Raw genomic sequence first — 55,138 nt, forward strand, 5'->3', positions numbered from 1 at the left:
TCCACCCCAAGGTTGGCCGCTTCGCTACCGTCTGCTTTGATCCATTTCACCGACGAGGAGTGACGATGCGCGGTCCTGCCCCCCCGTGGGCGCCCGCTACGGCGCCGTAGTCGAGGCGGGATCCGGCGTCTCCGCCTCTCCGCCCATCTCCGCGTCGGACAGCGCCCGGGCCTGGATGTCCTGCCCGTCCGCCGTGCCGGTCACGGCGAAGCCGAACCGGTTCGTGCGCCACTCCCGCGCCTCCGGCGGTCCGTAGTTGTCGCGCCGCCTCACCGTCTCCTGCGCGGAATAGCGGCAGTCGAGCGCCGGCCCCTCGCTACAGGTCATGCCCAGATCGATGGCGCAGGCCCGTGCCCCGCCGCTGACGCCCGCCGGACAGTTCTCGATGAACCACCGGCTCACCAGCCTCGGCGTGGCGTCTCCGAACGACGAGATGGCCCCGGCGTATTTCCCCGCTGGCGACTGGTCATAGGTGCTGCCCCTGACCTCCAGCACCGGCCCGACGAAACAGCCGCCCAACAGCGCCGCCGTCAGGCCCGCGACCGCGATCCTTCCCGGCCGCACTCCGGGCGCCGCGCTCAGCCTCAGGGCTGGCCTCCGCCGCCCCCCGACACATCCCCGTTGCCGCCCCGGCCGGTGGCGCAGTGGTGGCTGCCGCAGTCGCGCTCAATGCGGTCCACGACGTTGTCGCGCCAGCGCTGCGACTGCTCCCGCTGATGGTCGGCGACTTCCACGCGCTCGCACACGCGGCGCATGCGGTTCGACCCCGTCGTGGCCTCGCGGCGACAGACGATCCGCCCTTCCTCGGCCGGCGCCTCGGCCGCCGCGTTCGCGGTCGCGGTCCCCGCCGTCGGGGTCGGCGCCGTCGCCGGCGCGGCGTCCTGCATGGACAGAATCAGGCTCAGGCTCAGCACCAGCGTCGCGATCATGGATCTCTCCCACATGCCGTCGAAGAACGGCGTCTTCCATGCGACAGGTATACGTCCACTTTCGCAATCACGCTACTCCCACGCGAAACCTTCGGCTCGCCGTCTTGCGCCCCGTAAAGCAAGGGTTGTAGCGTCGACGTCTTCTTTGGCGAGGCACGGCCATGGTTATCCTGCTGATCCTGATCCTGATCACCCTGGCCTTCATCTTCCACGAGCTGGTCAAGGCGAACCGCCACCTCCGCGCGATCGCTGAACGCCGCCCGCCCCTCGACTGACCGCGCGACGCAAACCTGCATGATGATGTCCGACAGACCGTCCCCGAGCCTCGAGCCACGGGTGCTGACGCCGCTGAAGTGGGGCCTGAACCTCGTCTGGTGGGCCTTGTTTCTGGCCACCGCCCTAACGTTTCTGCCGAGCGCCGAGGCGGCGTTGGGGCGGTGGCTCGCGGACTATGGCGTGGCGCTTCGCCTGCCGCCCCGCCCTCTGCTGATCGGAACGCTCGTCGGGCTGACGCTTCTGCACTGGGCGCTCCCCCATGCGACTTCGGCGCCATCCCCACCTCAGGGAAGCCCAACCAGAAACCCGTACATGGGCCAGCCTCTCCGGGACCCGTCTTTCCGAAAGATCTGGCCCATCTATTTGATGCTGCTGTTGGGCGTCATTCTCGTCGTCTCCACCCACCTGAGAAGCGAGACGGACGAGACCTGCGTCGTCCTCACAGACGGTTGGGATTGCTCTGAACCTGATGAAGCCGCCAAAGCCGACTGACGGGGGTCTGCACTGATCCGCGAGCGGTGAACGTCGCCGGCCCTGCCCCGGGCTCCCCGACCTCGGGCGGATAGCCGAAGCCCCCGGCGCGACCCTGGGCCGACGACGTCTGTTCTGAAGACGTCACGGTCGGGCCCGCGCCTCAATCATCCGGTCGGCTTGCGGCCAACTCCCTGGCCAGCATGACGATCACGTCGCGCTGTCTCTTCGTCAGCCGGCCGAACAGCGCGTTCAACTCGCGCCCCGGCTCGGTCGCCCGGATCGACGCTTCCGGGCCCGGTTCGCCGCCGACGGTTTCCGGGAAGAAGATGGAAGGTTCGACGCGCAATGTCCGGGCGATGCCGACCAGCATGGACGCCGACACCCGATTGACCCCGGCCTCGTATTTCTGAACCTGCTGGAAGGTGACGCCGATCGCCTTCCCCAACACGGCTTGCGTCATGTCCTTGCGGATGCGCTCCTGCTTGATGCGCGCTCCGACGTAAAGGTCCATGGGATCGGGCGCGTACGCCCCGTCCGCTTGCGGAGATCCGTGGGACGTGCCGGCTCTGGTCATCCGAGATTACCTGACTTCAACCCAGTGAAAAACAGACCCGCCGGGTTCGCTCCGAACCCAGGAAAAACGTCGGCATCTGAATCCATGACGTCGGCATGCGACCGGTACCTCATCGCGGCGAAAATCCAGGGCCCGGCAGCAGACATCCTGCCGTTTCCGGACGAGGGTTGCAGACCTCATGCGACTGCGGTCAGGCTGCAGGGATGAAGACCACCACCCGCCTGCCCCTCGTCGCCGTTCTGATCCTGGGCGCCCTGACCTCCTGCTCGCCCAGCACCCGGATCGCGCTGAAGAACGACACCGGGGCGGAGATCGAAACCGCGATCGGCCAGGCCCCGACTCGGCTCGCCGCGGGCGAGACCAGCCGGCCCTTCATTCTGGCCTGGGGCGCGCAGGGGCACTGGTCGAAGACGGTCACGGCGGGCGGCTGCACCTGGACCTGGGCGGACGACGACTACGGACGCGACCTGCGCCTGCCGCCCCCGACCCTGACGCAGCCGCCGACGCTTCTGGTGATCGACAGCGCGTTCAACCTGACCGCCCTGAACGAAAACGGAGACGCTCTGGGGCAGCTCCGGCCCCGGCGCTCCTGCCCCTGACGACACTCGCCTCTCTTGGCCACGGAAAGGGAGATGACAGGTCGGCCCGCAAGTTCCGCTCATCCCCGCGAAGGCGGGGATCCAGTGCGGCTGGTCGGGCCAGACACGGGCCATCCGGAGCGCGCTGCGAAACGCCCCTGCTGAACGACTGCATGCGCTGGATCCCCGCCTCCGCGGGCATGAGCGGAGTGAAAGACTATCTCCAAGTCCGATCTCGACTGAACGACGGACGTCCGCTTTCGACTCTTGGCGGCAGCCTGGGATGTCCGCTTCCGGGGTGCGCGTCCGCCGGTCATTGACCTTCAGGTCTGTTGAAATCCCAAGACCCAACTCTGGCTACGCAGATTGCAACCTGGACCACCCTCAGAAAGGTGACGATGGTCGTCCGGTGCGCGACAGTCCTTCAATGCTCATTCGTCCCCAAACCCCCGCAGACGCCGCCGCCATCCGCGCCGTGACCGAGGCCGCCTTCGCCAGCGCCGAGCACGCCAGCGGCACGGAGGGCGCGATCGTCGATGCTCTGCGGGAGGCCGGCGCCCTGACCCTTTCGCTGGTGGCGGAGCAGGACGGCGCCATTGTCGGCCACGCCGCCTTTTCGCCCGTCCGGATCGACGGCGAGGACTGCTGCTGGTTCGGCCTCGGCCCGGTCTCGGTCGCGCCGGATCGTCAGGGCAAGGGCATCGGGACTGCGCTGGTCCGCGAGGGCTTGAGCACGCTTCAGGACCGCGACGCCGCCGGTTGCGTGGTGCTGGGCGATCCCGCCTACTATGGACGCTTCGGCTTCACGAGTGACCACGCCCTCCGCTACCCCGGCGTCCCGCCGCAGTATTTCCAGTCGCTGCGATGGAGCGGCGATCCGGTCGCAGGCGAGGTCGCCTATCATTCGGGTTTCGACGCGAAATGATGACCTCGGATCAACAGACGGTCGTCCCCTTGTAAAGGGCGCGCCGCCTCCCCATCTCTCTCCCGTCGATCTCTTGCGTAACGCTGCTGCCCTTTGCATCGCGCACCGAGGTCCAAAAGCCGATCCCATTCAGACCCGACAGGCCGACCAGGGACTTCTCCCTGCGGTCAACGCCTAACGGAGGTCTTCAAATGGCTACCGGCACTGTGAAATGGTACAACACCACCAAGGGCTACGGCTTCATCGCTCCCGATGACGGCGGCAAGGACGTCTTCGTCCACGCCTCGGCCGTCGAGGTCTCGGATCTGGGCGTTCTGTCCGAGGGCCAGACCATCAACTACGAAATCGAGCGCGACGCCCGTAGCGGCAAGGAATCCGCCGGCCGCCTCAAGGCGGCGGAGTAGGACAAGGCCCTCAGGTCCAGCGTCATCGCGTTCGACGGCGAGGTCATGAAGACTTCGCCGCTCGGGCGATACCGGGTGCGTCTGGACAATGGCCACGTCGTCACGGCCCTGCCGTCTCTCGGCATGCCTGTGAGTTCGCCCGAACCGGGCGACCGCGTCGTGGTGGAAATCGCCTTCAATCAGCTGAAGGGCTGGCGTCTCGAGCGCCGGCCCTGAGGCCCTTCCAGAGACAGGACGATCGCATGACCCCGCTCGCCGACATGATCCCCGGCATGACCGACGCCGACCTGACCACTCTTCGCGCCAACGCGACCCGCCTGGTCGAACACGGCGCTGTCGGACAGGTTCTGGCCGCCTCCGAAATCATTCCCGTCATCGACACGGAGATCGCGCGCCGCGCCGCGCTGCCCAAGCCGGACGCGCCGGCCAAGAAGCGCGCCGTCCGCAAGAAGGTCGTGCCCGTCACCGGCCACCAGACCGCGCTGACCTGATTTTAGCGAGCCGGCGTCGGAGCTCGTCGCTCCATCGTCCGCTGCTCGAACGCATAGCCCAGCGACAGCACCTGCGCGTCCTGCCACTGGCCCGCGATGAAGCTGATGCCCACGGGCATGCTCCGGTCGAAGCCCATCGGCACCGTCAGGTGCGGATAGCCGGCGATGGCCGCCAGACGGCTGGCCGAGCCCTGCATGGTGTCGTCATCGGCCGGATCGTTCGTCCAGGCGCGCGAGGTCGTCGGCGCGACCAGGGCGACCAGTTCGTGGTCGGCCATCATCCGGTCAATGCCCTCCGGCCCTGCCCCGCGCAGCGAGCTGGTCCGCGCCTCGACATAGGTCGGATCCTGCAGTCCTCCGGTCGCCTCGGCCCGCTCGAACAAATCCTGTCCGAACAGTTCGGTCTCGCGCGGTTCGGCGGCGTTGAAGGCGATGACGTCGGCCAGGGTGCGGGTGCGGACCTGCGCCGGATCGGTCGAGGCCAGATAGGCGTTCAGGTCATGCTTCAACTCCGTCAGCAGCACCGTCAGCTCCCACCCGCCCAGCTGGCGGAAGTTCGCCGGCGGCTCGTCGATGTCGACGATCACCGCCCCCGCGTCGCGCATGGCCTGCAGCGCGCGCTCGAACTCGGCGCGGGTCTCTCCGGAATAGCCGGCCAGCAGGAACCGCATCACGCCGATCCGGGCCCCGCTCAGCGAGCCGGCGTCCAGCCCGGCGGCGTAATCGACCTTGCGGGCATCGGCCTCGATCGTCGCCGGGTCGGCAGGATCCGAGCCGGCGATGACCGACAGCACCAGCGCCGCATCCCGCACCGTCGTGGCGATCGGTCCGGCCGTGTCCTGCGAATGGCTGATCGGCACGATGTGGGTGCGGCTGACCAGACCCACGGTCGGCTTGAAGCCGACGACGCCGTTCACCGAGGCTGGACAGGTGATCGAGCCGTCGGTCTCGGTGCCGATCGCCGCCGGAGCCAGACCGATGGCGACAGCCACGGCGCTGCCTGAGGACGATCCGCAGGGCGTGCGGTCCAGATCATACGGATTGCGCGCCTGCCCGCCGACGGCGCTCCAGCCGCTGATGGACTGTGACGAACGGATGTTGGCCCATTCGGACAGATTGGCCTTGCCCAGCATGACCGCGCCGGCGTTGCGCAGACGGCCCACGATCGGCGCGTCACGCCCCGGCGCATTGTTCTCCAGCGCCAGCGATCCCGCCGTCGTCGGCATGTCGGCGGTCTCGATATTGTCCTTAAGCAGGATGGGGACGCCGCTCAGCGCCCCTGGGCGGATCGCGACCGGCTCGTCGGCCAGCAGGGCCGGGTTCACGGCGATGACCGACGCCAGCGGCTGGTCGTAGGCCGTCCCCTCGCTGAGAGCGATCGCGACGGAGCCGGCGATGGCGCTGCGCGCCGGATAGTGGCCGAGCACGATTTCGGAGACGGTCGGCGGCTGGAAGATCGAACCGCCATCCTCCCCCGGCAGCGTCCAGCTTCCGTCGGCATTGGCCGCCGCACAGGCCGAAAGCCCCAGCAGGAGCGCGCCCGAAGCCGCGTCCCTCATCCACCCGTTCATCCGCTTCAGCATCGACACCCCCTCACGATGCGATATCCGTCAGTCCTGTCCGGCCAGCTCCGACGCCGGAGCCCGCGACCCGATGGTGCGGTCCAGGAAGTCCAGATAGGTCCGCCACTGGTGCAGCTGGCGCGGGTTGCCCCGGATGCCGTGGCGCTGGCCCGGATACAGCATGGTCTCGAACGGGATGCTGGCCTCCTGCAGGGCGTTCAGCACGCGCGTGGTGTTCTCGAAGATCACATTGTCGTCCGCCATGCCGTGCATCAGCAGCAGACGGCCGGTCATGTTCGGCAGGCGCGGAATGACGTCCGAGGCGGCATAGCCTTCGCGGTTCGCTTCCGGCGTCGACATGTACCGTTCGGTATAGCCGGTGTCGTACAGACCCCACTCGGTCGGCGGAGCGCCCGAGATGGCCGACGCCAGACCCATCTCCGGCTCGGTGATGGCCATCAGGCTCATGAAGCCGCCATAGGACCAGCCCATCATGGCGATGCGGTCGTCATCCACGAACGGGAGGGTTCTCAGATAGTTGGCGGCCAGAACCTGGTCCTCGACCTCAGGCTGGCCCATCTTCAGATACAGGGCCTGCTTGAAGGCAGCCGAGCGGTCACCCTCGCCACGGTTGTCGAGGCGGAAGACGACATAGCCGGCCTCGGTCAGCAGCTGGTTGGTCGACGACTGCCACGACTTGCGCACGCCGCCGCCCGACGGGCCGCCGTACACCTGCATGACCACCGGCCAGGTCTGCGACGGGTCGAAGCCCGGCGGCGTGGTCATCTGCCAGACCAGCGTCTCGCCGTGGCTCTCCAGCGTGCCGTATGTCACCTCGCCCCGACGCGAAGCGTAGGGGAAGTAGGGGTGGCTCTCGTTCAGGCGGTTTTCCTCGATCCAGCGGATCAGGGTTCCGTCGGCGCGGTACAGGCCCGACTGTGGCGGGGTGTTCAGGTCCGAATAGTTGCCGACGAAGGCCGTGCCCGGCCCGTTCATCGACGCCGACCACCAGCCGTCGCCCGATGTCACCGGGGTGAAGCGCGAGGCCGTCTCGTTCAGCGAACCGCGCCACAGGCGCTGGGTCGTCGGCTCTTCGGCCTGCGGATCGCACATGGCCTGACGATCGCCGGGGAAGACGCACAGGCTGTGCCCGCCGCTGACGCCTTCCGGACGCGCGGCGTACTCGAACGAGGCCGTAAAGAAGACCTCGCCCGTGTCCTGGTTGACCCCGTTCAGGCTCTTCACCGCCCACGGGCCGTAGGTGATCGGACGGATCATCTCGCCGTCGCGGTCGTAGAGGTACAGGTGACGCCAGCCCGTCTCCTCGGTCGACCAGATGAAGTTGCCGTCCTTCAGCGCCTTGAAGTCGTGGGTCAACGGTACCCAGGCGTCCGAGCGCTGGGTCAGGATCACACGGCTGTTCCCGGTCGCCGGATCGACGCTCAGCAGGTCCAGCGTCTTCTGGTCGCGTGACAGGCGTTGGACATAGAGGGTCGCCCCGTCCGTCGACCAGTTCACCCGGCCCAGATAAATGTCGGCGTCAGCGCCCAGATCGACCTTCACCCGACGGCCGCGCTCGCGGTCGTGGACATACAGCTCGACCACCGCATTGGGACGGCCGGCGCGCGGGTAGCGCTGCTCCACCGTGGCGGCGCCGCCGCCGGTGATATCCAGACGCGGGATAATGTCGACAGTGCTCTCGTCGGTCCGCTGCAGGGCGATGTAGCGCTCGTTCGGGCTCCACCAGTAGCCGGTATCGCGGTCCAGCTCTTCCTGTGCGATGAACTCGGCGGTCGCCCAGGTGATCAGGCCTTCGCCCTCGTCGGTGATGGCCGTCTCGCGGTTGGTCGACAGGTCGTAGACGACCAGATCCTGATCGCGGACCCAGGAGACGAAATTGCCTTCGGGCGAGACCTTGGCGTCGATCTCGTCAGCCTCGGTCTCGGTCAGGCGGCGGACGTTTCCGCCCTCCCGTTCGGCCAGGAAGATGTCGCCTTCCAGCGGAGCGAGGATGTAACGTCCCTGCTCGTCCCACGAATATTCGACCACGCCGCGCTGGCTGATGCGCATGCGCTCGCGCCGGGCCTTCTCGGCCTCCGACAGCTCACCGGCGTCCGGAACCAGAGCTCGGGCGTCGATCAGCTTGAAGGGCTCGCCCTCCCCCGTCGGTGCGGCCCACAGGTCCAGCACATCCACGTCGTCCTCGCGCGAGCGCAGGAAGGCGACCAGCTCGCCGTCCGGCGACAGGGTCACGCCCCGCGCCACCGGTCCGGCCAGCGACGGGTTCGCGAACACCCGCTCGGGCGTCAGCAGGGCGCTGGGCGCCGGGGCGGCCGCCTCGGCCGGCGCGGGCGTGCCGACGTCCTGGGCGAGAGCGGCGGAGAACGGCGACATCGCCGCGACGAACAGGGTGGAGGCGAGAAGGATATTGCGCATGGCGGCGACGCTAACGACGGATTCCCCCCTCGTCACCCCGAATCCGGCCGGCGACGTTGCCGCGCCTTTCCCTTCGCCCCCCAACATCCTAGTTAGGGCGCAAATGACCGACGCCGCCGTATCTCCCCCTCCGGTGAAAGCCAGCCCCTTCCACGAACTGGAGGTGCTGTCCGTCCATCACTGGACCGACCAGCTGTTCAGCTTCCGCATCCGCCGCCCCGAGGACTTCCGGTTCCGCTCGGGCGAGTTCGTGATGATCGGCCTGCCAGGCGAGGATGGCGGCAAGCCGGTGCTGCGCGCCTATTCGATCGCCAGCCCGAGCTGGGACGAGGAGCTTGAGTTCTTCTCGATCAAGGTGCCGGACGGTCCCCTGACCTCGCGCCTGCAGAAGATCCAGGTCGGCGACACGGTCCTGATGGGCAGGAAGCCGACCGGGACCCTGGTGCTGGACGCCCTGACCGGCGGCGAGCGCCTGTGGCTGATCGGCACGGGAACGGGTCTGGCCCCGTGGCTGTCGGTCGCCCGCGATCCGGACACCTACAGCCGCTTCGGCCAGGTCATCGTCTGCCACACGGTGCGCAATGTGGCCGACCTCGCCTACCGCGACTTCTTCACCTCGGGCATCCACGAGGACCCGCTGGTCGGCGACGAGGCGAAGGCCCAGCTGACCTACTATCCGACCGTGACGCGCGAGAAGTTCGAGACGCCGGGCCGGATCACAGACCGGATCAGGTCGGGCGACATCTTCGCCGACCTGCAACTGCCCATCGGTTTCTCGCCGAACAGCGACCGCATCATGCTGTGCGGCTCGATGGCCATGATCAAGGAAACGGGCGAACTGCTCGAGACCTATGGCCTCAAGGAGGGCTCGAACGCCGAGCCCGGCGACTATGTGCTGGAGCGCGCCTTTGTCGGTTGAGTCCCCCACCATCGTGGCCATCGACGCCCGCGTCGCCCCCGAGGAATGCCTGAGCATGGCCGAAGTCCGCCACGGCGTGGACGCGCTGGACCGCGCCTTGGTTACCCTGCTGGCCGAACGTCAGCGCTACATGCACGCCGCCGCCCGCATCAAGCCGAGCCGCGACGTGGTGCACGACGACGCCCGCATCGAGGATGTGGTGGCCAAGGTGCTCGCGGCGGCCGCGCCCGCCGGCCTGTCGCCCGACATCGCCGAGCCCGTCTGGCGCACCCTGATCGACCGCTGCATCGCGCATGAGTTCAGCGTCTGGGACAAGACCCGCGTCTGAAGTTCCTCCCCCTTGGGGGGAGGGGACCATGCGAAGCATGGTGGAGGGGCGCCAGCCGCCCTACCCCTTCAGACTTCTCAACATCAGCTCGTGCCGGTACGCCGCCACGTCGCTGAGCGCGATCTCCAGCGCGTCGCGCACCCGCTCCAGCAGCGGCGGCGCATCGGCCTTCTCCGCCACTTCAGCCGCCTGACAGGCTTCCGCCAGCCCGCCCGCGCCGATCCCCGCCGCCGCGCCGCGGATCGTATGGGCGGCGTCGCGCCAGCCCTCCTCGCGCACGTCGAGCATCGGCTCCCACATCGCCGCCTGCTGGGCGAAAAGGCCCAGGACCTCGTCCGAGATGGCGTCGCCGCCGCCGGTCATGCTCTCCAGCACGCCGAAGTCGACGGCGCCGGACAGGTCCCTGCGCGCCATCAGCCCTCCGGCTCCTCGCCCTTGGCCAGACGCGAGTTCCGCGACGACCAGACCAGATAGACCAGCAGGCCGACGCCGTTCCACGCCAGGAACCACAGCTGGGTCGAGGTGCGCAGACTCAGGAAGAAGACCACGCAGCCGACCATGGTGATCGCCCCGACCAGCCACCACAGCGGGGCCCGGAAGACGCGCGGCCGGTTCGGATCGCGCACGCGCAGGACCACGAGGCTCAGGCCCACGGCGAAGAAGGCCGCCAGCGTCCCGGCGTTGGCCAGCGAGGCCAGTTCGTCCAGACGCATGATCCCCGCCAGCACCGCCACCACGATGGCGGTGAAGATGGTCACCACCGCCGGCACGCCGCGGCTGGAGATCTTCGCCAGCGAACGCGGCAGCAGGCCGTCGCGGGCCATGCCCAGGAAGATGCGGCTCTGGCCGAACAGGAAGGCCAGCAGCACGGTCGGCAGGGCGATGACCGCCGAGGCGCCCAGCCACTGGGCCGCCGTCCCCTGCCCCAGATCGCGCAGGATCAGGGCCAGCGGCTCGGGGCTTTCGGCGAAGCTGGCGACCGGACGGGCGCCGATCGCGGCGGCCGCCACGATCAGATACAGGGCCGTACAGATGACCATGGAGCCAACGATGCCGATCGACAGGTCGCGGCCCGGATTCTTGGTTTCCTCGGCCGCGGTCGAGATGGCGTCGAAGCCGTAGAAGGCGAAGAAGATGATCGCCGCCGCCGCCATCACCCCCGTCTGGACGAAGGGCGCGCCGAAGCCGTTGGGCATGAAGGGCGTGAAGTTGGCCTGGTCATAAGCCGGCAGGGCCAGCACCACGAACAGCACCAGCGCCGTCAGCTTCACCAGCACCAGAATGGCGTTCAGCGTAGCGCTCTCGCGTGTGCCCAGCAGCAGCAGGCCGGTCACCACGGCGATGATGAAGACCGCCGGCAGATTGATGATCCCGCCCGCGACGTGCGGCCCGACGGTCAGCGCCTCCGGCAGAGCCCAGCCCAGACCGTTCATGAAGCCGACCGCATATCCGGACCAGCCGACGGCGACGGCCGACACGACCAGTGAATACTCGAGGATCAGGCTCCAGCCGACGATCCAGGCGATCGCCTCGCCCAGCACGGCATAGGAATAGGTATAGGCGCTGCCCGAGGCGGGCATCATGGTCGACAGCTCGGCATAGGCCAGCGCCGCGCAGGCGCAGACCAGACCGGCCAGGGCGAAGCTGATCAGCACCGCCGGCCCGGCCAGACCGGCGCCCACGCCGATCAGGGTCAGAATGCCGGTGCCGACGATGGCGCCGACGCCCAGCGCCATCAGATGCGGCCAGCTTAGCGTCTTCTTCAGCGCCGGCCCGTCGTGCGGGGCCAGCATCGCGTCGATCGATCGCCGGCGGTTCCAGAAGGCCATGTCGCGTCTCCCCCTCGCCGCTTTGCCGCGGCTGATTCCGCCGAGACCCTAGACCCTCCTGCGACAAACCGAAACGGACACGGAAAAGCCGCTTGCGTTCCGCCAGCCTTGCCTCTATCTCCGCCCCCTCGCCGACACCGGTAACGGTTCTGTTGCGCGAACGACGATCGGTCCGGGTGATTAGCTCAGTTGGTAGAGCAGCTGACTCTTAATCAGCGGGTCGTAGGTTCGAACCCTACATCACCCACCATCGTCCTCTTCGTTTTCCTCCAGCGCAGACGTCTCGCAGCCGCGCCCAGAAGCGCGATCGAGTACAGCCTGTGAAAGCCCAGCAAGGCGCGGAACACCCCGCCCAATCGCTTGCGGCCGTCGGCGCCCCGCTCGGGAACGATGGCGGAGCCGAACCGGAGCCGCGTTCCGCCGTCAGGGGCTGGCTCTGCCTTGAACCACGACCGCGTCCGCCCCTGGAAGTCGCACATCAGCAGCTCGTCCCCGCGCCGCCCCTCGACCGTCCAGGCGGCGAAGACATCCGCCTCCCCGCGAGCCAGGGCCGCGACCTGCGCATCCGTCGAGGCCTTCCCGATCAGCGCCAGCACGAACCGCTCCAGACGGAACAGCGGCGTGGTGTAGAAGGCCGCGACGAACCGCTCCAGGTCGACATCGCCGACCACGTCGATGCGATAGCCGTCGGTGAAGCCCCCGTCCGCGGCATAACCCGCCAGCAAGGTGTCTCCGGACGCCGGCTCGGCGACGACGGAATGTCTGATCGATCCCCCGGTCCCGTCCACCATCGACCTTCCCTCCCCGCCCCAACCTGCCTAGTTTCGGCCATATCACAGGGCGGAGGGTTTCGGCATGCGGCGGATCGGGCTGGCGGCGGTTCTGGCGATGGCTCTGGCGGGATGCGCGACGGCGCAGGAGGCCGCGCCCGCGCAGGTCTCGGCCTATGACGCCGTCGATCCCTTCATCGGCACGGCCGGCAAGGGCCATACCTTCCCCGGAGCGGTCGCGCCCTTCGGCATGGTGCAGCTCAGCCCCGACACCGACTTCCGCTTCTTCCGCCAGTCCTACGACTGGGCCTCGGGCTATCGCTACGACGACCCGACCATCATGGGTTTCTCCCACACCCATTTCTCGGGCACCGGCCATTCGGACCTGGGCGATGTGCTGATCGTCCCGATCTCGGGCGAGGTGCAGTGGGATCCGGGCGACGCGACCGACCCGGCCTCGGGATACCGCTCGGCCTATACCAAGGCGTCCGAGATCGCCGAGCCGGGATACTACGCGGTCACCCTGACCGACGCCGGCATCCGGGCCGAGCTGACCGCGGGCGTCCGCGTCGGCCTGCATCGCTACAGCTTCCCGCGCGGCGCCCCTGCCCGCGTCCTGCTCGACTTCCGCCCTTCCATCTACGACTATCCGGGCAAGGTCCTTTGGTCGCGCATCCGGGTGCATCCGGACGGCACCGTGACCGGCTTCCGCGAAACCCGCGGCTGGGCGCCAGGCCGCCAGCTGTATTTCGCCATGCGCTTCTCCCGCCCGATGGTCGGCTACCAGTTGCAGAACCGCGAGGAGAACATCCCCTACAACGGCTTCCGCCAGCCGGGCCGCGCCATGGACGACCGCGCCCAGGTGCAGGGCCGCGCGCTGGAGGGCGCCTTCGATTTCGGCAACATCGCCGGACCTCTGCTGGTCAAGGTCGCCATCTCGTCCGTCGACGAGACCGGAGCCATCCGCAATCTGGAAAGCGAGGGCGGCGACTTCGACTTCAACGGCGTGCGCGCCCGCACCCGCACCGCGTGGGAAGAGGCGCTGGGCGCCGTCGAGATCGACGCCGCGCCCGAGATGCGCACCAGCCTCTACACAGCCCTGTACCACTCCCTGATCGCGCCCTCGGTGCATGGCGATATCGACGGACGCTGGCGCGGGCCTGACAATGCGGTTCACCAGTCGGACTTCACCGTCCACTCGACCTTCAGCCTGTGGGACACCTTCCGCGCCCAGCATCCCCTGCTGACGCTGATCCAGCCAGACACCCGCAACGCCGACATGATCAACTCCCTGATCGCGGCCCAGCAGGTCAGCCCCTACGGCATCCTGCCGGTCTGGTCGTTCCACGGTCAGGAGACCTGGACCATGATCGGCTACCACGCGGTGCCGGTGATCGCGGACGCGTACCTGAAGGGCATCCACGGCATCGACAGCGAGGCGGCCATGGCCGCCATGATCGCCAGCGCCACCTACCGCCCCTACGGCGGTCTGGGCGACTACATGGATCTCGGCTTCGTGCCGATCGATCGGGAGCCGGAGGCGGCGTCCAAGACGGTCGAGTACGCCTATGACGACTGGACCATCGCCCGCATGGCCGAGCGCATGGGCCACACCGAGATCGCCGCCCAGTTCGACCGCCGCGCCGGCAACTGGCGCAACACGTGGGACGCCGGGACCCGCTTCGTCCGCGCCCGCAAGGCTGACGGCACATTCCGCGAGCCGTTCGACCCGACCGCGATCAACTACGGCTCGGACTACACCGAGGGCAACGCCTGGCAGTACTCGTGGTTCGTGCCGCAGGATATGGCCGGGCTGGTTACCGCCATGGGCGGGGACGAAGCCACAGTCGCCAAGCTCGACGCCATGTTCGACTTCGACAACACCGGGCTGGACTATTCCCACGCCGAGGACATCGCCGGCCTGATCGGCCAGTACATCCACGGCAACGAGCCCAGCCACCACTCGGCCTATGCCTATGTCTACGCCGGAGCCCCGTGGCGGACGCAGGCCCGGCTGAAGCAGATCGTCGACAGCCAGTACCACTCCGGCCCCGCGGGCCTCGCCGGTAATGACGACGTCGGCCAGATGTCGGCCTGGCTGATGTTCACGGCGATGGGCTTCTATCCCGTCACGCCGGGCTCGAACCAGTACGTCATCGGCCGCCCGTTCACCGACCGCACGACCCTGAACCTGCCCAACGGTCGCCGCTTCACCATCACCACCGAGGGGCTGACCGACGCCAACCTCTACGTCCAGTCCGTCACCCTGAATGGCCGCCCGCTGGACCGCACCTGGATCGGCCACGACGAGATCCAGGCCGGCGGCACGCTGCACTTCGTGATGGGCGTCGAGCCGAACATGGTCTGGGGCACGAACGCGGGGGCAAGGCCGTACTCGATGAGCGCGTATGGCCAGTAATCGACGAACCCCGGCGACGATACGACAGGATTTGACGCATCATCATGCTCTGATGCGTCGGTCCGGTCTTTGACATCGTCAGCGCGCTTCAACATCGACAGGCGAAGTGTCCTGAAGTGTCCCGCGAATTCACGGTCACATGGACACTTCAGTGATCGGTGAAGTGTCCGAAAGTGTCCCGCAAATTCGAGGACAACCGGACACTTCGGATCAGCGGACGTAACCCCGCAGGATGCTCGCCTCGGTGCTCAGGGCCAGCCGGTCCAGATCGACCCGGCGCGGCTTCGCGAACATCAGGTAGTAGTATTTCATCTGCTCGGACCACCAGTAGCCGGGGCAGTTGTCGCCCTGCCCCATCGGCCGGGTCGAGATGTCGGCCAGCGAGGTGAAGCCGTATTGTGCCTTCGAGGTCGCCTTCATGTTGCGCCAGTGGATGGCGGTCAGCTCGCGATAGCGCTCGTTCCGGTCGCCCTGCCACAGGTTCAGACAGGCGTCGGCGTACTCGGGTCGCAGGCCGGTCCGCAGGCCGCGTGGCGTGGCGGTGCGCACGTCGGTCGATTCCGGGATGATCGTGAACCGCTCCTGCATCGTCGTGTAGGTGGCCAGGAAGTCATCCCCCTCGGCCTTGCGCCCCACCTGCCCCATCAACCCGGCGAGGTAGGCCCCCAGCACGGTCTGCGACGGCCCGGTCACCTCTCCGGTCTCGTAGTCGACCATCGGGTACCAGATCAGGCCCTCGTACCGCTTGCCCTGATGCCGGATGATGCTGTCGACGCACTCCTCGGCCCAGGTTTTCATCTCGGCGTCGCCGAACAGGTCCCAGCTATCCCACAGATATTCGTAGAAGCTGTCGGCATAGACATCGACCGAGGCGTTCCGACTGATGAACTCGCCGGTCTCGGCATGGATGTTGGCGGCCATCAGGCCCAGGCTGGAGCGCCGGTCCAGCGCATGCTTCATCGCCCGCTTGGCGGCGGCGTAATAGCGGTCGTCGCCGACCAGCTGGCCAAGCACGCCGAACTCGGCGGCATAAGTGCCGATCTCGGCCAAGTTGGTCTCGGGGTCCCGGACCGCGCCTGTGCGCAGGTTCACGTAGCGATACGGCAGGCCGTGCGGCGAGGCGTCGAAGGCCTTCATCAGCCGGTCGGCCAGATCCTTCGCCTTCTCCAGAATGACCGGATCGCCGCTGGCCAGGTGGGCCGAGACCAGGCCGCCGACCAGACGGATGTTGGTCTCGAAGGTCTGCGAATGGGCGTCGATGTCGAAGTTCAGGTTGGACTTCACCCAGTCGATCCCGGCCTGGAATTCCTCGTCCAGCTCCATGATCCAGAGGGTGCCCAGCGCCTCGACCAGCGACAGGCCCAGCGTCTGCCCCTCGATGAAGAAGGATCGCGAGGTTCCCGAGACCGGATTGATCTCGTCCTGACCCCAGGCCCGGTCGACATAGTGGTCCCACGCCCATTTGAACTCGGCCTTCACGTCCTCGCCGAGGGCGGCGAAATCCTCCTGCCCGGCGAATGCACGGATGCCTCCGGGCACGAAGGCCGCTGAGGCTCCGCCGATAAGTGCGAGGGTGTGACGACGGCTGAGACGGTGCTTCATGGCAGGGAGACTGGCCTTCGCCGGCCAACCCGTCCAGCCCTCAGCGCCCATCCATCGCCGCGGCCGCATCGATGAAGGCCTGCGGGACCGGCACGGTCGAGCGCCCGTCCCCCAGCGCCACGCAGACATAGGTCAGGCCCACGTCCGCCAGCAGCTCGTCGCCCCGGAAGATGCCGACCCGCGGCTGGAAGGAGGTCCGACCGAACCGCTCAATGCGGGCTCCCATGCGCAGCATGTCGTCGAACCGGGCCGAGGCGCGGAAGTCGACCTTCGCCCCCGCCGCGAACATGTCGATGCCCAGCGTCGCCAGCCCCTCGGCGCCCGGCAGGCCGATCGCCCGCATGTATTCCGTCATCGCGACGTCGGCGTAGACCAGATAGTTCGGGTTGAAGACCACGCCCTGCATGTCGACCTCGGACCAGCGCACGCGCTTGGGCTCGAAGAAGGCGAAATCGCCGGGGATGGACGGAGTGTCAAAGGCGGCCATAGGTAACGCTAGGCTTGGCCTTATCCGGGGCGCAAGGCTCCCGTGGCGTCAACCGCCGTTCGCCGCCATCGGCATGCCGGGCAACATCCACGGCGGCTCCGGCATGGCGGTCCTCGCCTGGGCCTGGGCCCGGGTCCAGCGGTCGTGCAGGTCGGTGAAATAGGGATCGTCAGCCTCGATACGGCGCTCGTCGCCGCTGATCATGTCGCGACGCAGGGTGATAAGGTCGAACGGCGCCCCGACCCCGACATTGCTGCGCATGGTGGTCGAGAAGGAGATCAGCCCCAGCTTCACCGCCTCGGCCAGGGGCGTGGTGGACCGCAGCCCACTGACCAGAATGGGCTTGCCGTACTTGGCCTCGCCGATCTGCAGGAAGGGCGTATCCGTTCCGCACTCGATGAAGTTGCCCTGGCTGTAGATCAGGAACAACTGCATCGGCCCGCCGGCGATCTGGCCGCCCAGCAGCATCGAAGCCGAGGTATTGAGGCTGTCGGCTTCAAGCCCCGGAGCGATCGACTGGCGCACGCTACGCAGGGCATGGCCCAGCAGCTGGGCGCAGCGGAACATGGAGGTCGCCGTCTCCAGCGTCTCCAGCTCCTCGCCCACATTCAGGTGCACGCCCTCGCGGGCCATGGCCAGCGCCGTCTGGGTCACCGACAGATTGCCCGCCGTCGCGACCGCCAGCACACGCTCGCCCGGCCGATCCACGACATGGAGCTTGCGGTAGGACGAGATGTTGTCGACACCCGCGTTCGTGCGGGTGTCGGCGATCATCGCCAGACCATCCTCGACCAGCATGCCGACGCAGTAGGTCATCTGAAAAGCGCCACTCCGGCTGCCGTCCCGAAGCGGAGACCCTAGCAGATTCCCTTGATCGCCAATGCCGCGCTCACGCCTGTTGCTGGCTCTGTTGCATGTCGGCATCACGCACGCTCAGGCGCACGGCCAGCCGCTCCCCGCCCCCGCCATAGCTGGCCCCCCGCACCGGCGCGGCTCCGAGGTAGTCCAGGCCGGTGGCGACCCGGACATAGCGTTCGGTCGGGCAGATGCCGTTGGCGACGTCGAAGCCGACCCAGCCCAGCCCCTCGACCCAAGCCTCGGCCCAGGCGTGCGCCGCCTCCTGATCCTCCCCGTCGCGCCGGGCCAGATGGCCTGAGACGTAGCGGGCCGGCACGCCCATTTGCCGGGCGCAGGCGATGAAGACGTGGGCGTGGTCCTGACAGACCCCCCGGCCGAGAGCCAGCACCTCGGACGCAGTGTTCGTCGGGGTCGTGACGCCGACCTCGAAGGCCACCGAGCCGTGGATCGCCGCCATCAGCCGGTGCATCCGGTCCAGCGGCGGATGGGCCACGAACTCCGAGGCGAACACCGAGATCAGCTTGTCGCGCTTCGTCAGCGACGTATCCCGCAGGAAGACCAGCGGCGACAGGGTCTCCTGATCCGGCGGAATCACGCCCGCCGTATTGGCTGTAACAACCTCGCCCGTCACCCGGACGGTCAGGCTCTGCGTCGGCTGTTCCGTATAGAGGGCGTGGACCACATTGCCGAAGGCGTCCTCGGTCCGGCGCAGGCGGGCGTCCACGTCCGTCTCCACCGCCCAGTGCCGCACCTGCTGCGCCTCGCTGGACCGGGGCGTCAGGCGCAGGGTCTGGATGATGAACCGCGCGGCGCGGTCATAGGCATAGGTCGTCGAGTAATCGATCCGGATCCGCATACGCTCAGCTCAGGTACTGGTCGTGAATGGCCTGCCCCAGCCGTCCGTTCTCGCTCAGGAACGACTGGATGTACTCGTGCAGGCCGGACTGGAAGATGGCGTCGATCTTGGCGTTGTCGAAGTGCCGGAGCCGCTCCGCCGCCAGCCGTTGCGCAGGCCCACGCCGGCCGTAGTCGCTGGCCAGCTTCTCCAGATAGCGGACGATCGAGGCCTGACAGCTGGCCAGCGACCGCGGCATCTGGCGGTTCAGCACCAGCAGGTCCGCCACCAGCCACGGCTTCACGCTGTCGCGATAGACCCAGCGATAGGCCGTCAGGGCCGACACCTCTCGCAGCAGGGTGGTCCACTGGAAATAGTCCAGCTGCCCGCCGACCCGTTCGCCCTCGGGCAGCAGCAGATTGTACTTCACGTCCAGCAGGCGGGCGGTGTTGTCGGCCCGCTCGATCGCGGCGCCCAGACGCAGGAAGTAGTAGCCGTCGTTGCGCAGCATGGTCCGGCTGCTGGCGCCCTCGACCGACAGGGTGACGGTCTTGACCCATTCGAGGAAGCGGACGAAGTCGTCCCGCCGGGTCGGCTGCCCCTGCTCCGCCAGCCCGTTCCACGCGCCGTTCAGCGCTTCCCACAGCTCGATTGTCAGGGCTGTACGCACCGACCGGGCGTTGGTCCGCGCTCGTGTGATGCAACTGGCGATCGAGGAGGCGTTCTCGGGCGAAAAGGCCAGATACTCCCGCACCGACTTCTCGGTCGGCGTCCGGCCCAGCGCCTTGGGCGCGCCGGCCGAGGCCAGGGCGCTGGCCCAGACGGTCTCTGCGTCGCCGTCGCCCCGCGTCGGAATGGCGGCGAGGCGCAGCGTCGCCTCAAGGATGCGGGCGAGGAAGTCCGCCCGCTCGATGTAGCGGCCGGTCCAGTACAGGCTGTCTGCGGTTCTCGAGAGCATCAGACGTCCAGCACCCAGGTGTCCTTGGTTCCACCGCCCTGGCTGGAGTTCACCACCAGCGATCCCGGCTTCAGGGCGACCCGGGTCAGACCGCCGGGCGCGACCTTCACGCCGTCCGGGCTCGACAGCACGAACGGCCGCAGGTCGACGTGGCGACCCGCCAGCTCGCCCTTGTCCAGCGTCGGCGCGGTCGACAGGGCCAGGGTGGGCTGGGCGATGAAGTCGTCGGGGTCGTTGATCAGCTTCTTGCGGAAGGCCTCGACCTCCGCCTTCGTCGCGGCGGGGCCGACCAGCATGCCATAGCCGCCCGAGCCGCCGACCTCCTTGACCACCAGCTGGTCCAGCTTGGACAGGACCTCCTTCAGCGCCTCCGGCTCGCGGCAGCGCCAGGTCGGGACGTTCTTCAGGATCGGCTCCTCGCCGGTGAAGAAGCGGATGATCTCGGGCATATAGGTGTAGACGGCCTTGTCGTCCGCCACCCCGGTGCCGACCGCATTGGCCAAGGTCACCGTGCCCTCCTGATAGGCCGTCATCAGCCCCGGCACGCCCAGCGTCGAATCCGGGCGGAAGGTCAGGGGATCGAGGAAGTCGTCGTCGATGCGACGGTAGATGACATCGACCTGCTGGCGGCCCTCGGTCGTCCGCATGAAGACCCGCCCGTCATCGACGAACAGGTCCCTGCCCTCGACCAGCTCGACCCCCAGCTTGTCGGCCAGGAAGCTGTGCTCGTAGTAGGCCGAGTTGAACGGGCCGGGCGTCAGCACGACGATGGTCGGATCCTTGCCCGCCCCCTCCGGCGCAGAGGCGCGCAGCGAGGCCAGCAGCATGTCGGTATAGGTCTCGACCGGCCGCACCGGATAGTCGGCGAACAGGTCGGGGAAGAGCCGCATCATCATCTCGCGGTTCTCCAGCATGTAGCTGACCCCGCTGGGCGTGCGGCAGTTGTCCTCCAGCACGAAGAAGCCGTCCTCGCCGGTGCGGACCAGATCGACGCCGGAGATCTGGACCCAGATATCGCGCGGCGGACGTCGGCCCTGCATCTCGGGGGCATAGTTGGGGTTGGTCAGGATGAGTTCGGGCGGAATGATCCCGGCCTTCAGACACTCCTGCTTTCCATAGACGTCGCCGAGGAAGGCGTTGATCGCCTGCACCCGCTGAATCAGCCCCTTCTCCAGCCCGGCCCATTCGGCGGCGCCGATGATGCGCGGCACGACGTCGAAGGGAATAAGTCGCTCGCTGGACTCGGCCTCGCCATAGACCGCGAAGGTGATGCCCATGCGGCGGAAGAACAGCTCGGCCTGGCGCGAGCGGGCTTGCAACAGCCCCTCGGGCGCCTCCTTCAGCCAGCGCTCCAGTCCGCGATAGCTGTCGCGGATCGTGCCGCCATCGCCGGACATCTCATCAAAGGCCATGCCGCCCCCACCGCAAGGAATTTGCAGCGTGAACCGACAGGCGACGCTTACGCAACAACAATGATGCGCTGCGGCAAAGGTTCAGCGGGAAACGGAGTTCTTTCGCGCCCGTCAGCGCGACTGGATCACCGTGACCTGCCCCGGCGCGACCGAGACCCGTGCAAAGCCCTGCGTCCAGCTGTTCTGGCTCAGGACTTCACCGGCTCCGACATCCCAGCAACCGGCCGAAACGGTGAAGCGATAGCTGCCGCCGGCAGGGATGCTGTGTCCGGATGGCAGACGGTTCAGACCGTAGGTCGAGGCGCTGCAGGTCGATACCAGCACAACGTCGATGGACGCGCTGCGCGAAACGTTGCGGATCTCCAGATAGCCGGTCGGCTCTCCCTCGCGGATCAGATCTCCGCCAGTGACCAGCGAGCAGGCGCCGGTCGCCAGCAGGGCCGCGGCAGCCGCCGCGCGAAGCATGGTTTTCATGATCAGTCCCCTCCAGAACCTGAAAACCAGAACCACCGTTCGGCGAGCAGAACACCCTTCCATTCCTGACAAGGCCAAGCCTGTAAGGTCCTTGTGATCGTCGGAACAGGGGTCGCCCCACATGGTTTTTCGAGCATCCCCCAACAGGAGACGAACCATGCAAAATCCCTTCCGACACCGCCCGCAGGATGACTTCGGCCGTCGCGAGCGAGATGATGGCAGGTGGGAAGCCCGCGATCGCCGTTATGACGAAAGCAGCAGCTGGAGCGAAGGTGACGGCGGCCGAACAGCCGACGCATATCTCCAGCAGGGCAGCGGCCAGTACGCCCGCGACCGCGACGCGACCAGCGCCGAACAGGCGCGCGACCGGGGCTCGCCGCGCTGGGCCGGATATGAACAGCCAACGGCTGAGTATCGAAGGGCCGACCAAGGCCGCAGCGATTACACCCGCGGTGACTATGGCGACTATTACGGCGTTCAGGGCAGATATGATCGCAGCGGCTACGGGCCGTCCCAGGATTACGAGCGGCAGACCTCCCGTTCGCGCACTGAGGATGACTTCGGCTATCGCGGTCAGCAGCAGACCGATTACGGCCGCTTCAGCGCACCCGGCAGCGAGATCTGGGATGGGCCTGGCAAGGATGTCGCCCGCCATAATCACCACGCCAGCCGACATGATTTCGAACCCGACTATCTGCACTGGCGCGAGCAGCAGCTGTCGGGCTTCGACCGCGACTACCACGACTGGCGCAGCGAACGACGGGAGAAATTCTCCGCCGACTTCGATAACTGGCGCTCCAGCCGTCCGCAGGTTCAGGCCGAGAATCCGATCGTCGGCGATGTGACCGATGGCGGGACCGGCGACGCTTCCGAGGTCAAGAAGCGCTAGGTCAAAGCGCCGATCTAACGAAAGGCCCGGCTTTTGCCGGGCCTTTTTCGTTGCGCCGTTCCCTGACGGCTCTTCACGCGATAGACGCGCCAGCTTCACGTCGCGGTCGCCGCTTCGTCGTCCCGGCGGCATACAGCTCCGCTAGTTCGGGCGGCGTAACCGCAGGGGCCTGTCATGATTCACCGCGTTCAACGTTCATCCGTTCTCCTTGGCGTCAGCGCCCTCGCCCTGACGTGGGCCGGTGCGGCATCGGCCCAGGACGCCGGCCCTTCCCAACTGGACGAGGTCATCGTCACCGCCCAGCTGCGCGAACAGAGCGCGACCGAGGTGCCGTTCGCCCTGACGGCGTTCGACGCCCGCCGCCTCGCCGATCTGGGCGTTCAGGATTTCGAGGAACTGTCGGCCTTCACCCCGGGCTTCCTCGTCCAGAACCAGTCGCCGAACAATCCTGGCTTCGTGATGCGCGGCATCACCTCGGACTCGGGTGAAGCCACCACCGAACCGCGGGTGTCGGTGTTCCAGGACGGCGTATCGATCTCCAAGTCGCGCGGCTCCTACGTCGAGCTGTTCGACGTCGAGCGGATCGAAGTCGCCAAGGGTCCGCAGTCGACCCTGTACGGCCGCGGCGCCCTGATCGGCGCGGTCAACGTGATCCAGAACAAGGCCGACCTTGAGGGGATCTCGGCCGAGGCCCGCGGCGGCGTGGGCAATCTGGACTACCGCCTCAGCGAGTTGATGGTGAACATGCCGGTCGGCGACACAGCCGCCCTGCGTTTCGCCACGCGTCTGAAGAGCCGCGACGGCTATGTCGACAACCTGCTGGGCGGCCCGGACTACAACGGCTTAAACACCCAGGCCTTCCGTCTGTCCGCGGCGTTCCAGCCGAACGACCGTTTCCGCTTCGACCTGATCGCCAACTATCAGGCCGACGAAGCGCCGGGCACCTCGTTCAAATCGATCGCCTACGCGCCGCAGGACCCGACGACGGGCGCCGTGCTGGGCGGTCGCGATCCGTGGGAAGGCGCGGCCCTGACGCCGGGCACGAACATCGATGGCGGCAAGCCACTGGGTCTGGACCGTGAAGTCTGGGGCGTGACCGGCATCGGCCGTGTCACCCTGTCGGACAGCCTGAGCCTGACCTCGACCACCGCCTTCCGCCGCTTCGACTCCTACGAGGTGTTCGACGCCGACGGCATCTCCCTGCCCCTGCTGACCGCCGTCGAGGACGTCGACGGCCGTCAATGGAGCCAGGAGTTCCGCCTGAACTTCGACAACGGCGGCCCGATCTCGGCCTTCGTCGGTGCGGGCTACTTCAAGGAGGAAGGCTCGCAGCGCACGCCGACCGAGTTCAACGAGCGCGTGGCCCTGGCCCAGCTGGCCGGCCTGCTGGACGGCACGCCGCTGGCCCGACTGAATACCCACCTGCCGCTGGCGGCCTATTCGAACCCGGCGCTGATCAATCCGATCCTGGGCGGTCTGGGTCTGCCGGCGCCGGTGATCCCGGGCATCGCCTCGAACCTGAAGTCGTCGCACATCGAGGCGGCGACCAATGAGTCCGAGCTGGAATCGATCGACCTGTTCGGCGACGTCACCTGGCGCCCGACCGACCGACTGGAGTTCGCCGCCGGCGTGCGCTGGACCCAGGACGACAAGACGACCGGCTTCTCCTCCGCCGTCGTCAACGGCCGTTCGGTCGCCGGCGGCCTGCTGGCTGTGCAGCAGCTCCAGGGCCAGATCGCCCAGCTGGTCGCCGTCGGCACACCGGCCGCCCTGGCCCAGGCCGCTCAACTCGGCGCCTTCGCCAATGGCATCGTCGGCCAGCTGGCGACGCCGGGCGCCGCGACCGCGCCGGTCACCGCCGCCTTCCCGCCGTTCGGCCTGACCTTCCAGCCGACCGCCGGCAACGGAAACCTGCTCACGCAGGATCTGGAGGACGACGGCTTCACCTGGCGCGCGACCGCCCGCTACGCGCTGAGCGACGACAGCAGCCTGTACGCCAACTACGCCCGCGGCCGCCGCCCGGCCGTGCTGTCGGCCGCCGCGCCGTCGGCTCCGTTCGGCGCCCCGCGCTTCAAAGTCGTGGACGCCGAAGAGGTCGACAGCTACGAAGCCGGCTTCAAGACCACCGCCCTGATGGACGGCGCCCTCAGCCTCGACGGCGCGGTGTACCTGTACGACTACTCGAACTTCCAGACGACGATCCAGGACGGCACCCAGTTCATCACGACGAACGCCGGCGAGGCCAGGGCCTATGGCTTCGAGGGACAGGTCTTCTTCAGCCCGATGGACACCCTCGATCTGTTCGCCACCTATGCGTACAGCCACGCCCGCTTCGAGGCCGGGATCTACGACGGCAACCGCTTCCGCCTGTCGCCCGACCACCGCGCCTCGGTCGGCCTGATCTGGAGCCTGCCGATCGAGGGCGGGACCCTCGAGGTTCTGCCGACCTGGAGCTGGCAGTCGGAGATGTTCTTCAGCGACGACAACGATCGCACCGACCTGCAGACCCGCAACTTCGTCCCCGACACCGTGGTGGACGAACTGCAGAAGAGCTACGGCCTGCTGAACCTGCGGGTTCGCTTCACCGGCGAGGCGGGCGACTGGTCGGTCGAGGCCTTCGCCGACAACCTGCTCGACGAGGAGTTCATCAAGGACGCCGGCAACACGGGTGACAGCCTCGGCATGCCGACGTTCATCGCCGGCGAGCCGCGCACCTTCGGCGTCGTCATCGGCCTGAAGTACTGAGGATCGCTAGCATGAGCCTTCACCGCCGCAGCGTTCTTGGCCTTCTGGGCGTCGGTGCGGCGGGCGCGGGCCTGCCCGCCGTCGCGCAGGAAGCGCCGTCCGTCCGCTTCGCCCATGGCGTGGCCTCCGGCGATCCGCGTCAGGACGGCGTCATCCTGTGGACTCGCGTCACCCCGGCCGATCCGGCCGCGCGGTCGGTGCGGGTCGACTGGTCCGTCTGGGTCGAGGGCGCGGCCAGCTCGACCGCCTCGGGCACGGTGCAGACCGGCCAGGAGCGTGACTTCACGGTCAAGGTTCCGGTGTCCGGTCTCGAGCCCGGTGTCGAGTATCGCTACGTCTTCACGGCGGGCGAAAGCACCTCGCCCCAAGGCCGCACCCGCACCCTGCCCGCTGGCCCAACGGCGGATGCAGTGCTGGCCGTGGCCTCGTGCCAGCTCTATCCCGGCGGCCTGTTCAATGCCTGGGATGCGGTCTCGAAGCTTGAACGGCTCGACGCCGTCGTCCACCTCGGTGACTACATCTACGAGTATGGGGCCGAGCCCGGTTCATACGGCATGGCCACCGGCGCCCGGCTGAACCGCCTGCCCGAGCCGGCGCACGAAATCGTCTCCTTGGCCGACTACCGGACCCGTCACGCCCAGTACAAATCCGATCCGGACCTCCAGGCCGCCCACGCCCGCGCGCCATTCATCTGTGTCTGGGACGACCACGAGGTCACCAACGACACCTGGCAGGCCGGAGCCCAGAACCACCAGCCCGAAACCGAGGGCGAGTTCTCGGTTCGCAAGGCCGCGGCGCTGAAGGCCTACTTCGAATGGATGCCGATCCGGGAACCGGAGAACGGCCTGACGCCGGAGGCCATCTATCGCAGCTTCGACTTTGGCGATCTGGCCAGCCTGCTGATGGTCGAGACCCGGCTGTTGGCGCGGCAGGAGGGACTGGACTACGTCCGCGACATGCCGACCGTAGGCGAAGGCCGTAACGCCCATCCCGATCTGGACGGCTTCCGGGCCAAGCTCAATGCGCCGGATCGCGACCTGCTGGGCGACAGCCAGCGCGACTGGATCCGTTCCACCCTGACCGCCTCGCGCGAGGCCGGGCGGCCGTGGCAGGTGCTGGGCAACCAGGTCGTCATGGCCCGGGTGCAGGGACCGGACATCACGAAGATGGCCTCCTCGCTGGAGATCGCGGTGCTGATGGCCCGTTTGCCGGCCGAGGTGCGGGCCGAGGTCCGCAAGTCGGTCGAGCTGTTCAAGCTGGGGGTGCCGTTCAATCTGGACAGCTGGGACGGCTATCCCGCGGGCCGCGAGCGCCTGTACGCCGCCTTCGCGGAAGCCGGGGTTCAGCCGATCGTGCTGGCCGGCGACAGCCACGCCTTCTGGGTCAACGACCTGAAAGACGCCGGCGGACGCCGCGCCGCCGTCGAGTTCGCCACCAGCTCGATCTCCAGCCCATCGCCGGGCGACATGGTCCAGGGCGTCCCGCTGGGCGCGGCCCTGAACGCGGCCAACGAGGAGGTCCTGCTCTGCGACCAGGCCGCCAAGGGCTTCGTCCTGCTGACCCTGACGCCGGAACGGGCGACCGGCGAACTGCACGCGGTCTCGACCATCTTCGAGAAGCCGTACGAGAGCCGCGTGCTGAAGACCTTCGTGGTCGAGAAGGGCGCCGACGGGATGAGCGCGCCGGTCGAGGTACAGGGCGGCGTCGAACCCCTCCGTCTCGCCGGCTGATCGCCGTCGAGCCACCTCCCCACCTGCGGTGGAGGTGAGTGTGTGTCTGCGCCCCCCCCCGCGTAACGGGGAGGGGGACCGCCGGCAAAGCCGGGGGTGGAGGGGTCGCCCCCGCCCCCTACTCCCGCGGGCCGGCGTTCTTCACATACTGATCCAGCCAGCGGACCGTTTCCCACAGGGTGTGGCCGACGGACTCGCGGGCGCGGTAGCCGTGGGCTTCCAGTGGCAGGACGACGTAGCGGACGGTGGCGCCATTGCCCTTGAGCGCGGCGTAGAAGCGTTCCGACTGCATCGGGAAGGTGCCCTGGTTGTCGTCGGCCTCGCCGTGGATCAGCAGGATCGGCTCGTTGACCTTATCGGCGAAGGCGAATGGCGACATCGCGTTGTAGGTCTCCGGCGCCTCCCAGTAGTTCCGCTGCTCGGCCTGGAAGCCGAACGGCGTCAGGGTGCGGTTGTAGGCGCCCGAACGTGCCACGCCAGTGCGGAACAGATCGGTATGGGCCAGCAGGTTGGCGGTCATGAAGGCGCCGTAGCTGTGGCCGCCGATGGCGATCCTGTCACGGTCCGCCACGCCCATCTCGACTACGGCATTGACGGCGGCCTCGGCGCTGGCGCTGAGTTGCTCGATATAGGTGTCGTTCGGCTCGGCCCCATCGCGGCCAATGATCGGCATCGACGGGTCGTCCAGCACCGCATAGCCCTGGGTCAACAGGAACAGGTGGCTGGAACCGCCTGGACGCACGAAGCGGTTGGCGGTGTCGACCACCTGACCGGCCACGGCGGCGTCTGTGAACTCAGCCGGATAGGCCCACATCACCAGCGGCAGCGGGCCGTCGCGATCCTTGTCGTAGCCAGCCGGCAGATAGAGGGTGCCCGACAGCTGGACCCCGTCAGCGCGGGTGTAGGTGATCAGCTGGCGCGTCACCCCGGCAAGTTGCGGCGCCGGATCCTGGAACTGCGTCAGGGCGTCGGGCGACTGGGCGTCGAGATTGCGGACGTAGAGGTTCGGGGGATCGTTGCGCGTCTCGCGACGGGTCACCAGACGACGGGCATCGTCGTCCAGAATGCCGACGATGCTCTCGTAGTCGCCCGAGGCCGAGGTCCACAGGCGCTCGCTCTGGCCGGACTGCAGGTCCATCGTGCCGAGGAAGGGATACTCCCCTTCCCGCGTCGCGCCGGCGCCGCTCATCAGAACCTTCGAGCCGTCGGCGGTCATGCGCAGCACCGAGAAGCCCGTGCCGTTCGGCTCGGTCACCGGGAAGCCCGGATCGTTGTAGCGGTCCTGATAGTTGCGCTCGATCAGGACGCGGCCGGTGCCCGGGTTCGAGGGATCGACGACGTAGCGGGTCTCGTGCCGGGTGTTGAACCAGCGGCTGTTGACCAAGGCCGTATCAGCGTCGCCCCACTGCACGCCACCGTAACGTTCATTCAGGTCGATCAGGGTCGTCGGCTGGGCCGTGAAGGGCGCGGCCAGGGTGAAGACGCGGTCGCGAACCTCGGACTGCGTGCGCGGATCGCCGCCGTCCTGGGCCTCTGTCCAGACCAGGGTCGCCGGGGCGTCGGCGCGCCACGAGACCGAGCGCGGCCCGGGGGCGACGGCGTCGAACGGGGTCGGCACGTTGTCGCGCAACGGCAGGTCGGCGACCTGATGCACCGCGCGACCTTGCAGATCGATCACATTGATTTCGGCAGGAAACAGGCTGGCCGGCACCACATAGCTGTAGGGCCGTTTCGCGGTCGTGGTCAGGACGTGCTGGCCGCCCGGCGACACCACGGCGCCGAGATAGACAGCGGGCTGACCCAGAGCGCGGGGGCGGCCATTCAGCGGGACATACGTCAGCTGCGAGGTGAAGTAGTGGTCGAACAGGGCCTCGTCGCCGGCATCGCCCAGCAGGTCCTGATAGGTGCGCACCGGAGCGGCGCGGCCCATGCTCTCGGCCACGATGGGACCGGCCGGCGGACGGGTCACGTCAGGCGCGGCGCCGCGACCTTCCGGGGTCAGGCGCACCACGAAGCCGGCGCTGTCCGGGGTCCAGTCGAAAGCGCTGCCCGAGGCGGCGTTGACCCGTTCGGTCACCTTGCGCGCACGGCCGTTGGCGACATCGACGACCCAGAGCTCAAGCCCGGTCGGCGCGTCCATCAGCAGGGCGACCGAGCGCCCGTCCGGCGACCAGGACGGCGACATGAAGCGGGCGTTTGCCGGCAGCTGGACCGGGCGTGCCGCCCCGCCGGCGACGGGCTGGAAGCTGAGGCCGGTCAACCAGCTGACGCGGCTATTGGCCGGGCCGTTGTTGCGCGGATTGATGCGATAGCCGCCCAGACGCAGCATGGGCTCGGCCAGTTCGGCGATCGGCGGAAGGTTGGCGCGGTCGTAGAGCGCCAGTGTCGTGCGATCCGGCGACAGGCTGGAAGTCGGGGTCGGCTTGGTGTCCAGAATGTCCGCGATCGGCGCCGGCGGCTGCTGGTAGGCCAGTGGGTCCTGGGCGAAGGCCGGGCCCGACAGGGCGGCCAGAAGCACGAAGGCGGGCAGAGCCCGGCCGAGCAGACGATGACGCATGTGACCTGTTCCCAACGCCCGCCAGCCCGACGGGCGGCGGCACGCTAGGGGCGGCTCGCGAGTCCGGTCAACCCGCGGCGGGTTCGTCATCCCGCGCCGGAGCCGGTTCCTGCCCGATGAAGCGGGCGTCGCGGGCTGCGTTCCACATGTCTCGCAGACCCTGTCGCGGGTCGTCGGCCCGCATGAGGGCCAACTGTTCCACCCAGACGCCGGACAGGCGCTCCACGGTCTGGGGCAGCCAGCCGGGTACCTGCTGCCGCGACCAGTTCAGCGGCGAGACGGCGTTGAAGATCAGCAGGAAGACGGTCGCCGTCAGGATCACGCGCGTGGTCCAGCGGCGGTCGCGGGCGGCGAGACCCTCGTCGTCCGGCGGTGGGCCCGGCGGGAAGGCGAAGCGACCCAGCGCCAGCAGGGCGTTCTCGCGCGTCGGCGCATGGGTAACGGCGAGGTCGTGGGCGTCGGCGCTCTGGATCCAGTCGCTGGGCGGATCGGGCGGGACGTTCGGATTGGTCACCGGCGGCAGCACGACCTCAGGCTCGGGCGGCGGCGCGGGCCGGGGCTCCGGCAGGCTTTCGTAAAGCGGCGGGAACGGCGATTCCGGCCGGTGCGTGGGGAAGGGTTCCAGCGGAACCCCGCCCTCTCCGTTCTTGTCCTTGTCGTCGGTCATCGCTGCTCCAACGCGTCAGAACTGGAAGTAGATGAAGGGCGCGACGCCCTCGGGACGGACGGCCTCGACCATCAGGATGGCCGCGCCGATCAGCAGGCCAAGCGTGATGGCCGGGGCGGTCTTCAACCGCTCGGCCACGCCCTCGATCGCGCGCGGCGGCAACCAGTGCATGGCCAGACCGCCGGCGATCAGCACCAGCGACAGCGGGGTCAGCATGACCACCGGCCCCATCCGGCCCAGTCCCTCCAGCATGCCCAGCGCCAGATCGAAGGTCTCGGCGCGGAACAGAATCCAGCCCAGGCAGACGATGTGGAAGGTGACCAGCACGCCGACCACCGTCGGCAGCACCTTGCGATCACCGAAGACCGCACGGCCCAGTCGCTCGATCACCTGCACCCCGCCGTGCAGCGCGCCCCAGGCCAGGAAGGTCCAGGCCGCGCCGTGCCACAGACCACCCAGCACCATGGTGATGAAGACGTTCACGCAGCTGGCGAACAAGCCCTTCCGGCCGCCGCCCAGCGGGACGTAGAGATAGTCGCGCAGCCAGCTGGACAGGCTGATGTGCCAGCGCCGCCAGAACGACTGCATCGAGCTGGCGCGATATGGCTGGTCGAAGTTGCGCGGGAAGGAATAGCCCAGCAGGGCCGCCAGCCCGATCGCCATGTCCGAATAGGCCGAGAAGTCGCAGTAGATCTGGACCGCATAGGCATAGACCGCCGCCGCGATGTCGACGGCTCCGTAGGCCGAGGGGTCGAAGAAGACCGGGTCGACCAGGTTCACCGACAGCTCCGAGGCGATGACCGTCTTCTTGAACAGGCCCCATACGATGAGCAGCACACCATGCGTGGCCATGACCTTCGTCAGGCGCGGCGCGCGTTCGAACTGGGGCAGCAGGTCCGAGGCCCGCACGATGGGGCCGGCGACCAGGTGCGGGAAGAAGCTCATCAGCAGCATGACATCCAGCAGGCTCTTCGCCGGCGGCGTTTTCCCGCGATGGACGTCGACGACGTAGCTGATGCCTTGGAAGGTGAAGAAGCTGACGCCGACCGGCAGGACGATCTGCAGCAAGGGCAGGTCCCGCTCCCAGTCAAAGCGGGCGAGCAATTCTCCAGCCTGTTCAACGAAGAAGCCGTAATACTTAAAGAAACCCAGGATGATCAGATTGACCGCCACACCGACGCCGACCAGCCAGGCGCGGCGTTGCTCGGGCCGCTGTGCGATCAGGGCGGCGACGCCCCAGTTCAGCACCGCCGAGGCGATCAGCAGGGCGACGAAGCGCCAGTCCCACTGGGCGTAGAAGAACCAGCTGGCCAGCAGCAGGAACAGCTTGCGCTTGCCGTTCTCGCGATCCAGCGACCAGGTGGTGAAGTAGACGAACAGGAAGAAGACGCCGAACGCCAGCGTGGGGAACAGCATCTACTCCGCCCCCGCCTGCGCGGCCGTCCACGCATCATAGGCCGTCAGCAGGTCGGCCGAGAGCACGCCGCCGATCCAGTCTGCCCCCGCGTTCGTGAAGTGGACGCGGTCGCTGCGCATGAAGGGCTCGCCCCTCAACGCCAGTCGATCCGCCGAACAGTCCCCGCCCATCCGTCCGTGCCAGTCCCAGAACGCCACACCCAGATCGGCGGCGACCCGACCCTGCACGTCCCGGACCACCGCCAGCCCCGGCGGCGGCGCGCGCAGGCGGTCGACGCTGCAGCCGTTCATCGCGCCGTTCCGCAGCGCGTCCGGCGCCCCCAGGATCATCAGGGCGGCGTCGGGTGCGAGCCGGCGCAGCCGGGCGATCTGGGCGCGCAGAAGGGTCTCATAGCCGCTGGCGTCCAAGGCTCCGTCGAAGCCCTCATTGGTGCCGAAGGCGAGGATGATCAGGCCCGGGCTCCAGGCATTCAGTTCAGCGGCGACCGTCGTCTCGTCGCGGGACGCCAGATCCCGCAGCGTCGCTCCGACCCGGCCGAGACTGGAAAGGCTGACCCCCGTTCCCACGCGGTTCAGCCAGACGGAATCGACCACTGCCCCGTCGCCCAGCGCCAGCAGCCGGACCTGACGCACGCCGTCCGGCAGGGTCATGCGGCGGCAGACTTCATCGGCGCCGAGGCGCATCTCGCGGCCGACGCCGCCGGCTTCGATCGACAGTCCCTTGTTGTCCGCGCCTTCGCGACCGCAGACGCCCAGCACACTGGCCTCGGAGCCCGGCTCCAGGTCGAAGGCCATCAGGGCGTCGCGCGTGCTGGTCGCACGAACGCCCGACAGGCCGACGCGTGGTGATGGGGCGCCAGCGGGTGGCTGCAGCGGCGCGGTCTCCATGACCCAGCCGCGTGCTGCGACCGTCACCTGCAGCGGCGCGTAGCCGTCGTAAGGCACGCCGGGCGGCAGCGCCCCGCGCCCTCCCCGGCCGAAGCGGCGCTGGAGGTCAGCCCGGACCTTGCCCGAGATGCGGTCCCCGGCCGTGTGGCTGTCGCCGATCTGAAGGATATGGACCGGCGTCTGGCGCGATCCGGCCTCCATGGCCGCGAGCGCCTTGAACAGGGGTTCCAGCGCCTGCGGCTGGCACAGGCCGTCCGGGCAGACACCCCGCCCCGGCGGCTCCGGAGCGATAACGACATAGGGGGTCTGGGCCGCGGCCGGGGCGGCGCACAGCAGTCCGGCGGCCAGCAGCCCCGCCAGCGCCGCCTTCACGGTCAGCCCGCGGGCGCTTGCGGCGCGGCGGGCCGATCCAGCCCCGCGTCCCGCTTCAGACGATCGGCGACCGGCGCGCTGAGGCGCAGATAGCCGGCCATAGACATGTGTATTCCGTCGTTGGCCCGCATCAGGACGCGGCGACCGCTGTCGTTCGGCAGATACGCCTCGTACCCACCCTGGTCGTTGGCGGTCAGGGCGGTCGTCTCGATGTAGGGCACGTTCAGCGCGCGCATCCGGCCCGAGACCACCCCGTTGATCAGGGCCATGCGCCCATCGAAGCTGTCGCGCTTCATCTTCGGCAGGCCGACCCAGTAGACGGCGACGTCGCGGCTGCGCAGCAGGGCCACCAGATCGTCGACCCGGCGGGCATAGGCGGCCTTCCAACTGTCGGTGCCGAACGGATGGACCTGGCCGTCCAGCTCAATGCCTTGGGCGTCGTTGGTGCCGAACAGGATGACGGCGACGTCGACCGGCTGCTCGTCCAGCTGACGACGGGTCTTGGCCTGGATGTCGACGAAGTCGTAGCGGCTGAGGCCGGTCGAAACCTGCGAGAATTTGCTGACGGTGACGTTCGGCTGGCCCTGCAGGTCGCGATAGAGCCCCGCATAGAGACCATCGGCCATGGAGTCGCCAAACACCCCGATCCGCAGTTGGCCCCTGGCGGCGCGCTCGGCCAGCGGCGTGCGCACAACGCGCGACGCCGGAGCGGCGACAGGAACGACAGTGGGTGCGGCGACCGGCTCAGGCTCCGGAGCGGGAGTCGCCGGCGACGCAACCGCGTTTCCGCCCAGCATCAGCGTCGGATTGCGCATCCACGCGCGGCCGTCCGGCGTCAGCGCCAGACCGGCGACGACACCGACCACAAAGGCGACCGTCAATGCGTTGATGCCGGCGCGCACGCCCTACCCCCGGAAAGCCCCGATACTGGTTACCGGCTTTTACCTGATCGGGACAACGACGCTACTGCGCGCCCGTCACACGCGAGCAAAAAGGTTAACCGGCGTGGCCGCTCAGCCCCATTTTCCCTCGGCCCAGCTGGCGGCGAAATAGCCGGCGACGGCGCAGGTCGCGGTCAGGACCGTGCCCCAGGCGAGGTCGATCAGGGTCAGTCGTGTGGACCAGACGTTCAATGTCGCCTGGTTGGTCAGGTCGTAGGTGGCGTAGCAGGCGAATCCGAGAAACGCGCCGTTGATCAGGGCCCGCGTCCAGTTTCCTTCCTTGAGCGCCGGGGCGACCGCGAAGAAGACGGTGGCTGCGATGGAGATCAGATAGAAGGCGACGGCCGCCTTCATGTCAGGCTTGTCGGCCATGATCGAGCCGATCACCGGGCGGTACAGGCGGTTGGCCATGGTGGTCAGCCAGACCGCGTCGATAGCGGCGAAGGTGATCCCGGCTCCCAGATAGGCGAACACATACTTCAGCATGGCGGGTTTCCTCCCTCAGGCCGGCTTCAGACGATAGTGGCTGACGGCCCAGGTGTTGCCGCCGTCGTTCCCGAACAGCCCCGCCGTCGCCATGTAGAACCGGCGCCAGCGACGACGCCACAGGGCGGCGTCAGCGCCATAGGTCTGACGCATCAGCTCCATGACCCGCACCGGCTCGGCGTCCATGTTGCGCAGCCAGTCATCGGCCGTGCGCTGATAGTTCACCCCATTCCAGGTCCATTCCTGCTCGACCTCGAATACGTCCGGGAACTGCCGCATCAGGCCACGGCTGGGCATCACGCCGCCGGTGAAGAAATGCTGGGCGATGAAGTCGCCGCTATCCGTGTGGTCGAAGCGATAGGGCGCGTCGCGGTGGGTGAAAACGTGGATGAACATGCGCCCGTCCGACTTCAGCCAGCCCCGGGCGCGGGTCAGCAGCGCGCGCCAGTTGGCCATGTGCTCGAACATCTCGACCGAAACGATACGGTCGAAGCCTCCGTCACTCTGGAAATCGTTCATGTCACAGGTGATGACGGTCAGGTTGGTCAGCCCCCGCGCGGCGGCCTGTCCCTCGATATGCTGGCGCTGACCGTGGCTGTTGGAGACGGCCGTGATCCGGGCGTTCGGGTAGCGCTCGGCCATCCAGAGGCTGAGCGAGCCCCAGCCGCAGCCCATCTCGAGGATGGTCTGGCCGTCCTCAAGCTCGGCATGCTCGCAGGTTTCGGCCAAGCCAATCTCCTCGGCCTCGGCCAAAGTCGTGCCTGCATTGGGGTAGAGGCAGCAGGAGTACTTCAGACGCGGCCCGAGACAGATACGGAAGAACTCCGGCGGCAGTTCGTAGTGCTGCTCGTTCGCCGCCGCCGTGTGTTCGGCGATGACACGAGCGGCCATGTCGCGGGCGAACGCGGCCTCGTCGTGCGGGCCTTCGCGGTCCAGCCGCTTGCGCGCTTCCGTCACCAGGCTGTCGATCGCCGGGCGGGTCACGAAGTCCGGAAACGGCGCGTCCTGCAGCTGGCGGATGGCGACATTGGCGAGGGACATCGGGCAGGCTCCGGGCGGTTCAATAACTGATACGCTCCAGCTGCGGCGTCGGATGCATGCGGCCGGGGTTGCCCCGCCTCCCCTCGCGCGTTAGGGACGACGAAAGGCCGTCGATATTCATCAGGCGGTGAAAAACATGAGGAAGCGATGCGGAAGATCTTCCCCGACGCGAAAGCCGCGCTGGAGGGCCTGACCTTCGACGGGATGACCGTCATGTCCGGCGGCTTCGGCCTGTGCGGCATCCCCGAGTTCCTGATCGCCGGTCTGCGCGACAGCGGCGTCAAGGGGATCACGGTCATCTCGAACAACGCCGGCGTGGACGGCTTTGGCTTGGGCCAGTTGCTGGAGACCCGCCAGATCGCAAAAATGATCTCGTCCTACGTCGGCGAGAACAAGGAGTTCGAGCGCCAGTATCTGGCCGGCGAGCTGCAGCTGGAGTTCAATCCGCAAGGCACCCTGGCCGAGCGCATCCGCGCGGGCGGCGCAGGCATTCCCGCCTTCTTCACCGCCACCGGCGTCGGCACCCTGGTCGCCGAGGGCAAGGAAGTGCGCAACTTCGACGGCCGCGACTATGTGATGGAAACCGGCCTGATCGCCGACCTGGCCATCGTGAAGGCCTGGAAGGCCGACGAGCGCGGCAATCTGGCGTTCCGCAAGACGGCCCGGAACTTCAATCCGATGATGGCCACGGCCGGCAAGGTCACGGTGGTCGAGGTCGAGGAGATCGTTCCGACCGGCTCGATCGATCCGGACCACATCCACACGCCCGGCATCTACGTCGACCGCATCATCAAGAGCACGCCCGAGAAGCGCATCGAACAGCGCACCGTCCGCACCCGGGAGACCGCATAATGGCCCGCACCCGCGAACAACTGGCCGAGCGCGCCGCGAAGGAGCTGCAGGACGGCTTCTATGTGAACCTGGGTATCGGCATCCCGACGCTGGTGGCCAACTACATACCCGCCGGCATGGAAGTGACCCTGCAGTCCGAGAACGGCATGCTGGGCATGGGCCCGTTCCCGTATGACGAGGACGTCGACGCCGACCTGATCAACGCCGGCAAGCAGACGATCACCGAGATCCCGGAGTCGTCCTACTTCAGCTCGTCGGACAGCTTCGCCATGATCCGCGGCGGGCATATCAACCTGTCCATCCTGGGCGCGATGGAAGTGGCCGAGAACGGCGACATCGCCAACTGGATGATCCCGGGCAAGCTCGTGAAGGGCATGGGCGGCGCCATGGATCTGGTCGCCGGCGTCAAGCGCGTGGTGGTGGTCATGGACCACGCCAACAAGCACGGCCAGTCCAAGGTCCTGAAGGCCTGCACCCTGCCTCTGACGGGCACGGGCGTGGTCAGCCGCATCATCACCGACCTGTGCGTCTTCGACGTGAAGCCGGACGGCGCGGGGCTGGAACTGATCGAACTGGCCGACGGCGTGACGCTGGAAGAAGTCGCCTCGAAAACCGAGGCCGCGTACACGGTCGCTCCCGGGCTGAACTGACGATTTCCTTCTCCCCTCGTGGGAGAAGGGTCAGGCAAACAGCGGCGCCAAGGCTTCCAGCGCCCGCTCCGCCTCATCGCGGTCCGGGGTCTCGTCCTCGACACCATAGCCGACCATCTGACTGGATCCATTGGCCTGGATGACGATGCCGTCGTGGCGCGGAACCATGTTGATGGTCCGGTACCAGAGGGCATAGGTCACTTCGGGCTGAGGCGTCAGCCAGGCGATCTGGCCGCGCACCGGCGTGACGCTCTGATCCCTGAACAGCGCCCTTGCGCCATAGCCGGTGCAGTTGACCACGACCGGCTCGGCCAGCGTGGCCAGCTCCGATGGGTGGTTGAACGTCCGCTGCACGATCCGCCCGCCCTCCAGCAGGAAGGCCTCGGTCAGTTGTCGGGCGTACTCGGCGACATTGAACGTCATGACCGGGCCGCATCGGACGGACTCCACCGGGAATGGGTGTTCGGTTTTGCTCACCTCCCGGAACCACGGCGCGAGGCCGTTCAACCGGGTCCCGCTGCGGAAGAAGCCGACCGAGCCCGTTTCAGGAGCCGGCCCCACCGGCCCCGTGTCGGCGGATCCGCCACGCAGATTGTACTGGTCGATGAAGCGAACCGGATCGCCGTCGACGCCGAGGAAGGCATGGTGGTCCTGCCACGACCGGCGCGACATCGCCTCCCAGCGATCGGCGAAGTCCTTCGATACCGACGCCTCGGCCGCAATCCGCGAGTCTGGCGACCAGACGCCGGTGGCGCGTGCCGAGCGCGTGTAAGGGGTGCGCTCGGCGGCATAGATGGTCACCTGCGCTCCGGCGCGCAGTAGCTGCAGCGCCGAGGTCAGACCGAGCGCGCCGCAGCCGATCACGGCGATCTGGCGCGGACCGCCCTCCAGCGCCAGTTCACGCACAATGGCGGCGGAACCCCACGACAGTGACCAGCCCGAGCCACCGTGGCCGTAGTTGTGGACGACCCGCTTGTCGCCGACCGTTTCGGCCTCGATGCGGGGCCCCTGCGCGCGGAACGGGCGGGTGCAGACGGTGATGCGGCTGATCCGGCCCGGATGGGTGATCAGGGGCGCAAAGGCGCGCGGCTGGAAGGTCGGGCGGATCAGGCCGGGAGTCGGCGAGGGCGTTGTCGCGCATCCCGTGAGGCCGGCGGCACCCAGACCGGTCAGGACCATCCGGCGATGAAGCTGAGCGGTCATGGCGGTCCTCCGGGCTGGTCATCGCCGGTATCACCCGGGGCGCGACCCGACAATGCGAAGCCTGATGCGCCTGCAAAGCGTCCACCGTTGCCGCGCGCGCGAAGTCGTAGTCATACTTGGCCCCGGCCGGGGCGCAGACCCGGTGGGGGCGGAGTTCTGACATGGCTGACGGGGCCTATCGCTGGCAGGGCAATGCGCCTGCGCTGGACGCCGCGCGCGTCGAGGCGATCCATGACGGCTGGGACGACGCACAGGCCCATCTCTTCGCCGAGCCTGCCCGCGCGCACGCCGTATCGCAGATCGATCGCGCCCTCGCAGCCGTCCGCAGCGGAGATTTCGGACAGGCTTCGGAGCGGCTGTCGGCCGCCCGCGACGCTCTGATGGGTCTCGACCCGGCCCGGCTGGAGCCTCGACGGGGTCTCGCCGGACTGTTCGACAGCCGGTCGAAGCGGCTGAAGGCCTTCCGCGAGGCTTGGTGGGTGACCGCCGGGGATATCACCGATCTGGTCGCCGATCTTCGCGAGCGGCTGAATGGGTCGACGAAGCGGCCCGGGGCGCTGGAAGCGGTCTGGGCTGACGCACGCGACGCCTTCATCGAACTGGACGCCCACCTGTTGGCCGCCGCACGCCGTGTGACGGGCCAGCCTGTCGGCGATGAGCCGCATCCTTACGAGGACCGCCGACGGACGCTGGAGACCTGCCGCGGGGCCGTGCTGGGCGCCCTGCCCGTTCTGCGCGTGGCCCAGGGCGCCGACACCCGCGCCGACGAGGCGTTGAAGGCCTGCGCCGAGGCCGCCGAGATGTGGCGTGATGACTGGAAGGCCGCTCTCGGCCTGTCCGGCAAACGGCCACGCAAGGTGAAGCCGGATCGAAACCGGTTGATTGAGGCCCGGGACGCACTGGTCGCGCAACTGGACCGGGCCCTTGCCGCCGTCGCCCCGGCCAGCGCCCGGCGCGCTGAGCTGAACCAGCGCCTGACCCGCCTGCGCGAGAGTGTCTGAGTTCTGATCAGCGCGTCGGGTTAGGCAGCGCCTGCGCGTTCTGGTCGGTCCAGCCGACGATCTGGGTGTGGATGTCGCGGGTGGCGACGTCGAAGGCCTCGACGATGGCGGAGACGCGGTTCTGGTCGGCCGGCTGTTCGACCGTGAAGACGCGCTCGGCCATGACCGAACGATCCTGGGTGTTCAGCAGACGGGTGCGGGCGACGATGGTGATCACCGGCGTCGCACCCGGCGAGGCGTAGCGCGCCTCGAAGGTGCGCACGTCGATATCCAGCGCCTGCGGGGCGCGGGTCAGTTCGCGCGGACCGACGAGGCGGACTCGGGTCGACTGGGCCGCGAAGGCGCTTTCCAGCGCATCGTTGAACAGGATGTCCGCCGAGCTGACCCAGCGCGCGCCCTTGATGTAGGCCGCCTCGGTGCCCGTGACGCCGAGAATGCGGTCCTCGCGGACGGCCTGGGCGAACTCGGGACGACGCATGGCGACCTGCACCTGCGAGGCCGGAGCCGCCGGCTCGCCCGCGCCCGAGACGCTGCCGAAGCGGTACAGCTGCACCGGATCGGGCGTCGACAGGAGCGAGCATCCGGCCAGCAGGGCCGAGGCGGCGGCCGCGGCGGCGGCGATCTTGAGGATGCGGATCACGGCTGGACCTCCATTTCACGCGCCGACGGACGGCCGATGAATTCACGCGGACTGGCGCGGACGTCATCAATCAAAGCCTGCAGGGAGCGGGTCGCCTCATCCAGTTGCTGGATCGACTGCTGCAACTGCGGCAGGCCGGTGGTGGCGAAGTCGCCCAGCGGCCGTTCGAGGCTGGTCGCCGAGCGGTTGATCGAGGCCACAGCCTGACGGGCTTCCTCGGCGGCCTGATTGACCTTGGCGATGGCCTGGGCGCCGTCGCCCTCGACGACACGACGGGTGCTGATGGCCAGCTGCTCGTACTCGCCGACCGCCGCGTTGGCGCGGGTCAGCGCCTGCTCCAGCTGCTCCAGCATGCCCTTGCGGGCTTCCAGTTCGGTGGTCAGGGACTCGATGTTCTTCAGGCTGGTCGAGAAGCTACGGACGTTGTCGTCGGACAGCACCCGGTTGATGCGGTTCAGGGCGTCCACGGTCTGGGCCAGCACGGTGCCCGAGCCGCTGAGCAGCTCGGCGATCGGAGACGGCTGGCTCTGGATCACGGGCACGACGTTGTCCGGATACTGGGTCTTCAGGATCGCGCTGTTCGGATCGCCGGCGGTGATCTGGATGTAGTTCAGGCCGGTGATGCCCTGCGGCTCCAGCTGGGCCCGCGAGGTCACGCGGACCGGCGTGGTGGCGTCGACACGGATGCGCGCGATGACCTGGTCGCCCTTGTTCGGATCGAGGTTGAGGTCGGTGACCTCGCCCACGCGAATGCCGTTGAAGTGAACCTCGCCCCCCTCCGACAGGCCGCGCACGGGGCCGTAGAACACGATGTCATAGACGTCGTAGTCGTTGTTGAACTGCAGGCGGGCGAGCCAGATCGTGAACACCGCCAGCGCCGCCAGAAGGGCGATAGTGGCGATGCCGACGGCGGCGTAATGGGCGTCTCTTTCCATCTTGTCCTCTCCTAGGCGGCCTTGTCCGCGGCGCGGCCGCGCGGCCCCAGGAAGTATTCCCGTATCCAGGGATGCTCTGAACGTCCGAGCTCCTGAACCGTGGCCTTCTCGACCACATGTTTGTCGGCGAGCACCGCGACCTTGTCGGTGATGGCGTAAAGGCTGTCGAGGTCGTGGGTGATCATGAACACCGTCAGGCCCAGGTCGTCGGACAGCTGGCGGATCAGGTCGTCGAAGGCCGCGGCGCCGATCGGATCGAGACCGGCGGTCGGCTCGTCGAGAAACAGCAGCTCGGGATCCAGCGCCAGGGCGCGAGCCAGACCGACCCGCTTGCGCATGCCGCCCGACAGCTCCGAAGGCTTCAGGTGGTGGGATTCCGGCTTCAGACCGACCATGGCGATCTTCATCTCGGCCAGTTCGCGGATCACGTCGCGCGACAGCTGGGTGTGCTCGACCAGCGGCGAGGCCACGTTGTCGATGACGCTGAGCGAGGAGAAGAGCGCGCCCTGCTGGAACAGGATGCCGGTGCGCTTCTCGACGTCGGCCAGCTCTTCCTTGGTCATTTCAGCTCGATCCCGGCCGAACAGGCTGACCGACCCGCCCTCGGGCTCCTTCAGGCCGATGATGGTGTTCAGCAGAACCGTCTTGCCGGTGCCCGAGCCGCCGACGACGCCCAGCACTTCGCCCCGCTCGACGTCGAGGTCGAGGTCCTGATGGATGACTCGCTCGCCGAACTGGCTCAGCAGACCGCGCACCTCGATCAGTTTTTCGACCTTGTCCGGAGCCGTCACAGGTTCAGCTCCAGGAAGATCAGGGCGAAGATGGCGTCCAGCGAGATGATGGCGAAGATCGCCTGCACCACGGCGGCGGTCACGCGCCGGCCAAGGCTCTCGACATCGCCTGCGACGGCCATGCCCTGCCGGGCGCCGATGGCGGCGATGACGACGGCGAAAACCGGCGCTTTGATCATGCCGACCATCAGGTGGGTGCCCATCATGGGATCCTCGCTGATGCGCTGAATGAAGAAGGACGGCCCGTAGCTGAGCTGGCTCCAGGTCACGAGCAGGCCACCGAACATGCCTGCGACCATGCCGATGAAGGTCAGCAGCGGCATCATCAGGATCATGGCGGCGAGGCGCGGAATGACCAGCGCCTGGAAGGGGTTCACGCCCATGACCTGCATGGCGTCGACCTCCTGATTCATGCGCATCGAACCGATCTCGGCGGCGAAGGACGAGGCGGAGCGACCGGCCAGAAGGATGGCGGTGATCAGGACGGCGAGCTCGCGCAGGGTCGCCACGGCGACCAGCTGGACCGTGAACACGCCCGCGCCGAACTGGGTCAGCAGATTGGCGCCGAGGAAGGCGATGACGGCGCCGATGAAAAAGTTGGTGACCGCCACGATCGGGATGGCGTCCAGCCCGGCGCGCTCGGCCTGGCTGAACCAGGCGGCCCAGCGAATACGGCTGGGGTGCTTCAGCGCCGTGCCGGTGGCGACCACCAGACGGCCGAGGAAGGCCGACGACAGGGTCGCCTCATCGAAGAAGTCGCGCACGCCGCGGCCGACCTTGGCGAAGCCGCGGATCCAGCCCGGAGAGCGCGGCGGCGGCCCGGCGGACTCGCGCTCCAGCTTCTCGACCATCGCATAGGTGCGCCCGGCCTCGGGGCGCTGGGCCCAGGCGGATTGCGGCAGCACGCAGTTGGCGGCCTGGACGATGGCCAGCGCGCCAGCGGTGTCGAAACGACCCATTTCGGACAGTTCGACGGACGCGACCTTGCGATCGTGCAACTCCTCGTCGAGCCGACGCGAGACCCGGCCGAGCTGGGTCGCGGTCCAGTCGCCAGTCAGGTGCAGGATCAGGCCCTGCCCTTCCTCATCGATCCGGAAATCCGCTGCGGTCATGCCCCTACCTAAAACGCCCCGTCCCCATTGCCTATGCCCGCTCTACGGCAAAGCTGCGGCAAGGCTCACAACGCGGCCGCGACGTATTCGTTCAGCCACGGTTTCAGACATTTACGCGTCAAAGCAGCGACCGGACCTTTTTCAGATCATCGACGAAGCGACCGCGCTCCGTCTCGGCGGCGGCCCGGTCGGGAATGCGCAGCAAATATGAAGGGTGAACCGTCAACAGCGCGGTCGCGTCGGACAGGCCGATCGGCTGGCCCCGTTCCTTCGTCACCGCCACCTTGCGGTTGAGCACGCCCAGCGCCGCCGTGCCGCCCAGTGTCAGGATCACCTTCGGCTTCACAAAGGCGCGTTCGGCGTTCAGCCACCAGCGACAGGCGGTGATCTCGCTGGTGGTCGGCGTCTGGTGGATGCGGCGCTTGCCCCGCGGCTCGTGCTTGAAATGCCGGACGGCGTTGGTGACGAAGACATCCTCGCGCTCGATGCCGGCCTCCTCCAGAACCGCGTCCAGCACCTGGCCGGCAGGGCCGACAAAGGGGCGACCCGCGAGATCTTCCTGATCGCCCGGCTGCTCACCGACGATCATCAGCTTCGCCCGGCGCGGACCTTCGCCGCAGACGCCCTGGGTCGCGTCGCGCCAGAGCGGGCAGCGGCGGCAGCCCTGAACCGCTTGGCCCAGTTCCTCCAGCGACGACGGTACAAAGCCTTCCTCCCACGCCTGGTCGCGGGTGATGCGGGAGAGCGTCTTGGCCAGTCGCGGATTGGGTTCAGGCATCGGCGCCGCCACCATACTTTCTGTGCGAAGCGCGGATTGGGCCACGAGCTCCGGAATCAACTGCGCTTCCGGCAGGTTCTTCCAGTACCGCTTGGGCATCTCGCCCTGCATGGTTTTCGTCTTCAGTCGGGCGGGGTTGAAGGTCGAGGCGTAATAGGTCTTCCAGAACTCCTCGATCTCGTCCTCAGCCGGAGCCATGACGCGCGTGGCGGGCGGACCGAAGGTCAGGTCGCGGGTATCCCAGAAGGCCGAGCCGTCCGGCGTCAGGATCGACCACCGCATGGTGGCGAAACGACGGGCGAAGAAAGGGGCGGTTTTCTCGACCACCCGATGGGCCGGTTCGAACCACGCGATCCATGCCTCGCCCAGTACATCCTCGGCGAGGCGGAAGCGGACGAAGGCCTTCATTTTGTGACTGGCCCGGCTGACGTTCTTCGCGCGTTCGAAGGCGTCGGCGACATCGATATCGCTGCCGACCCGCATCAGGTCCGGCTCGTCGGCCAGCCGCCAAAGCAGGCGATACATCAGGTCAAACCGATCCTCCGACCGGTGCAGGATCACATTCTGCGCCAGATCAACGAAGGCCTTGGGCACGCTGAAGACGGAAGCCTCGACAGGCACGGGCGCGACCTCGTCGAACAGACCGCCGTCGCCAGCGCCCACGCGGAAGATCGCCTCTCCGGGCCGCACGCCTGCCGACCGGAAGTCGCGCGCGGCCCGACGCCAGCCGTCGAAGTCCGTCTCGTGCGCCAGCGTCGCGACCCGCATCAGAACAGACTCAACTGCACCGGCTTCGGCTCGGGCGTCAGCCGCTGTCTCAGATCGATGGCGTCGGTCAGCCCGCCGGGCGACCAGTCCAGCGCGGTGATGAAGGGACGAACCTTGTCGATGCCCCGACACAGGCGAGCGACATCCTCGAGCCGCAGGGTACGCCAGCGGCGGATGGAGATGATTCGGTCGACCGACTTCACGCCCAGCCCCGGCACGCGCAGCAGCATCTCGCGCGGCGCCCGGTTCACATCAACCGGAAACAGGGCACGACTGTTCAGCGCCCAGGCCAGCTTCGGATCGATGGCGAGGTCCAGCATCCCGTCCTTCGTCGCCTCGCCGATCTCCGGCGTGGAGAAGCCGTAGAACCGCATCAGCCAGTCGGCCTGATAGAGCCGATGCTCCCGCATCAACGGCGGCTTCGACAGCGGCAAGGTGCTGGAAGCGTCGGGGATGGGGCTGAAGGCCGAATAATAGACGCGACGCAGGCCGTAGCCGCCGTAGAGGGAGGCGGAGCGGTCGAGGATTTCAGTGTCCGGCGCCCCGTCCGCGCCGATGATCAACTGGGTCGACTGGCCGGCGGGCGCGAACTTCGGCGGGCGTTTGCGATCGCGCTTCTCCGGCTTCGCCTCTTCGCCGCGCCGTCGGACCTGACTCATGGCCTTCTTGATGACGCCGACGCTCTTCTGGGGGGCCAGCCTTTCCAGCGCCTCATCGCGAGGAAGTTCGATATTGGCGGACAGGCGGTCGGCGTAGAGGCCGGCTTCCTCGATCAGCCTCGGGTCGGCCTCGGGGATCAGCTTCAGATGGATGTAGCCGCGAAAGTCATGCTCCTCCCGCAGTTTGCGGGCGACCAGTACCAGCTGCTCCATCGTGTAGTCGCCCGAGCGGATGATGCCCGACGACAGGAACAGGCCCTCGATATAGTTCCGCCGATAGAAGTTGAGGGTCAGCTCGACGACCTCGTCGACGCTGAACCGCGCCCGCTCCACGTTCGAACTCGCCCGGTTGATGCAGTAGGCGCAGTCGTAGATGCAGAAGTTGGTCAGAAGGACCTTCAGCAGGCTGACGCAACGGCCATCCGGCGTGTAGGCGTGGCAAATCCCCATGCCCTCGGTCGACCCGATCCCCTTCCCGTTCGAGGAGTCGCGTTTCGAAGTGCCGGAGGACGCGCAGCTGGCATCGTATTTGGCGGCGTCCGCCAGCACGGACAGCTTTCGCCGGAGGTCGATCTGGGCCATTTGTTCACACTATGTTCTAGTGCGAACTCAGGGTCCAGCGGAGCCGTAATCGAATTTTGCGTAGTCAGCCCAGGAAGTTGAGCAGCGAGACCTGTCGAAGCTGGTTGATGACCTGCGCGGACGCCTGGATGGCTACCTGAGACAGTTGCAGGTCGGTCACCGCCTTGGCCATGTCCGCGTCCGTCCGGTTGGACACCAGTTCGTCCAGCGATCCGATCTGGGCCTTGTGACTGGTGGTGACGTTCTTGACCTGCTGGGCCAGCGCGCCCGTCGTGGCCGTCTTGTCGATCGCGCCGGTCGAGGCCTGATCCAGTCGCGCCAGCTGGGCGGTCAGGAAGGTTTTCTGCGTCTCGTTCAGCTTGCCGGTCAGCGGGCCGTTTGCGCCGGTGTGATAGGTCTGGATATCCCGCATGATCTCCATGACCTCGGCGCCGACATCGTTGGCAAGGAATCCGGTCTGGAGCGTTGTGCCCTCTGCGACCCGGCTGGCGGTCCGCAGGGTGTCATTGTGGAAGATCGAGGCGACGGAGGGCGCGGCCTGCAGTTCGCTGAGGTTCGAGATGTCGATCGGGGGGACGTTGGTCTTGGCTCCCGCGAACAGATAGCCGCCCTGATGGCGCATGTTCAGCCCGCCCCGGACGGACTGGAACATGCCTTCCAGCTCCAGCATCAGCGAGCCGGCGGAATCCGTCGCCAGTGCGTTGCCGACCGAGGAGCGGATGCCGGCGATGCCGTCGACGACCTGGTTCAGGGCGATGTCCTGCGTCGTCAGGCGAGCCGTGACGGCGTCGGAGGTGTCCATGAAGCCCTGGATGCGGCTTTGCGCGGCCTTCAGGGCGGTCAGGGTTTCGGACTGCCGACCGAAGCCCACCAGATCGGTGGCGTTCTTCTGGGTCGAAACCCGTTCCTGGGCCTCGGCGCCCCGCGTCTGAGCCGCCATCAGATCCAGCAGGGCCGACTGGTAGTTTCCGTAGGTCGAAACGCGGGTCATCAGACAATCCCCAGAAGCGTGTCGTACATGTCGCGGGCCGCCTGGATCAGGCGGGCCGATGCGTTGAAGGCCTGCTGATAGGTGGTCATCAGCACCAGTTCCTCATCCAGGTTCACGCCCTCATGCGCGGTCTGGCGGGCCTTGGCCTCGGTGTAGAGCGCCTGGGCGGTCTGCTTGCTGTTCTTCGCCGCCGCCGCCTTGCCGCCGATCTCCCCGGACAGCTCCGACGCGTAGCGCGAGACCGAGATCTGGCCGCCCGCCGAACCGCCTGCCGGATGGAAGTTGGTCGGGCGCTCGCCGGCGTCGGCCAGCAGCAGGGCGCCGCGACCGTCGCCGGTGCTCAGCGCCGCCGTTCCGGCCGCCGCCGACAGGTTCAACTGGGCAAGCGCCAGCTTGGAGGGGCTCTGGCGGATGTCTGTCCGCAGCGAGAAGCCGTCGGCGCGCGAGGCCCGCACACCGCCGATGCCGAACATTTCGGTCATCGACACCCCGGACGACGTCTGGGTGGTGCGATCCTCCAGCACGCTGAGCTGGGCCGGCGGGCTGCCCGCACCGGTAAACTTCAGGGAGCCATCGGCATTCAGCGAGAAGGCGCCGAAGCGGCCGACTCCGGTGGCCGGATCGTTCAGAGCGGTCAGCAGGTCCCCGACCGTTCCGCCGGCGGGGACCGCAACGCTGATGTCGCGCAGCTTCGCGCCGCTCTCGCCGGAGAAGCGGAACTTGATCGTCTCGCCCGCCGTGAACCCGTGCGGCGAGGCGGCGGTCATGCCGGTGTCGTACAGGGCCGGCCGGTCTGTCGAGATCAGATCGTTTAGGCCGAAGTAGTGCGAGAAGCCGCGCCCGGCCTTGTTCGAGGGCGAGGTCGCGTCATCGGCGATGGCCACGCCGTTCGTGCCCGTCGCCTCGATCTTGAGCTGCCCATTGACGAAGGTGGCCGTGGCCGACGGTCCGAGCTGGGTGTTCAGCTCCGCCAGGAAGCCGGCCGGCGTGGTCGCCACGCCGTTCACCGTCATGGTGGAGCCGCTGAACACGATGTCCGCTCGGGTCTGGATCACGCCGGCCTGGTTGGTGATGGCGACGGTCGTGCGGCCGGTGAACCCGGTCAGCGCGGACTCCAGCGACTGGCCGACATTGCGGCCGGTCAGGCTGGTCGGGGCCGGGACAGACGTGTTGGCGTTGTGCGCCCGGTTCAGCTCGTCGGCGACGTGAGTGATCAGTTCGGCCAGACGGTCCGCGGCGGCCGGCGCCTCGACGTCGCGCAGCTCGATCAATCCCTTGATCTCGCCCGAGGTGACGCTGTCGAGCAGGGCCTTCTTCTGTCCGCCCGGCTCGGTGATCCAGACCTCGTTGAAGCCCGTCTCGCTGGTGACCGTACCGGCCCGGTTGTAGCTGAGCGTCGCCGCGCCCTCGCCGGCCAGCAGGGTGCCGTTGCCGGTGCGGATCGAGACGCCGCCGACCGGACGGACGGTGACGCGAATGTCCATCAGCTCGGCCAGTTGGCCGATCAGGGCGGACTGCGCCGTTTCGGCGCCGGAAGCGTCACCGTTGACGACGGTGGCCTTGGCGATCTCGAGGTTCAGCCCCTCGATCTGCTTGAGCAGGCTGTTGGTCTTCTCGACCGCGCTCTGGACGCGGCCGTCGGCGTCCTCGCGCACAGCCTGGATCTGCTTGGCGATGCGGCCGGCCTCGTCGAACAGGGCCTGGGTCTTGAACAGGGCCTCCTGACGACGCGGCGACGACGACGGATCCTCGGCGCTGGCCGAGAAGGCCGCGAACATGCTGTCGACCTGGGAGAAGAAGCCTGTCGTACCGCCCGGATCGCCGAACAGCGCCTGGATGCGGTCGTACAGTTCGTAGCGCACGCCCTGCCGCGCCGCCTCGGCGCCGGAGTTCAGACTGGCGGCCTGCAGGAAGCGGTCGGTGGCCAGACGGATGCGCGCGACCTCGACGCCCGAGCCGACGCCCTGACTGACCAGCGTCTGCTGATCGGCGATCTTGCGGACATAGCCGGGCGTATTGACGTTGGAGACGTTGTCCGAGACCACCCTCAGCTGGGTCTGGGCGGCGACCAGACCCGAGTTGGCGGTGTTCATGATGGCGGTCAGCGACATGCGAAGCCCTCCATACGCGCGCCGGCGCCCGGCAATGTCTGCCCGCCCGCACGCGTTTTTTGCCCTCCGGCGGACGCCGCGCCGGGGGCCAAGCTACTGATTTCTCGCGATATCGCGTTTTGCGTCTCGGTCATGATCCGACAGATGCGCAAATGCCGGGCCACTTCGCCCGCGCGCGGGGAGCAGGAGTACGCGCGCGAACCGATTGCTTGCTCCGATGATCGCCCAGTGACCGGAATGACCGGGCAATAAAGGCCGGAAGGCGGCAAGATTCGACCGTCTGCCAGCCGTCTCCGCACGACATTCACCCGTCCATAACTCAATGAATACAGCAACTTGAATGACTGGCCCGCGACTTGCGCTGCGGGTTTCGAATGTTCGGCGCAGGATGCGCCCCCGTCACCCGCCTCGGCGATCGACCCGCTTACCCATGTCCGCGCAAGCCATCCTGTCCATGATCGCGCCCGCTATTCCGGCTGCCCCGCAAGGGACAGCCAACGGCGACGCCGTGGCGTTCGAAGGCCTGCTGGCGGCCATGCTGGGAGCCGAAGGCGAAACGGACACGGCTCCCGCCGAACCGCGCGCAGCCAACGACGGGCCGGACGCCGCCGAGGCCGGGATGATTGCGCCGGCCGTCGTCGCCCCTCCCCGGCCCCCCGCCCAGCCTCTGGTGATCGCACCGCCGACGCCCGAGGCGGCCGCAACGGCGGACACGCCGTCCGAGGACGCATCGCCGCCCGCTGCGGCTACGCCTTCGGCGCCGAAGCTCCCGCTTCCGCCAGCCAACGATACTGCGGACGCTGCCGATACGAAGGCCGCAGACGCCGCCGAGGCTTCGAAGGTCGCCGCGTCCTTTGTCCCCGTTCCTGTGCGCACCATCGACGATCCTCGCGCCGTTCCGGTCGAGGCGGCGCCCGAGCCCGTGACGCCTGAAGAAGCTGCCCTTGTCGCCACGGCCCTGGGCGCTCACGACGAAGACGCCGCCGAGATGGCGTCCGGCGAGACCCCCGAACGTCAGCCGGACACTGCCCAGGCGGCCCGCCGCCAGGCCGAGGTCGCTCAGCCCCCCGTCCAGACCTCTCCGCAGCCGGCGCCTCTGCGTCCGCTCGTGGACCGTGCATCCCGGCCGCTGGACGCCGTGACACTATCCGACGACGGCGCCACGCCCGAAGCGCGCACCGCGAAGACCGGCGTCGCCGACGCTGCGCCCCCGACAGCGACGCCCGCCACCGACAGCGCCGCCGGCAAGACCGATGCTGTCCCCGCTGTCACCGCCGTCCCGGATAGCCCCGACAAGGGCTCCGGCGATGCGCCGGTGGATGCGCAGAGCACCGAAACCGCCGCGCAGACGCCTGCCGCCAACGTGCAGCGCGAGGCCGCGTCGCCGACCATGTCCCGCACCGCGATCGAGGCTACGGCCCAGATCGCCGCCCAGATCCAGCGTCGTCTGGAGGGCCGTAACACCCGTTTCGAGATCGCCCTCACGCCCGATGAACTCGGTCGCGTCGACGTTCGTCTGGACATCGACGCCGAGGGGCGTCTGGCCGCCCGCCTGGCCTTCGACAATCCCGCTGCCGCCGCCGACCTGCGCGGTCGCGTCGACGAACTGCGCCGTCAGCTGGAGCAGTTCGGCTTCCAAGTGGCCGACGACGCCTTCGAGTTCACCGAGCGCGACAGCGGTTCGAGCGCCTTCGACCGCGGGCAGGATGCCCGCGAGGGCCAGAGCCGCGCCTTCGCCCGCGCGACCCGACTGAATCTGGATGCCGAGGCCGTCGCCCTGACGCCCCGCTGGACCAACCTCTCCCTCACGCCCACGGGCGTGGATCTGAAAGTCTGAACCGATGGTCGAAGCCGTCACCTCGAACACAGCGACGAGCCGGATCAATGCCGGCTCGACGATGCTGGCCTCGAACTTCGAGACCTTCCTCAGCCTGCTGACCGCACAGCTGCGGAACCAGGATCCGCTATCGCCGGTCGACTCCAACCAGTTCACCGCCCAGCTGACCCAGATGGCCGGCGTGGAGCAGCAACTGCTGACCAATGAACTGCTGAAGTCGATGCTGTCGGCGCAGGGCGTCGGCGGCCTGAACGAGGCCGCCAACTACATCGGCAAGGACGCCACTGCGGTCTGGTCGGCGACCAAGGTCAAGGACGGCGAGGCGACCTGGAGCTACGAGCTCGGCGCCAACGCCACCAGCGCCCGCCTGCAGATCCTGAACAGCGCCGGCGCCGTCGTCTGGGAAGGCGACGCCCCGAACAAGACCACCGGCGTCCACGACTTCACTTGGGACGGCGGTACCGAGGACGGCGTCTACACCCTGAAGATCACCGCCAAGGATGCGGCAGGCAAGGCGCTGGACGCCCAGGTCCTGACCCGCGGCCGCATCAGCGGCGTCGAGATGTACGACGGCGAGGCCTACCTCACCGTCGGAAACTCGATCCTGCCCCTCTCCACCGTGATCGCGCTGGAAGAAGCGCGCACCTCCAACACCGCCACTTCGTAAGGAGCTTACGCCATGAGCATCAACAGCGCCCTTCTGGCCGGCGTCTCCGGACTGACCGCCAACTCGGCAGCCCTCGCCGCCATTTCGCAGAACATCTCGAACGTGAATACGGTCGGGTACAAGCGGACCCAGGCCGAGTTCCAGACCGTCATCAACAGCCAGGTCGCCGGCGCCGGCTACTCGGCCGGCGGCGTTCTGGCCACGGCCCGTCGCTACACCAGCCAGGCCAACCAGCTGCAGCGCACGACCTCGAACACCGACCTGGGCATCGCCGGTCAGGGCTTCTTCGTCGTGACCGAGAAGGCCGAGAATCTGCAGGTGACCGACAGCCGTCTGTTCACCCGCGCCGGCGCCTTCCGCGTCGATGATCTGGGCTACCTCAAGAATACCGCGGGTCTCTACCTGCAGGGCTGGCCGGTCGATGCGGACGGCAACGTCAACGCCGACCCGTCGGACCTGAACCGTCTGCGAACCATCAACGTCGGCTCGGTGGGCGGCACGGCCGAAGCCACCACCCGCGTGCAGCTGAACGCCAACATCAAGTCCAGCCAGACCGTCTCGGCCGAAGCGGCCGACGCCGCCACGACGCCTCCGGGCGCCAACGCCTACAACCCGGCCACCAACTCCATGGCCATGTGGAACGTCGAGACCGGCGACGGCGTGAAGCCGGACTTCGAGCTGACAATCCCGGTTTCGGACTCCAAGGGCGGCCAGCGAACCGTGGCCATCTCCTTCCTGAAGAGCAGCACGCCGAACCAGTGGTACGCCGAGATCCGCGCCATTCCGGCTTCGGACATCGAGACGGGTGCAGGCCTCAGCAACGGCCAGATCCGCACCGGCTCGATCCGCTTCACCCAGGACGGTCGTCTGGATGTGGCCTACATGTCGGATCCGGCCAACACGCCTCCGGGCGGCGGCTGGCTGTTCAGCGATCCGGCGACCGCCACCTTGAACTTCGCCGCCTCCGACGGCGCGGCGCCGGCCGCTGGCCAGGTGAAATGGGCTGCGGGTCTCGGCATCGACGACCAGTCCATCGCCTTCGACCTGACGGCGGCCACGGGCGGACTGACCCAGTACGACAGCGCCTCGGTCACCCAGGCGGTGCTGACCAACGGTACGGCCTTCGGCAACCTGTCCGAGGTCAAGATCGACGACACCGGCTTCGTCACCGCCATCTTCGACAACGGCGTGACCCGCCGCATCGCCCAGATCGCCCTGGCCACCTTCCCCAGCCCGGACAACCTTCTGGAAGCCGCCGGCAACGCCTTCCGCGTCAGCCAGGGGTCGGGCACCTACAACTTGAAAGCGGCCGGCACGGGCGGCGCAGGCAAGATCGGGGCGTCGCAGCTGGAGGCCTCCTCGGTGGACCTCTCGACCGAGTTCACGGGCCTGATCACCACCCAGCGCGCCTACTCGGCATCCTCGAAGATCATCACCACCGCAGACGAAATGCTGGCTGAGCTCATCAGCATCAAACGCTGATATCGGGGTAAGGGGCGGTTAGTCTTCATGAAGACCTGGTTTAATATTCGGGCCGTGTGCGGAGGGGATTTTATCCTTTCCTTCACCACGACGCTTAAACGGCCCTTAGTCGCCCAGCGCTACCGTTCACGCTCAATGGTGGTGGTGAATGAGGCATAAGCCCATGTTGCAAGAGCGACGCCTAAACAGTTCAGGCGAACAGTACGTAGTCGGACCGACCGGTACGCCTCTGACCCTGCGGGATCTGCCGCCGGCCAATACGGACCGGTGGGTGATCCGTCGCAAGGCCGAGGTCGTGGCCGCGGTCCGCGGCGGCCTGCTGAGCCTTGACGATGCGCTGGCGCGCTATCGTCTGACGGCCGAAGAGTTCATCGCCTGGCAGAAGGCGATCGACAAATGGGGCATGCAGGGTCTGCGGACCACGCGTATCCAGCACTATCGCGGCTGATCCTCCCCGGCCGAAACGCTGAAGGGCCGTTCCCGGCGACGGGGGCGGCCCTCGTCGTTTGTGCTCAGGCCTCGAAATCGAACCGGTTCCGCACTAAATGGCGCGCATGACGCTCGCAGAGCCCCTTTGCCCGATCCCCGATATCGCACCCATGAACGGCCAAGCCGACATGGACGCGGCGATCGAGGCTGCCCGCAAGGCCGTTGGCCTGCCCGTCGGCGCGCGCGTGGTCGCCGCCATGTCGGGCGGCGTGGACTCCACCGTCGTCGCCGGCCTGCTGCACAAGGCGGGCTATGACGTCGTCGGCGTCACGCTTCAGCTTTACGACCACGGCGCGGCGCTGAAGAAGAAGGGCGCCTGCTGCGCTGGTCAGGACATCCACGACGCCCGTCTGGCGGCCGAGACCATCGGCATCCCCCACTATGTGCTCGACTATGAAAGCCGCTTCCGCGACGCGGTGATCGACCAGTTCGCCGACAGCTATCTGCGCGGCCAGACGCCGGTGCCCTGCATACGATGCAATCAGACGGTCAAGTTCCGCGATCTCCTGGACGTAGCCCGCGACCTGGGCGCCGAAGCGATGGCGACCGGCCACTATGTGCGCCGGGCGGTCGTCGACGGCCGTCCGCAGATGCGCAAGGCGATCGACCACTCGCGAGACCAGTCCTACTTCCTGTTTGCCACCACGCCGGAGCAACTGGACTATCTGCGCTTCCCGCTGGCGGATCTGGAGAAGCCGCAGGTGCGAGGCGTGGCGCTGGAGCTGGGCCTGCGGATCGCGGCCAAGCCCGACAGCCAGGACATCTGCTTCGTGCCCGAGGGCGACTATCGCAGCCTGATCGACAAGCTGCGCCCCGAGGGTCGCGAGGCCGGCGAGATCGTGCACATGGACGGCCGGGTGCTGGGCGCCCACGCCGGGATCACCGACTACACCATCGGCCAGCGCCGCGGGCTGAACGTCGCCGTGGGCGAGCCCCTGTTCGTGACCAGGCTGGACCCGGTGAAGCGCCACGTCATCGTCGGCCCGCGCGACGCCCTGCTGACCGCGTCCCTTACGCTGGACGAGACCAACTGGCTGGGCGACCAGCCGACGATAGAGGCGGCGGCGGAGGCCGGAGCCCCGGTGCTGGCGCGCGTCCGCTCGACCCGTGCCCCCTCCCCGGCCCGTCTGGCGCTGGTGGACGGTGTGGTGACCGTGATCTTCGACACCGGCGAGGAAGGCGTGGCCCCGGGCCAGGCCTGCGCCCTGTACGACCCGGCGGACGACGAGCGTCTGCTGGGCGGCGGCTTCATCACGGCCACGGCCGCCGTTGTCTGACGATCCTCTGCACCTGACCGCGCGTACCGGCCTGCCCGAGGATTTGCGCATTGGCCTGACCGACTTCCCGCGCGACCGCTGGCACGAGCCGACCACCACCGAGATGGCGCGCTTCTGGCTGGGCATCCACGAGGGCTTCCGCCGCCACCGCCTGCACATGGAGGCGGTGATTGATCACTGGCGCGCCGGGAAGACGGACGTGAACGGCCTGCATGGTCGTCTGATCCCCGCGGTGCAGCAGTTCCTGCAGCATCTGGACGCCCACCACCGGATCGAGAGCGGCCAGTACTTCCCGAAATTCCGTACGCTGGACGACCGGCTGGCCCACGGCATCGACCTGCTGGACCGGGACCACGACGTGGTTCACGAGCAGCTGGAGACCCTGTTCCAGAAAGCCGTCGGCTTCCACCAGAACCTCCGCTCCCCCGACGCCGCCGACCACGCCGCCCGGCTGGCCGACACGGTCTTTGCGATGGGCCCTGCGGTGATCCGGCATCTGGATGACGAGGAAGAGATCGTCATTCCCCTGATCCAGAAGCACCAGATCGCGGGCTAGCGCTCCCGCGGCGCCCGCGAGGCGAGGACCTTCCTCAGCTGGCGGCCGACAGCCAGCGGGCGGCCGTCCTGGGCCCAGGCGGTGGCGTCCTCGACGGTCCAGCCGCCGTGGCTGTCGCGGGAGACGAACTCGAAATAGGTCCAGCCGTCCGGCGCGGCGTCCTCGGGGATCGGGCCGAAGAAGTCGTAGCGCAGATCGGCCGTGGCCGAGACCGCCGGCGGCGCGGGCAGCATGGTCCAGTAGACCGGGAAGGTGGCGTCCAGCAGAAAGGCCAGCCGGGCCTCGTCCAGCGGTTTGCCGTCCGTGGTCCGCATCCAGACGCCCATCCGGTCCTCGTCGTTGCGGCCGAACAGCTTGATCCCGCCGACGAAGCGCTGCTCGACGTACCGCAGGAAGTGCGGGGCAAAGTCCTCGCCGCCCATGGGCGTCAGAGGCTGATCGGCCAGCGGTGGCGGGGTGATGGAGGCGGCGCGAAGCTCCGGGCC

General features: G+C 67.9%; 52 protein-coding genes and 1 tRNA gene (1 of these 53 cut by a window edge). 22 read left to right on the forward strand and 31 right to left on the reverse strand.

Annotated features, from left to right (window positions below; all coding sequences use genetic code 11):
- Nucleotides 1-96: 96 nt before the first annotated feature.
- Together ABDZ95_RS07840 and ABDZ95_RS07845 are read right to left on the reverse strand one after the other, a co-directional pair.
- The gene (locus ABDZ95_RS07840; protein ID WP_343792418.1) at nucleotides 97-564 is read right to left on the reverse strand and encodes a hypothetical protein; all 468 of its coding nucleotides are present in this window, start codon (nucleotides 562-564) and stop codon (nucleotides 97-99) included.
- A gap of 20 nt (nucleotides 565-584) precedes the next feature.
- Nucleotides 585-929: a hypothetical protein gene (locus ABDZ95_RS07845; RefSeq protein WP_343792421.1), complete on the reverse strand. Its 345-nt coding sequence runs from the start codon at nucleotides 927-929 to the stop codon at nucleotides 585-587.
- A 336-nt stretch (nucleotides 930-1,265) separates the two neighbouring features.
- Here ABDZ95_RS07845 and ABDZ95_RS07850 point away from each other — a divergent pair, with 336 nt between their 5' ends.
- Complete coding sequence (locus ABDZ95_RS07850) at nucleotides 1,266-1,697, forward strand: hypothetical protein (protein WP_343792423.1); 432 nt, start codon at nucleotides 1,266-1,268, stop codon at nucleotides 1,695-1,697.
- 142 nt (nucleotides 1,698-1,839) lie between these two features.
- On the opposite strand, the gene ABDZ95_RS07855 is transcribed toward ABDZ95_RS07850, so the two are convergent.
- Nucleotides 1,840-2,253, reverse strand: coding sequence for a helix-turn-helix domain-containing protein (locus ABDZ95_RS07855; protein ID WP_343792425.1), 414 nt, complete (start codon nucleotides 2,251-2,253; stop codon nucleotides 1,840-1,842).
- Between the two features lie 203 nt (nucleotides 2,254-2,456).
- Here ABDZ95_RS07855 and ABDZ95_RS07860 point away from each other — a divergent pair, with 203 nt between their 5' ends.
- The 5 genes from ABDZ95_RS07860 to ABDZ95_RS07880 all read left to right on the forward strand — a co-directional run bounded on the left by ABDZ95_RS07860 (nucleotide 2,457) and on the right by ABDZ95_RS07880 (nucleotide 4,651).
- The gene (locus tag ABDZ95_RS07860) at nucleotides 2,457-2,852 is read left to right on the forward strand and encodes a hypothetical protein (RefSeq protein WP_343792427.1); all 396 of its coding nucleotides are present in this window, start codon (nucleotides 2,457-2,459) and stop codon (nucleotides 2,850-2,852) included.
- Nucleotides 2,853-3,258: 406 nt separating this feature from the next.
- Nucleotides 3,259-3,756 (forward strand): GNAT family N-acetyltransferase, encoded by a 498-nt coding sequence (locus tag ABDZ95_RS07865; RefSeq protein ID WP_343792429.1) that lies wholly within the window; start codon nucleotides 3,259-3,261, stop codon nucleotides 3,754-3,756.
- Nucleotides 3,757-3,947: 191 nt separating this feature from the next.
- Nucleotides 3,948-4,160, forward strand: coding sequence for a cold-shock protein (locus ABDZ95_RS07870; RefSeq protein ID WP_343792431.1), 213 nt, complete (start codon nucleotides 3,948-3,950; stop codon nucleotides 4,158-4,160).
- Nucleotides 4,161-4,205: 45 nt separating this feature from the next.
- Nucleotides 4,206-4,376 (forward strand): S1 domain-containing protein, encoded by a 171-nt coding sequence (locus ABDZ95_RS07875; protein WP_343792433.1) that lies wholly within the window; start codon nucleotides 4,206-4,208, stop codon nucleotides 4,374-4,376.
- A 26-nt stretch (nucleotides 4,377-4,402) separates the two neighbouring features.
- A complete protein-coding gene (locus tag ABDZ95_RS07880) occupies nucleotides 4,403-4,651 on the forward strand; it encodes a hypothetical protein (RefSeq protein ID WP_343792435.1) in 249 nt (82 codons plus the stop codon).
- A gap of 2 nt (nucleotides 4,652-4,653) precedes the next feature.
- Here the strand turns inward: ABDZ95_RS07880 and ABDZ95_RS07885 are convergent, their stop codons facing one another.
- The gene (locus ABDZ95_RS07885) at nucleotides 4,654-6,210 is read right to left on the reverse strand and encodes an amidase (RefSeq protein ID WP_343792437.1); all 1,557 of its coding nucleotides are present in this window, start codon (nucleotides 6,208-6,210) and stop codon (nucleotides 4,654-4,656) included.
- A gap of 51 nt (nucleotides 6,211-6,261) precedes the next feature.
- Entirely contained in the window at nucleotides 6,262-8,649 is a 2,388-nt protein-coding gene (locus ABDZ95_RS07890; protein WP_343792439.1) for a S9 family peptidase, read from the reverse strand.
- Between the two features lie 103 nt (nucleotides 8,650-8,752).
- Here ABDZ95_RS07890 and ABDZ95_RS07895 point away from each other — a divergent pair, with 103 nt between their 5' ends.
- Complete coding sequence (locus tag ABDZ95_RS07895) at nucleotides 8,753-9,568, forward strand: ferredoxin--NADP reductase (protein WP_343792441.1); 816 nt, start codon at nucleotides 8,753-8,755, stop codon at nucleotides 9,566-9,568.
- Nucleotides 9,540-9,896: a chorismate mutase gene (locus ABDZ95_RS07900; RefSeq protein WP_343792443.1), complete on the forward strand. Its 357-nt coding sequence runs from the start codon at nucleotides 9,540-9,542 to the stop codon at nucleotides 9,894-9,896. Before ABDZ95_RS07895 ends, ABDZ95_RS07900 begins: the two co-directional genes overlap by 29 nt.
- Before the next feature lie 60 nt (nucleotides 9,897-9,956).
- On the opposite strand, the gene ABDZ95_RS07905 is transcribed toward ABDZ95_RS07900, so the two are convergent.
- Both ABDZ95_RS07905 and ABDZ95_RS07910 read right to left on the reverse strand, forming a co-directional pair.
- Nucleotides 9,957-10,310 (reverse strand): Hpt domain-containing protein, encoded by a 354-nt coding sequence (locus tag ABDZ95_RS07905; RefSeq protein WP_343792445.1) that lies wholly within the window; start codon nucleotides 10,308-10,310, stop codon nucleotides 9,957-9,959.
- Nucleotides 10,310-11,725 (reverse strand): amino acid permease, encoded by a 1,416-nt coding sequence (locus tag ABDZ95_RS07910; protein WP_343792447.1) that lies wholly within the window; start codon nucleotides 11,723-11,725, stop codon nucleotides 10,310-10,312. Before ABDZ95_RS07910 ends, ABDZ95_RS07905 begins: the two co-directional genes overlap by 1 nt.
- 174 nt (nucleotides 11,726-11,899) lie before the next feature.
- On the opposite strand from ABDZ95_RS07910, the gene ABDZ95_RS07915 reads away from it, so the two are divergent.
- Together ABDZ95_RS07915 and ABDZ95_RS07920 are read left to right on the forward strand one after the other, a co-directional pair.
- A tRNA-Lys gene (locus ABDZ95_RS07915) sits at nucleotides 11,900-11,975 on the forward strand.
- A 605-nt stretch (nucleotides 11,976-12,580) separates the two neighbouring features.
- Entirely contained in the window at nucleotides 12,581-14,914 is a 2,334-nt protein-coding gene (locus ABDZ95_RS07920) for a GH92 family glycosyl hydrolase (RefSeq protein WP_343792449.1), read from the forward strand.
- A gap of 210 nt (nucleotides 14,915-15,124) precedes the next feature.
- On the opposite strand, the gene ABDZ95_RS07925 is transcribed toward ABDZ95_RS07920, so the two are convergent.
- The 7 genes from ABDZ95_RS07925 to ABDZ95_RS07955 form a co-directional block, all read right to left on the reverse strand.
- Nucleotides 15,125-16,516 (reverse strand): glycoside hydrolase family 47 protein, encoded by a 1,392-nt coding sequence (locus tag ABDZ95_RS07925; protein ID WP_343792451.1) that lies wholly within the window; start codon nucleotides 16,514-16,516, stop codon nucleotides 15,125-15,127.
- A 40-nt stretch (nucleotides 16,517-16,556) separates the two neighbouring features.
- Nucleotides 16,557-17,003 (reverse strand): acyl-CoA thioesterase, encoded by a 447-nt coding sequence (locus ABDZ95_RS07930; RefSeq protein ID WP_343792453.1) that lies wholly within the window; start codon nucleotides 17,001-17,003, stop codon nucleotides 16,557-16,559.
- Nucleotides 17,004-17,051: 48 nt separating this feature from the next.
- Entirely contained in the window at nucleotides 17,052-17,819 is a 768-nt protein-coding gene (locus ABDZ95_RS07935; RefSeq protein WP_343792455.1) for a proteasome-type protease, read from the reverse strand.
- 73 nt (nucleotides 17,820-17,892) lie between these two features.
- Nucleotides 17,893-18,717 (reverse strand): transglutaminase family protein, encoded by an 825-nt coding sequence (locus ABDZ95_RS07940; RefSeq protein WP_343792457.1) that lies wholly within the window; start codon nucleotides 18,715-18,717, stop codon nucleotides 17,893-17,895.
- A 4-nt stretch (nucleotides 18,718-18,721) separates the two neighbouring features.
- A complete protein-coding gene (locus ABDZ95_RS07945; protein WP_343792459.1) occupies nucleotides 18,722-19,654 on the reverse strand; it encodes an alpha-E domain-containing protein in 933 nt (310 codons plus the stop codon).
- On the reverse strand, nucleotides 19,654-21,066 hold the full coding sequence (locus ABDZ95_RS07950) for a circularly permuted type 2 ATP-grasp protein (protein ID WP_425542980.1): 1,413 nt from the start codon (nucleotides 21,064-21,066) through the stop codon (nucleotides 19,654-19,656). The genes ABDZ95_RS07945 and ABDZ95_RS07950 overlap by 1 nt, the downstream gene beginning before the upstream one ends.
- Before the next feature lie 111 nt (nucleotides 21,067-21,177).
- A complete protein-coding gene (locus tag ABDZ95_RS07955) occupies nucleotides 21,178-21,540 on the reverse strand; it encodes a hypothetical protein (protein ID WP_343792461.1) in 363 nt (120 codons plus the stop codon).
- 157 nt (nucleotides 21,541-21,697) lie between these two features.
- Here ABDZ95_RS07955 and ABDZ95_RS07960 point away from each other — a divergent pair, with 157 nt between their 5' ends.
- The 3 genes from ABDZ95_RS07960 (at nucleotide 21,698) to ABDZ95_RS07970 (ending at nucleotide 26,904) form a co-directional block, all read left to right on the forward strand.
- On the forward strand, nucleotides 21,698-22,429 hold the full coding sequence (locus ABDZ95_RS07960; protein WP_343792463.1) for a hypothetical protein: 732 nt from the start codon (nucleotides 21,698-21,700) through the stop codon (nucleotides 22,427-22,429).
- Nucleotides 22,430-22,603: 174 nt separating this feature from the next.
- Nucleotides 22,604-25,174 carry a TonB-dependent receptor gene (locus ABDZ95_RS07965; RefSeq protein ID WP_343792465.1) on the forward strand — a complete coding sequence of 857 codons (2,571 nt, stop codon included), beginning with the start codon at nucleotides 22,604-22,606 and terminating at the stop codon, nucleotides 25,172-25,174.
- A gap of 11 nt (nucleotides 25,175-25,185) precedes the next feature.
- A complete protein-coding gene (locus ABDZ95_RS07970) occupies nucleotides 25,186-26,904 on the forward strand; it encodes an alkaline phosphatase D family protein (protein WP_343792467.1) in 1,719 nt (572 codons plus the stop codon).
- A 118-nt stretch (nucleotides 26,905-27,022) separates the two neighbouring features.
- Here ABDZ95_RS07970 and ABDZ95_RS07975 read toward each other — a convergent pair whose 3' ends face one another.
- From ABDZ95_RS07975 to ABDZ95_RS08005, 7 genes are all read right to left on the reverse strand, one after another.
- Nucleotides 27,023-29,461, reverse strand: coding sequence for an alpha/beta hydrolase family protein (locus ABDZ95_RS07975; RefSeq protein WP_343792469.1), 2,439 nt, complete (start codon nucleotides 29,459-29,461; stop codon nucleotides 27,023-27,025).
- Nucleotides 29,462-29,528: 67 nt separating this feature from the next.
- Nucleotides 29,529-30,128: a hypothetical protein gene (locus ABDZ95_RS07980; RefSeq protein WP_343792471.1), complete on the reverse strand. Its 600-nt coding sequence runs from the start codon at nucleotides 30,126-30,128 to the stop codon at nucleotides 29,529-29,531.
- 15 nt (nucleotides 30,129-30,143) lie between these two features.
- A complete protein-coding gene (locus ABDZ95_RS07985) occupies nucleotides 30,144-31,544 on the reverse strand; it encodes an MBOAT family O-acyltransferase (RefSeq protein ID WP_343792473.1) in 1,401 nt (466 codons plus the stop codon).
- Entirely contained in the window at nucleotides 31,545-32,804 is a 1,260-nt protein-coding gene (locus ABDZ95_RS07990; RefSeq protein WP_343792475.1) for a GDSL-type esterase/lipase family protein, read from the reverse strand.
- A gap of 2 nt (nucleotides 32,805-32,806) precedes the next feature.
- On the reverse strand, nucleotides 32,807-33,706 hold the full coding sequence (locus tag ABDZ95_RS07995; protein WP_343792477.1) for an SGNH/GDSL hydrolase family protein: 900 nt from the start codon (nucleotides 33,704-33,706) through the stop codon (nucleotides 32,807-32,809).
- A 111-nt stretch (nucleotides 33,707-33,817) separates the two neighbouring features.
- On the reverse strand, nucleotides 33,818-34,231 hold the full coding sequence (locus ABDZ95_RS08000) for a DUF2177 family protein (protein WP_343792479.1): 414 nt from the start codon (nucleotides 34,229-34,231) through the stop codon (nucleotides 33,818-33,820).
- 15 nt (nucleotides 34,232-34,246) lie between these two features.
- Nucleotides 34,247-35,272, reverse strand: coding sequence for an SAM-dependent methyltransferase (locus ABDZ95_RS08005; RefSeq protein ID WP_343792481.1), 1,026 nt, complete (start codon nucleotides 35,270-35,272; stop codon nucleotides 34,247-34,249).
- Between the two features lie 147 nt (nucleotides 35,273-35,419).
- On the opposite strand from ABDZ95_RS08005, the gene ABDZ95_RS08010 reads away from it, so the two are divergent.
- Together ABDZ95_RS08010 and ABDZ95_RS08015 are read left to right on the forward strand one after the other, a co-directional pair.
- Nucleotides 35,420-36,124: a CoA transferase subunit A gene (locus tag ABDZ95_RS08010; RefSeq protein ID WP_343792483.1), complete on the forward strand. Its 705-nt coding sequence runs from the start codon at nucleotides 35,420-35,422 to the stop codon at nucleotides 36,122-36,124.
- Nucleotides 36,124-36,774 carry a 3-oxoacid CoA-transferase subunit B gene (locus tag ABDZ95_RS08015; protein WP_343792485.1) on the forward strand — a complete coding sequence of 217 codons (651 nt, stop codon included), beginning with the start codon at nucleotides 36,124-36,126 and terminating at the stop codon, nucleotides 36,772-36,774. The genes ABDZ95_RS08010 and ABDZ95_RS08015 overlap by 1 nt, the downstream gene beginning before the upstream one ends.
- A 30-nt stretch (nucleotides 36,775-36,804) precedes the next feature.
- Here ABDZ95_RS08015 and ABDZ95_RS08020 read toward each other — a convergent pair whose 3' ends face one another.
- A complete protein-coding gene (locus ABDZ95_RS08020) occupies nucleotides 36,805-37,977 on the reverse strand; it encodes an FAD-dependent oxidoreductase (protein WP_343792487.1) in 1,173 nt (390 codons plus the stop codon).
- Nucleotides 37,978-38,138: 161 nt separating this feature from the next.
- Here ABDZ95_RS08020 and ABDZ95_RS08025 point away from each other — a divergent pair, with 161 nt between their 5' ends.
- A complete protein-coding gene (locus ABDZ95_RS08025; RefSeq protein WP_343792489.1) occupies nucleotides 38,139-38,978 on the forward strand; it encodes a hypothetical protein in 840 nt (279 codons plus the stop codon).
- A gap of 7 nt (nucleotides 38,979-38,985) precedes the next feature.
- Here the strand turns inward: ABDZ95_RS08025 and ABDZ95_RS08030 are convergent, their stop codons facing one another.
- The 8 genes from ABDZ95_RS08030 to flgK all read right to left on the reverse strand — a co-directional run bounded on the left by ABDZ95_RS08030 (nucleotide 38,986) and on the right by flgK (nucleotide 48,345).
- Nucleotides 38,986-39,618: an ABC-type transport auxiliary lipoprotein family protein gene (locus ABDZ95_RS08030; RefSeq protein WP_343792491.1), complete on the reverse strand. Its 633-nt coding sequence runs from the start codon at nucleotides 39,616-39,618 to the stop codon at nucleotides 38,986-38,988.
- Nucleotides 39,615-40,553 (reverse strand): MlaD family protein, encoded by a 939-nt coding sequence (locus tag ABDZ95_RS08035; RefSeq protein ID WP_343792493.1) that lies wholly within the window; start codon nucleotides 40,551-40,553, stop codon nucleotides 39,615-39,617. The genes ABDZ95_RS08030 and ABDZ95_RS08035 overlap by 4 nt, the downstream gene beginning before the upstream one ends.
- 11 nt (nucleotides 40,554-40,564) lie before the next feature.
- Nucleotides 40,565-41,344, reverse strand: a complete 780-nt coding sequence (locus tag ABDZ95_RS08040) for an ABC transporter ATP-binding protein (RefSeq protein ID WP_343792495.1) — start codon at nucleotides 41,342-41,344, stop codon at nucleotides 40,565-40,567.
- Nucleotides 41,341-42,456 (reverse strand): MlaE family ABC transporter permease, encoded by a 1,116-nt coding sequence (locus ABDZ95_RS08045; protein ID WP_343792497.1) that lies wholly within the window; start codon nucleotides 42,454-42,456, stop codon nucleotides 41,341-41,343. The genes ABDZ95_RS08040 and ABDZ95_RS08045 overlap by 4 nt, the downstream gene beginning before the upstream one ends.
- Before the next feature lie 118 nt (nucleotides 42,457-42,574).
- Complete coding sequence (locus tag ABDZ95_RS08050) at nucleotides 42,575-44,002, reverse strand: UdgX family uracil-DNA binding protein (protein ID WP_343792499.1); 1,428 nt, start codon at nucleotides 44,000-44,002, stop codon at nucleotides 42,575-42,577.
- Nucleotides 44,002-45,243 (reverse strand): putative DNA modification/repair radical SAM protein, encoded by a 1,242-nt coding sequence (locus ABDZ95_RS08055; RefSeq protein ID WP_343792501.1) that lies wholly within the window; start codon nucleotides 45,241-45,243, stop codon nucleotides 44,002-44,004. Before ABDZ95_RS08055 ends, ABDZ95_RS08050 begins: the two co-directional genes overlap by 1 nt.
- A 64-nt stretch (nucleotides 45,244-45,307) precedes the next feature.
- Nucleotides 45,308-46,234 (reverse strand): flagellin, encoded by a 927-nt coding sequence (locus ABDZ95_RS08060; protein WP_343792503.1) that lies wholly within the window; start codon nucleotides 46,232-46,234, stop codon nucleotides 45,308-45,310.
- The gene (gene flgK, locus ABDZ95_RS08065; protein WP_343792505.1) at nucleotides 46,234-48,345 is read right to left on the reverse strand and encodes a flagellar hook-associated protein FlgK; all 2,112 of its coding nucleotides are present in this window, start codon (nucleotides 48,343-48,345) and stop codon (nucleotides 46,234-46,236) included. The genes ABDZ95_RS08060 and flgK overlap by 1 nt, the downstream gene beginning before the upstream one ends.
- A 430-nt stretch (nucleotides 48,346-48,775) precedes the next feature.
- Here flgK and ABDZ95_RS08070 point away from each other — a divergent pair, with 430 nt between their 5' ends.
- From ABDZ95_RS08070 to ABDZ95_RS08095, 6 genes are all read left to right on the forward strand, one after another.
- Nucleotides 48,776-50,182: a flagellar hook-length control protein FliK gene (locus ABDZ95_RS08070; RefSeq protein ID WP_343792507.1), complete on the forward strand. Its 1,407-nt coding sequence runs from the start codon at nucleotides 48,776-48,778 to the stop codon at nucleotides 50,180-50,182.
- Nucleotides 50,183-50,186: 4 nt separating this feature from the next.
- Complete coding sequence (locus ABDZ95_RS08075; RefSeq protein ID WP_343792509.1) at nucleotides 50,187-50,849, forward strand: flagellar hook assembly protein FlgD; 663 nt, start codon at nucleotides 50,187-50,189, stop codon at nucleotides 50,847-50,849.
- A 12-nt stretch (nucleotides 50,850-50,861) separates the two neighbouring features.
- Nucleotides 50,862-52,331, forward strand: a complete 1,470-nt coding sequence (gene flgE, locus ABDZ95_RS08080) for a flagellar hook protein FlgE (RefSeq protein WP_343792511.1) — start codon at nucleotides 50,862-50,864, stop codon at nucleotides 52,329-52,331.
- A gap of 163 nt (nucleotides 52,332-52,494) precedes the next feature.
- Nucleotides 52,495-52,779: a CtrA inhibitor SciP gene (gene sciP / locus ABDZ95_RS08085; RefSeq protein WP_343792513.1), complete on the forward strand. Its 285-nt coding sequence runs from the start codon at nucleotides 52,495-52,497 to the stop codon at nucleotides 52,777-52,779.
- A 151-nt stretch (nucleotides 52,780-52,930) separates the two neighbouring features.
- Nucleotides 52,931-54,097, forward strand: coding sequence for a tRNA 2-thiouridine(34) synthase MnmA (gene mnmA / locus ABDZ95_RS08090; protein WP_343792515.1), 1,167 nt, complete (start codon nucleotides 52,931-52,933; stop codon nucleotides 54,095-54,097).
- On the forward strand, nucleotides 54,090-54,653 hold the full coding sequence (locus tag ABDZ95_RS08095; protein WP_343792517.1) for a hemerythrin domain-containing protein: 564 nt from the start codon (nucleotides 54,090-54,092) through the stop codon (nucleotides 54,651-54,653). The genes mnmA and ABDZ95_RS08095 overlap by 8 nt, the downstream gene beginning before the upstream one ends.
- Here ABDZ95_RS08095 and ABDZ95_RS08100 read toward each other — a convergent pair.
- On the reverse strand, nucleotides 54,650-55,138 hold the 3' portion of the coding sequence (locus ABDZ95_RS08100) for an acyl-CoA thioesterase (RefSeq protein WP_343792519.1). The gene runs 360 nt beyond the window's last position; 489 of the gene's 849 nt are visible here — the last part of the coding sequence; the start codon falls outside the window, past its right edge; it ends in the stop codon at nucleotides 54,650-54,652. The genes ABDZ95_RS08095 and ABDZ95_RS08100 overlap by 4 nt on opposite strands.

Source organism: Brevundimonas kwangchunensis (genome assembly GCF_039523815.1).
In the GTDB taxonomy this organism is placed as follows: domain Bacteria; phylum Pseudomonadota; class Alphaproteobacteria; order Caulobacterales; family Caulobacteraceae; genus Brevundimonas; species Brevundimonas kwangchunensis.

What these genes read in the sequence shown, in the direction of transcription:
- ABDZ95_RS08060 (WP_343792503.1), bottom strand. Translation starts at nt 46,234, where the DNA reads ATGACCCGCGTTTCGACCTACGGAAACTACCAGTCGGCCCTGCTGGAT.
- ABDZ95_RS07955 (WP_343792461.1), bottom strand. Translation starts at nt 21,540, where the DNA reads ATGAAAACCATGCTTCGCGCGGCGGCTGCCGCGGCCCTGCTGGCGACC.
- ABDZ95_RS08000 (WP_343792479.1), bottom strand. Translation starts at nt 34,231, where the DNA reads ATGCTGAAGTATGTGTTCGCCTATCTGGGAGCCGGGATCACCTTCGCC.
- ABDZ95_RS08075 (WP_343792509.1), top strand. Translation starts at nt 50,187, where the DNA reads ATGGTCGAAGCCGTCACCTCGAACACAGCGACGAGCCGGATCAATGCC.
- ABDZ95_RS07960 (WP_343792463.1), top strand. Translation starts at nt 21,698, where the DNA reads ATGCAAAATCCCTTCCGACACCGCCCGCAGGATGACTTCGGCCGTCGC.
- mnmA (WP_343792515.1), top strand. Translation starts at nt 52,931, where the DNA reads ATGAACGGCCAAGCCGACATGGACGCGGCGATCGAGGCTGCCCGCAAG.
- ABDZ95_RS07945 (WP_343792459.1), bottom strand. Translation starts at nt 19,654, where the DNA reads ATGCTCTCGAGAACCGCAGACAGCCTGTACTGGACCGGCCGCTACATC.
- ABDZ95_RS07900 (WP_343792443.1), top strand. Translation starts at nt 9,540, where the DNA reads ATGTGCTGGAGCGCGCCTTTGTCGGTTGAGTCCCCCACCATCGTGGCC.
- ABDZ95_RS08035 (WP_343792493.1), bottom strand. Translation starts at nt 40,553, where the DNA reads ATGGAAAGAGACGCCCATTACGCCGCCGTCGGCATCGCCACTATCGCC.
- sciP (WP_343792513.1), top strand. Translation starts at nt 52,495, where the DNA reads ATGTTGCAAGAGCGACGCCTAAACAGTTCAGGCGAACAGTACGTAGTC.
- ABDZ95_RS07875 (WP_343792433.1), top strand. Translation starts at nt 4,206, where the DNA reads ATGAAGACTTCGCCGCTCGGGCGATACCGGGTGCGTCTGGACAATGGC.
- flgK (WP_343792505.1), bottom strand. Translation starts at nt 48,345, where the DNA reads ATGTCGCTGACCGCCATCATGAACACCGCCAACTCGGGTCTGGTCGCC.
- ABDZ95_RS07885 (WP_343792437.1), bottom strand. Translation starts at nt 6,210, where the DNA reads ATGAGGGACGCGGCTTCGGGCGCGCTCCTGCTGGGGCTTTCGGCCTGT.
- ABDZ95_RS07940 (WP_343792457.1), bottom strand. Translation starts at nt 18,717, where the DNA reads ATGCGGATCCGGATCGATTACTCGACGACCTATGCCTATGACCGCGCC.
- ABDZ95_RS07920 (WP_343792449.1), top strand. Translation starts at nt 12,581, where the DNA reads ATGCGGCGGATCGGGCTGGCGGCGGTTCTGGCGATGGCTCTGGCGGGA.
- ABDZ95_RS07950 (WP_425542980.1), bottom strand. Translation starts at nt 21,066, where the DNA reads ATGGCCTTTGATGAGATGTCCGGCGATGGCGGCACGATCCGCGACAGC.
- ABDZ95_RS07880 (WP_343792435.1), top strand. Translation starts at nt 4,403, where the DNA reads ATGACCCCGCTCGCCGACATGATCCCCGGCATGACCGACGCCGACCTG.
- ABDZ95_RS08045 (WP_343792497.1), bottom strand. Translation starts at nt 42,456, where the DNA reads ATGACCGCAGCGGATTTCCGGATCGATGAGGAAGGGCAGGGCCTGATC.
- ABDZ95_RS07905 (WP_343792445.1), bottom strand. Translation starts at nt 10,310, where the DNA reads ATGGCGCGCAGGGACCTGTCCGGCGCCGTCGACTTCGGCGTGCTGGAG.
- flgE (WP_343792511.1), top strand. Translation starts at nt 50,862, where the DNA reads ATGAGCATCAACAGCGCCCTTCTGGCCGGCGTCTCCGGACTGACCGCC.
- ABDZ95_RS08070 (WP_343792507.1), top strand. Translation starts at nt 48,776, where the DNA reads ATGTCCGCGCAAGCCATCCTGTCCATGATCGCGCCCGCTATTCCGGCT.
- ABDZ95_RS07925 (WP_343792451.1), bottom strand. Translation starts at nt 16,516, where the DNA reads ATGAAGCACCGTCTCAGCCGTCGTCACACCCTCGCACTTATCGGCGGA.
- ABDZ95_RS08055 (WP_343792501.1), bottom strand. Translation starts at nt 45,243, where the DNA reads ATGGCCCAGATCGACCTCCGGCGAAAGCTGTCCGTGCTGGCGGACGCC.
- ABDZ95_RS07935 (WP_343792455.1), bottom strand. Translation starts at nt 17,819, where the DNA reads ATGACCTACTGCGTCGGCATGCTGGTCGAGGATGGTCTGGCGATGATC.
- ABDZ95_RS07855 (WP_343792425.1), bottom strand. Translation starts at nt 2,253, where the DNA reads ATGACCAGAGCCGGCACGTCCCACGGATCTCCGCAAGCGGACGGGGCG.
- ABDZ95_RS07890 (WP_343792439.1), bottom strand. Translation starts at nt 8,649, where the DNA reads ATGCGCAATATCCTTCTCGCCTCCACCCTGTTCGTCGCGGCGATGTCG.
- ABDZ95_RS07975 (WP_343792469.1), bottom strand. Translation starts at nt 29,461, where the DNA reads ATGCGTCATCGTCTGCTCGGCCGGGCTCTGCCCGCCTTCGTGCTTCTG.
- ABDZ95_RS07845 (WP_343792421.1), bottom strand. Translation starts at nt 929, where the DNA reads ATGATCGCGACGCTGGTGCTGAGCCTGAGCCTGATTCTGTCCATGCAG.
- ABDZ95_RS07910 (WP_343792447.1), bottom strand. Translation starts at nt 11,725, where the DNA reads ATGGCCTTCTGGAACCGCCGGCGATCGATCGACGCGATGCTGGCCCCG.
- ABDZ95_RS08020 (WP_343792487.1), bottom strand. Translation starts at nt 37,977, where the DNA reads ATGACCGCTCAGCTTCATCGCCGGATGGTCCTGACCGGTCTGGGTGCC.
- ABDZ95_RS08005 (WP_343792481.1), bottom strand. Translation starts at nt 35,272, where the DNA reads ATGTCCCTCGCCAATGTCGCCATCCGCCAGCTGCAGGACGCGCCGTTT.
- ABDZ95_RS07985 (WP_343792473.1), bottom strand. Translation starts at nt 31,544, where the DNA reads ATGCTGTTCCCCACGCTGGCGTTCGGCGTCTTCTTCCTGTTCGTCTAC.
- ABDZ95_RS08010 (WP_343792483.1), top strand. Translation starts at nt 35,420, where the DNA reads ATGCGGAAGATCTTCCCCGACGCGAAAGCCGCGCTGGAGGGCCTGACC.
- ABDZ95_RS07980 (WP_343792471.1), bottom strand. Translation starts at nt 30,128, where the DNA reads ATGACCGACGACAAGGACAAGAACGGAGAGGGCGGGGTTCCGCTGGAA.
- ABDZ95_RS08050 (WP_343792499.1), bottom strand. Translation starts at nt 44,002, where the DNA reads ATGCGGGTCGCGACGCTGGCGCACGAGACGGACTTCGACGGCTGGCGT.
- ABDZ95_RS07965 (WP_343792465.1), top strand. Translation starts at nt 22,604, where the DNA reads ATGATTCACCGCGTTCAACGTTCATCCGTTCTCCTTGGCGTCAGCGCC.
- ABDZ95_RS07930 (WP_343792453.1), bottom strand. Translation starts at nt 17,003, where the DNA reads ATGGCCGCCTTTGACACTCCGTCCATCCCCGGCGATTTCGCCTTCTTC.
- ABDZ95_RS07870 (WP_343792431.1), top strand. Translation starts at nt 3,948, where the DNA reads ATGGCTACCGGCACTGTGAAATGGTACAACACCACCAAGGGCTACGGC.
- ABDZ95_RS08025 (WP_343792489.1), top strand. Translation starts at nt 38,139, where the DNA reads ATGGCTGACGGGGCCTATCGCTGGCAGGGCAATGCGCCTGCGCTGGAC.
- ABDZ95_RS07865 (WP_343792429.1), top strand. Translation starts at nt 3,259, where the DNA reads ATGCTCATTCGTCCCCAAACCCCCGCAGACGCCGCCGCCATCCGCGCC.
- ABDZ95_RS07895 (WP_343792441.1), top strand. Translation starts at nt 8,753, where the DNA reads ATGACCGACGCCGCCGTATCTCCCCCTCCGGTGAAAGCCAGCCCCTTC.
- ABDZ95_RS07860 (WP_343792427.1), top strand. Translation starts at nt 2,457, where the DNA reads ATGAAGACCACCACCCGCCTGCCCCTCGTCGCCGTTCTGATCCTGGGC.
- ABDZ95_RS07970 (WP_343792467.1), top strand. Translation starts at nt 25,186, where the DNA reads ATGAGCCTTCACCGCCGCAGCGTTCTTGGCCTTCTGGGCGTCGGTGCG.
- ABDZ95_RS08015 (WP_343792485.1), top strand. Translation starts at nt 36,124, where the DNA reads ATGGCCCGCACCCGCGAACAACTGGCCGAGCGCGCCGCGAAGGAGCTG.